Annotated in this window: 46 protein-coding genes (2 of these 46 only partly in view); 21 read left to right on the forward strand and 25 right to left on the reverse strand. The window is 69.8% G+C overall.

Annotated features, from left to right (window positions below; all coding sequences use genetic code 11):
* The 3 genes from ACWFRJ_RS19905 to ACWFRJ_RS19915 all read right to left on the reverse strand — a co-directional run.
* Nucleotides 1-1,521, reverse strand: partial view of a peptide ABC transporter substrate-binding protein gene (locus tag ACWFRJ_RS19905; protein ID WP_453532071.1) — the 5' portion only. It extends 102 nt beyond the left edge of the window; the window shows 1,521 of its 1,623 coding nt (coding positions 1-1,521); it begins with the start codon at nt 1,519-1,521; its stop codon lies off the left edge, out of view.
* A gap of 669 nt (nt 1,522-2,190) precedes the next feature.
* A complete protein-coding gene (typA, locus tag ACWFRJ_RS19910) occupies nt 2,191-4,065 on the reverse strand; it encodes a translational GTPase TypA (RefSeq protein ID WP_453532074.1) in 1,875 nt (624 codons plus the stop codon).
* A gap of 358 nt (nt 4,066-4,423) precedes the next feature.
* Entirely contained in the window at nt 4,424-6,790 is a 2,367-nt protein-coding gene (locus ACWFRJ_RS19915) for an ABC transporter family substrate-binding protein (protein WP_453532077.1), read from the reverse strand.
* A 375-nt stretch (nt 6,791-7,165) separates the two neighbouring features.
* Here ACWFRJ_RS19915 and ACWFRJ_RS19920 point away from each other — a divergent pair, with 375 nt between their 5' ends.
* From ACWFRJ_RS19920 to ACWFRJ_RS19945, 6 genes are all read left to right on the forward strand, one after another.
* Nucleotides 7,166-7,480, forward strand: a complete 315-nt coding sequence (locus tag ACWFRJ_RS19920; RefSeq protein WP_453532079.1) for a hypothetical protein — start codon at nt 7,166-7,168, stop codon at nt 7,478-7,480.
* A 73-nt stretch (nt 7,481-7,553) separates the two neighbouring features.
* Nucleotides 7,554-8,387, forward strand: a complete 834-nt coding sequence (locus ACWFRJ_RS19925) for a hypothetical protein (RefSeq protein ID WP_453532082.1) — start codon at nt 7,554-7,556, stop codon at nt 8,385-8,387.
* Entirely contained in the window at nt 8,387-10,324 is a 1,938-nt protein-coding gene (locus tag ACWFRJ_RS19930) for a fumarate reductase/succinate dehydrogenase flavoprotein subunit (RefSeq protein WP_453532085.1), read from the forward strand. The genes ACWFRJ_RS19925 and ACWFRJ_RS19930 overlap by 1 nt, the downstream gene beginning before the upstream one ends.
* A complete protein-coding gene (locus ACWFRJ_RS19935; RefSeq protein ID WP_453532088.1) occupies nt 10,321-11,121 on the forward strand; it encodes a succinate dehydrogenase/fumarate reductase iron-sulfur subunit in 801 nt (266 codons plus the stop codon). The genes ACWFRJ_RS19930 and ACWFRJ_RS19935 overlap by 4 nt, the downstream gene beginning before the upstream one ends.
* Before the next feature lie 222 nt (nt 11,122-11,343).
* Nucleotides 11,344-12,567 (forward strand): alpha/beta hydrolase, encoded by a 1,224-nt coding sequence (locus ACWFRJ_RS19940; protein WP_453532091.1) that lies wholly within the window; start codon nt 11,344-11,346, stop codon nt 12,565-12,567.
* Nucleotides 12,568-12,769: 202 nt separating this feature from the next.
* A complete protein-coding gene (locus ACWFRJ_RS19945; RefSeq protein ID WP_453532420.1) occupies nt 12,770-13,876 on the forward strand; it encodes a LacI family DNA-binding transcriptional regulator in 1,107 nt (368 codons plus the stop codon).
* On the opposite strand, the gene ACWFRJ_RS19950 is transcribed toward ACWFRJ_RS19945, so the two are convergent.
* Nucleotides 13,873-14,931, reverse strand: coding sequence for an acetylxylan esterase (locus ACWFRJ_RS19950; RefSeq protein WP_453532094.1), 1,059 nt, complete (start codon nt 14,929-14,931; stop codon nt 13,873-13,875). The two genes, ACWFRJ_RS19945 and ACWFRJ_RS19950, sit on opposite strands and share 4 nt — an antisense overlap.
* A gap of 604 nt (nt 14,932-15,535) precedes the next feature.
* Here ACWFRJ_RS19950 and ACWFRJ_RS19955 point away from each other — a divergent pair.
* From ACWFRJ_RS19955 to ACWFRJ_RS19985, 7 genes are all read left to right on the forward strand, one after another.
* A complete protein-coding gene (locus ACWFRJ_RS19955) occupies nt 15,536-16,780 on the forward strand; it encodes a sugar ABC transporter substrate-binding protein (protein WP_453532097.1) in 1,245 nt (414 codons plus the stop codon).
* Between the two features lie 5 nt (nt 16,781-16,785).
* The gene (locus tag ACWFRJ_RS19960; protein WP_453532100.1) at nt 16,786-17,730 is read left to right on the forward strand and encodes a carbohydrate ABC transporter permease; all 945 of its coding nucleotides are present in this window, start codon (nt 16,786-16,788) and stop codon (nt 17,728-17,730) included.
* Entirely contained in the window at nt 17,727-18,644 is a 918-nt protein-coding gene (locus ACWFRJ_RS19965) for a carbohydrate ABC transporter permease (RefSeq protein ID WP_453532103.1), read from the forward strand. Before ACWFRJ_RS19960 ends, ACWFRJ_RS19965 begins: the two co-directional genes overlap by 4 nt.
* Nucleotides 18,645-18,698: 54 nt before the next feature.
* Complete coding sequence (locus tag ACWFRJ_RS19970) at nt 18,699-19,913, forward strand: glycoside hydrolase family 1 protein (RefSeq protein ID WP_453532106.1); 1,215 nt, start codon at nt 18,699-18,701, stop codon at nt 19,911-19,913.
* A gap of 168 nt (nt 19,914-20,081) precedes the next feature.
* Complete coding sequence (locus ACWFRJ_RS19975; RefSeq protein WP_453532109.1) at nt 20,082-21,494, forward strand: glucoamylase family protein; 1,413 nt, start codon at nt 20,082-20,084, stop codon at nt 21,492-21,494.
* Nucleotides 21,495-21,574: 80 nt separating this feature from the next.
* Nucleotides 21,575-23,680, forward strand: coding sequence for a TPM domain-containing protein (locus tag ACWFRJ_RS19980; protein ID WP_453532111.1), 2,106 nt, complete (start codon nt 21,575-21,577; stop codon nt 23,678-23,680).
* 100 nt (nt 23,681-23,780) lie between these two features.
* A complete protein-coding gene (locus tag ACWFRJ_RS19985) occupies nt 23,781-24,494 on the forward strand; it encodes a PspA/IM30 family protein (RefSeq protein WP_453532114.1) in 714 nt (237 codons plus the stop codon).
* Nucleotides 24,495-24,526: 32 nt separating this feature from the next.
* On the opposite strand, the gene ACWFRJ_RS19990 is transcribed toward ACWFRJ_RS19985, so the two are convergent.
* From ACWFRJ_RS19990 to ACWFRJ_RS20025, 8 genes are all read right to left on the reverse strand, one after another.
* Nucleotides 24,527-27,166 carry a SpoIIE family protein phosphatase gene (locus ACWFRJ_RS19990; RefSeq protein WP_453532117.1) on the reverse strand — a complete coding sequence of 880 codons (2,640 nt, stop codon included), beginning with the start codon at nt 27,164-27,166 and terminating at the stop codon, nt 24,527-24,529.
* Nucleotides 27,167-27,332: 166 nt separating this feature from the next.
* Nucleotides 27,333-27,749: an ATP-binding protein gene (locus ACWFRJ_RS19995; RefSeq protein ID WP_453532120.1), complete on the reverse strand. Its 417-nt coding sequence runs from the start codon at nt 27,747-27,749 to the stop codon at nt 27,333-27,335.
* 211 nt (nt 27,750-27,960) lie between these two features.
* Nucleotides 27,961-28,347 (reverse strand): (deoxy)nucleoside triphosphate pyrophosphohydrolase, encoded by a 387-nt coding sequence (locus ACWFRJ_RS20000; RefSeq protein WP_453532123.1) that lies wholly within the window; start codon nt 28,345-28,347, stop codon nt 27,961-27,963.
* A gap of 10 nt (nt 28,348-28,357) precedes the next feature.
* Entirely contained in the window at nt 28,358-28,549 is a 192-nt protein-coding gene (locus ACWFRJ_RS20005; RefSeq protein ID WP_453532126.1) for an SPOR domain-containing protein, read from the reverse strand.
* A 204-nt stretch (nt 28,550-28,753) separates the two neighbouring features.
* Nucleotides 28,754-30,448 carry a purine-cytosine permease family protein gene (locus ACWFRJ_RS20010; protein ID WP_453532129.1) on the reverse strand — a complete coding sequence of 565 codons (1,695 nt, stop codon included), beginning with the start codon at nt 30,446-30,448 and terminating at the stop codon, nt 28,754-28,756.
* Nucleotides 30,449-30,678: 230 nt separating this feature from the next.
* On the reverse strand, nt 30,679-31,431 hold the full coding sequence (locus ACWFRJ_RS20015; protein WP_453532132.1) for a GntR family transcriptional regulator: 753 nt from the start codon (nt 31,429-31,431) through the stop codon (nt 30,679-30,681).
* Between the two features lie 194 nt (nt 31,432-31,625).
* Nucleotides 31,626-32,891, reverse strand: coding sequence for an alpha/beta hydrolase (locus tag ACWFRJ_RS20020; RefSeq protein WP_453532135.1), 1,266 nt, complete (start codon nt 32,889-32,891; stop codon nt 31,626-31,628).
* 83 nt (nt 32,892-32,974) lie between these two features.
* Nucleotides 32,975-34,261: a DUF4190 domain-containing protein gene (locus tag ACWFRJ_RS20025; RefSeq protein ID WP_453532138.1), complete on the reverse strand. Its 1,287-nt coding sequence runs from the start codon at nt 34,259-34,261 to the stop codon at nt 32,975-32,977.
* Between the two features lie 204 nt (nt 34,262-34,465).
* Here ACWFRJ_RS20025 and ACWFRJ_RS20030 point away from each other — a divergent pair, with 204 nt between their 5' ends.
* The 3 genes from ACWFRJ_RS20030 to fxsT all read left to right on the forward strand — a co-directional run bounded on the left by ACWFRJ_RS20030 (nt 34,466) and on the right by fxsT (nt 41,465).
* Complete coding sequence (locus ACWFRJ_RS20030) at nt 34,466-35,569, forward strand: threonine synthase (RefSeq protein ID WP_453532141.1); 1,104 nt, start codon at nt 34,466-34,468, stop codon at nt 35,567-35,569.
* Nucleotides 35,570-35,835: 266 nt separating this feature from the next.
* Complete coding sequence (locus ACWFRJ_RS20035) at nt 35,836-37,287, forward strand: VMAP-C domain-containing protein (protein ID WP_453532144.1); 1,452 nt, start codon at nt 35,836-35,838, stop codon at nt 37,285-37,287.
* A 266-nt stretch (nt 37,288-37,553) separates the two neighbouring features.
* Nucleotides 37,554-41,465, forward strand: coding sequence for an FxSxx-COOH system tetratricopeptide repeat protein (gene fxsT, locus ACWFRJ_RS20040; protein WP_453532147.1), 3,912 nt, complete (start codon nt 37,554-37,556; stop codon nt 41,463-41,465).
* A gap of 12 nt (nt 41,466-41,477) precedes the next feature.
* Here fxsT and ACWFRJ_RS20045 read toward each other — a convergent pair whose 3' ends face one another.
* The 6 genes from ACWFRJ_RS20045 to ACWFRJ_RS20070 all read right to left on the reverse strand — a co-directional run bounded on the left by ACWFRJ_RS20045 (nt 41,478) and on the right by ACWFRJ_RS20070 (nt 46,598).
* Entirely contained in the window at nt 41,478-43,364 is a 1,887-nt protein-coding gene (locus tag ACWFRJ_RS20045; RefSeq protein WP_453532150.1) for an HEXXH motif domain-containing protein, read from the reverse strand.
* A gap of 32 nt (nt 43,365-43,396) precedes the next feature.
* Entirely contained in the window at nt 43,397-43,564 is a 168-nt protein-coding gene (locus ACWFRJ_RS20050) for a hypothetical protein (protein WP_453532152.1), read from the reverse strand.
* A gap of 124 nt (nt 43,565-43,688) precedes the next feature.
* On the reverse strand, nt 43,689-44,756 hold the full coding sequence (locus ACWFRJ_RS20055) for an effector-associated domain 2-containing protein (RefSeq protein ID WP_453532155.1): 1,068 nt from the start codon (nt 44,754-44,756) through the stop codon (nt 43,689-43,691).
* A gap of 11 nt (nt 44,757-44,767) precedes the next feature.
* The gene (locus tag ACWFRJ_RS20060; protein ID WP_453532158.1) at nt 44,768-45,067 is read right to left on the reverse strand and encodes a trypco2 family protein; all 300 of its coding nucleotides are present in this window, start codon (nt 45,065-45,067) and stop codon (nt 44,768-44,770) included.
* A gap of 121 nt (nt 45,068-45,188) precedes the next feature.
* Nucleotides 45,189-45,596 (reverse strand): rodlin, encoded by a 408-nt coding sequence (locus tag ACWFRJ_RS20065; RefSeq protein ID WP_453532161.1) that lies wholly within the window; start codon nt 45,594-45,596, stop codon nt 45,189-45,191.
* A gap of 111 nt (nt 45,597-45,707) precedes the next feature.
* The gene (locus ACWFRJ_RS20070) at nt 45,708-46,598 is read right to left on the reverse strand and encodes an LCP family protein (protein ID WP_453532164.1); all 891 of its coding nucleotides are present in this window, start codon (nt 46,596-46,598) and stop codon (nt 45,708-45,710) included.
* A 422-nt stretch (nt 46,599-47,020) separates the two neighbouring features.
* On the opposite strand from ACWFRJ_RS20070, the gene ACWFRJ_RS20075 reads away from it, so the two are divergent.
* A complete protein-coding gene (locus tag ACWFRJ_RS20075) occupies nt 47,021-47,170 on the forward strand; it encodes a hypothetical protein (protein WP_453532167.1) in 150 nt (49 codons plus the stop codon).
* A 102-nt stretch (nt 47,171-47,272) separates the two neighbouring features.
* On the opposite strand, the gene ACWFRJ_RS20080 is transcribed toward ACWFRJ_RS20075, so the two are convergent.
* Complete coding sequence (locus tag ACWFRJ_RS20080; RefSeq protein WP_453532170.1) at nt 47,273-47,683, reverse strand: rodlin; 411 nt, start codon at nt 47,681-47,683, stop codon at nt 47,273-47,275.
* Nucleotides 47,684-47,888: 205 nt separating this feature from the next.
* Here ACWFRJ_RS20080 and ACWFRJ_RS20085 point away from each other — a divergent pair, with 205 nt between their 5' ends.
* The 3 genes from ACWFRJ_RS20085 to ACWFRJ_RS20095 all read left to right on the forward strand — a co-directional run bounded on the left by ACWFRJ_RS20085 (nt 47,889) and on the right by ACWFRJ_RS20095 (nt 49,819).
* Nucleotides 47,889-48,299: a rodlin gene (locus ACWFRJ_RS20085; RefSeq protein ID WP_453532173.1), complete on the forward strand. Its 411-nt coding sequence runs from the start codon at nt 47,889-47,891 to the stop codon at nt 48,297-48,299.
* Between the two features lie 208 nt (nt 48,300-48,507).
* A complete protein-coding gene (locus ACWFRJ_RS20090; protein WP_453532176.1) occupies nt 48,508-48,765 on the forward strand; it encodes a chaplin in 258 nt (85 codons plus the stop codon).
* A gap of 97 nt (nt 48,766-48,862) precedes the next feature.
* On the forward strand, nt 48,863-49,819 hold the full coding sequence (locus ACWFRJ_RS20095; protein WP_453532179.1) for a chaplin: 957 nt from the start codon (nt 48,863-48,865) through the stop codon (nt 49,817-49,819).
* Nucleotides 49,820-50,074: 255 nt separating this feature from the next.
* Here ACWFRJ_RS20095 and ACWFRJ_RS20100 read toward each other — a convergent pair whose 3' ends face one another.
* Complete coding sequence (locus ACWFRJ_RS20100; RefSeq protein WP_453532182.1) at nt 50,075-51,346, reverse strand: FAD-dependent oxidoreductase; 1,272 nt, start codon at nt 51,344-51,346, stop codon at nt 50,075-50,077.
* Nucleotides 51,339-52,619, reverse strand: a complete 1,281-nt coding sequence (locus ACWFRJ_RS20105) for a carboxylate--amine ligase (RefSeq protein WP_453532185.1) — start codon at nt 52,617-52,619, stop codon at nt 51,339-51,341. Before ACWFRJ_RS20105 ends, ACWFRJ_RS20100 begins: the two co-directional genes overlap by 8 nt.
* 130 nt (nt 52,620-52,749) lie before the next feature.
* Between ACWFRJ_RS20105 and ACWFRJ_RS20110 the strand changes: the two genes are divergently transcribed.
* A complete protein-coding gene (locus tag ACWFRJ_RS20110) occupies nt 52,750-54,030 on the forward strand; it encodes a glycosyl hydrolase (protein WP_453532188.1) in 1,281 nt (426 codons plus the stop codon).
* Between the two features lie 16 nt (nt 54,031-54,046).
* On the opposite strand, the gene ACWFRJ_RS20115 is transcribed toward ACWFRJ_RS20110, so the two are convergent.
* The 4 genes in view from ACWFRJ_RS20115 to ACWFRJ_RS20130 are tightly spaced (at most 5 nt apart) and all read right to left on the reverse strand, a layout consistent with a single transcriptional unit that may run on beyond the window.
* Nucleotides 54,047-55,177 (reverse strand): GNAT family N-acetyltransferase, encoded by a 1,131-nt coding sequence (locus ACWFRJ_RS20115; protein WP_453532191.1) that lies wholly within the window; start codon nt 55,175-55,177, stop codon nt 54,047-54,049.
* Nucleotides 55,178-55,182: 5 nt separating this feature from the next.
* On the reverse strand, nt 55,183-55,854 hold the full coding sequence (locus ACWFRJ_RS20120) for a lipopolysaccharide biosynthesis protein (protein ID WP_453532194.1): 672 nt from the start codon (nt 55,852-55,854) through the stop codon (nt 55,183-55,185).
* Nucleotides 55,854-56,993 carry a glycosyltransferase gene (locus ACWFRJ_RS20125; protein WP_453532196.1) on the reverse strand — a complete coding sequence of 380 codons (1,140 nt, stop codon included), beginning with the start codon at nt 56,991-56,993 and terminating at the stop codon, nt 55,854-55,856. The genes ACWFRJ_RS20120 and ACWFRJ_RS20125 overlap by 1 nt, the downstream gene beginning before the upstream one ends.
* Nucleotides 56,990-57,671 carry the 3' portion of a polysaccharide deacetylase family protein gene (locus tag ACWFRJ_RS20130; RefSeq protein ID WP_453532198.1) on the reverse strand. 119 nt of this gene lie beyond the right edge of the window, so only the last 682 of its 801 coding nucleotides appear in the window; its start codon lies beyond the right edge, outside the window; the stop codon is at nt 56,990-56,992. The genes ACWFRJ_RS20125 and ACWFRJ_RS20130 overlap by 4 nt, the downstream gene beginning before the upstream one ends.

Genomic DNA, 57,671 nt, shown 5'->3' on the forward strand with positions numbered 1-57,671 from the left:
CCAGAGCGGGATACCCGGGAAGGTCTCGGCCAAGCGCTTCTCAGCGGCCTGGTAGAGCTTCGCGGACTCGTCGACGGTCTTGGCCGAGTCGGCCTTCTTGGTCAGCTCGTCGAACTTCTTGTCCGAGAAGCCGCCCTTGTTGCCGTCGACGCCGGTCCCGTAGAGGTCGGCGAGGAAGTTGCCGTTGAACGGGTAGTCGAGCACCCAGCCCGACCGGTACATCGCCTTGACCTGCTTCTTGTCCCGCACCTCGGTGTCGGCCTGGAAGTCGGTCTTCGGGTCGCCGACGCATGCCACGCCGGTCGACTTGGTGATGCTGTTGCACACGGCCGTGACCCAGCCCTTGTGCGGCTGGTCGGCGTTGTACTGGATGGAGATCTTGTTACCCGGGACGCCGCCGCCGTCCTTGATGTACTGCTTCGCCTTCTTGGCGTCGAACTTGCAGAACTCACCACAGGCGTCGGCCTGGTAGCCCTTGACGCCCTTGGCGACCCAGCCGGTGGCGGACTCACGCGTACCGGCGAAGGTGGTCTTCGCGATGGTGTCGCGGTCGATCGCCATCGACAGGCCCTGGATGACCTTGACGTCGACGTCCTTGAACGTCTTGCTGTAGAACGCCGGGTTGACCGTGTTGATCGCCGAGAAGTCCTGCTCGATGGCGCGGTCGCCGAAGTCCTGCTTGAAGTTCGCGAGCTCGCTGTCCGGGATGATCGGCATCGAGTCGACGTTGTCCGAGCGCAGGTCGTTGTACGCGGCCTGCGGCGTCGTGTACGCCTTGAAGTTGATGCCGCCGTTCTTCGGCTTGCTGGCGCCCTTGTAGCCGGACCACGCGGTCACCTGGACCGACTTCTTGTGGTCCCAGCTCTTGAACTTGTAGGGGCCGTTGCCGACCGGCGCCTCGCCGTACTTCTTCGGGTCCTTCAGCGCTGCCGAGGGCATCGGGAAGAAGGGCGAGTAGACGAGCTTGTACGCGTAGTACGGGATACCCGTGTTCAGCGAGATGGTGAAGGTGTTGTCGTCGACGACCTTCAGGCCCTCCATCGTCTTCGACTTGGCCTTCCCCTTCTCGGGGTGGACCTTGTCGTAACCGACGATGTCGCGGTACCAGCCACTGTTCTGCTGGCCGTTGGCCGGGTCGGCCGCCCAGTTCCAGGCGTCGACGTACGACTTCGCGGTGACAGCCTCACCGTTGTGGAACTTCCAGCCCGACTTCAGCTTGACGGTCCACACCTTGTTCGCCTTGTCGGGGGTGACCGACTCGGCGTTCTCGTAGGTGATGTTGCCCTGCTTGTCGTAGTGGACCAGGCCCGTGAAGAGCGAGTCGATAACGACGCTGCCGTACGCCTCCATGGTGTTGGACGGCTGCAGGGCGTTCTGCGGCTCACCGTTGGCGTAGCTGACGATCCCCTTGGGGTCGACCTTGCCACTGTTGCCGCTGTCGCTGTCGCCGCCGCAGGCCGTTGCCGTCAGCGCCACGACACCCGCTATCGCGACCCACTTGGCGCTCTTGGCACCACGCATGGGGTTCCTCCTCATGAGTCCACTTGTTCACTACAAGAGGGGGTACGGGAATCCGCGTCGACACCCCTGACGACGCGTAGATCAAGTACCCCAGTGTGCTCGTGAGTCGGCGCTCCCCACAGCGCGTGACCCATTGACCCGAGCTATACGCGGTCAACTATTAGCCATGAGGTACCGCCCGACCACACTCTTTTGGTCTCGGTTCAATCACACCTGGTGCGTACATCTTCCAAAATCCGGACAAACCGATCCGAGATAGATGGTTGCGAAACGGACGTGTTACACATCTAACGGTCAACGGTGTCCGTATTCCGGACAGATGGTCCAGGAAAACGGGTTGCGGAGAAGCGCGTCGGAGACGACTCGCGACGCCCTCGCGACACCTTCGGGGAGCGGCCCTGTGGACGCGCGTAGATGCGCGGAGAGTCGCGACGGTGCAGAACCGTCACCCACGGAGATCTGGGACAGCGTAGTGCCGCTGAGGGCCGCGCAAGGGGGTAACCGCGACAGACGCGCGAGAGGCCGGTCCCGCCGCTCCCCGGAGGGAGGGGCGGAAACCGGCCTCAGATGCCGAATTCGCCGAGCGTCCACGGCAGTTGTGCGGTGGAGGGGCCCGGCGGAAAGATTTAGCCAGGCTTTGCCACGTTCTTAGCCGTGCTTGGCGCGTTCTTAGCCGTGCTTGGCGCGCGAGGCGGAGCGGCCACGCTGCTTGGCGTCCAGGACGACCTTGCGGATACGCACGGTCTCCGGGGTCACCTCGATGCACTCGTCGTCGCGGCAGAACTCGAGGGACTGCTCGAGCGACAGCTTGCGGGCGGGCACGACGTTCTCGGTCGTGTCCGCGGAAGCCGCACGCATGTTGGTGAGCTTCTTCTCCTTGGTGATGTTCACGTCCATGTCGTCGGCGCGCGAGTTCTCACCGACGATCATGCCCTCGTACACCTCGGTGGTGGCCTCGGTGAAGATGACACCGCGCTCCTGGAGGTTGACCATCGCGAACGGCGTGACCGTGCCCGCGCGGTCCGCGACCAGCGAGCCGTTGTGACGGGTGCGCAGGTCGCCGAACCACGGCTCGTGACCCTCGAAGATCGAGTGCGCGATGCCGGTACCGCGGGTCTGGGTCAGGAACTCCGTACGGAAGCCGATGAGGCCACGCGACGGAACGATCCACTCCATGCGGATCCAGCCGGAGCCGTGGTTGGTCATCGTCTCCATGCGGCCCTTGCGGGTCGCCATCAGCTGCGTGATGGCGCCGAGGTGCTCCTCGGGCGAGTCGATCGTCATGCGCTCGATCGGCTCGAACGTCTTGCCGTCGATCTGCTTGGTGACGACCTCGGGCTTGCCGACGGTGAGCTCGAAGCCCTCGCGGCGCATCTGCTCGACCAGGATGGCGAGCGCGAGCTCACCACGGCCCTGGACCTCCCAGGCGTCGGGACGCTCGGTGTCCAGGACACGGAGCGAGACGTTACCGATGAGCTCCTTGTCCAGACGGTCCTTCACCTGGCGGGCGGTGACCTTGTGGCCCTTGCCGCCCTTGCCGACGAGCGGCGAGGTGTTGGTGCCGATGGTCATGGAGATCGCGGGCTCGTCGACCGTGATCAGCGGGAGCGCGATCGGGTTCTCGGGGTCGGCGAGGGTCTCACCGATCATGATCTCCGGGATACCGGCGATGGCGCAGATGTCACCGGGGCCGGCCTTCTCGGCGGGCTTGCGGGTGAGCGCCTCCGTCATCATCAGCTCGGTGATGCGGACGTTGGACATCGTGCCGTCACGCTTGATCCACGTGACGGTCTGGCCCTTCTTCAGCTCGCCCTGCTCGACACGGCAGAGGGCGATACGGCCGAGGAAGTTGTCGGCGTCCAGGTTCGTGACGTGAGCCTGGAGCGGGGCGTCCTCGTCGTACTCCGGAGCCGGGACGGTGTCCAGGATCGCGGAGAAGAACGGCTCCAGGCTGTCGCTGTCGGCCGGGACGGTGCCGTCCTCGGGCTTGGTCAGCGAGGCGACGCCGTCACGGGCGCAGGCGTAGACGATCGGGAACTCGATCTGGTCCTCGTCCGCGTCGAGGTCCAGGAAGAGGTCGTACGTCTCGTCGACGACCTCCGCGATACGCGAGTCGGGACGGTCCGTCTTGTTGATGCACAGGATGACCGGCATCTTCGCGGACAGCGCCTTGCGGAGCACGAAGCGGGTCTGGGGCAGCGGGCCCTCAGAGGCGTCCACGAGGAGGACGACCGCGTCCACCATCGACAGGCCGCGCTCGACCTCGCCACCGAAGTCGGCGTGGCCGGGGGTGTCGATGATGTTGATGGTGATGACGTCGCCGCCATCCTTGGGGTGGTACTTGACGGCCGTGTTCTTGGCCAGGATCGTGATGCCCTTCTCACGCTCCAGGTCGTTCGAGTCCATCATGCGGTCGTCGAGGGACTCGGCTGCGTGCGCGGCGAAGGAGCCGGCCTGCTTGAGCATGGCGTCGACCAGGGTGGTCTTGCCGTGGTCGACGTGGGCGACGATGGCAACATTACGAATGTCATGGCGCGTGGGCATACGAGCTGCGCTTCTCCCGGGAAGAGTGGACGGCGGCGCGTACGGTCCGGTACGCGTGCCCTGCCGGGCAAACAACACGCCACGGCCTCACCCCAGTCTACGTGCCTTACGGGGAGGCAACCTCCGGGGGGCCCTGGCGGGGGGTCTGACCAGGGGTTTCATGGCTTCTTCGGCGCTGTTGGGGCCCTCTGCGGCGCCGACTCCGCAAGCGTGGGGCGTGGCGTGCTTCCCGGCGCCGTCGGATGCGGGGTGGGCGCTATGGAGAACACACAGGTCAATGGGTGGGAACGACCTTGCCCGCCGGACGTGCCGGCGGGCAAGGGAGTTGAGCTGAATCTGAGTGTGACCTGCGACGGAGCTACTTTTCGGCGGGCTTTTCCGCGGGCTTCGCGCCCGGCTTCAGGAAGCCCATGTCCTCGTAGTTCGGAACCTGGAAGCCGAAGGCACCCGCGTTCGCGAGATTCGTACGGGCCGCCATCAGCTGGGGGCGCTGATAGAGGGGAATGGAACCGGCCTCGGCCCAGATGCGGGCGTCGGCCTTCTTGACCAGGGCCCGGTTCTCGTCCTCGTCGAGCTCTCCCACCGCCTGATCGAACAACTGGTCGATGTGATCCGTACCGACCCGCGTGTAGTTCTGCTCGACGTTCAGCGAGCCGTCCGCGGCCGGTACCGGCTTGGCGAAGATCGGGCGCGCGTCCGTGGCCGGGAAGGCCGACGCGGGCCAGGAGTAGAGGGCGAGGTCGTACTGGCCGGACGCGATGTGGTCCTTGAAGTAGCTCTCGTCGGCGACCTTCGCCACCTCCGTACGGATGCCGATCTTCTCCAGCATCCGAGAGATCCGGTCGGCCACGGTCCGCAGCGACTCCGAGCCCTCGCCGGACGGCAGGACGAAGCGGAGAGTGAGGGGCTTGCCGTCCTTGGCCATGGGGCCGCCCGCCGCCGGGGTGTCCGCGTCGGGCGCCGCCGTGCCCTTGGGGGCGTACGCGCCGGGCGCACCGCCCTTCGCGGCCTGCTTGTCCGTGTGCTTCTCGGCGCGCTTCTCGGCGCGCTTCTCCGCGTGCTGCTTGGCGTGCTCGCCCGGGTCCTTCTTCTTCTCCTTGTCCGCCTCGCGGTGAACCGTGAGGGACGCGGCCTGACGGGTCAGCGCCGCCTGCTGGTACGCCGCCGCCGGAGCGGGCGCGAGCACCGAGGTGCTGCTGTCGCCCGGCTTCTGGTCGTCCTCGCCGACGGTGTACGCGCCGTCGTCGTCGCCCGAGTCCTCCCCGGAGCCGGAGCCGGAGTCAGAGTCAGAGCCGGATTCGGAGCCGGAGGAGCCGGAGTCCGCCTTTGCCTTCTTGGCGTCCGCCTCACCCCCTGCCGTCTTCTGCTTCGGCTCCTTCACCGGACCGCCCGGCGTCCACCCCGCGTCGGCGAGCAGCGCCCGCGCCTCGGTGGTGTCCTGGTCGCCCAGGGCCCCGCTGTTGTCCGCGTACGCCTGCTGCCCGGCGAGTGCCAGGTGGCTGCCGACCGGCTTGGCGGGCAGGCCGAGCGGCGTGAGGACCGCCTTGGCGAGCGCGTCGCGGTCGAGGGCGCGGGCCACCGCGCGCCGCACCCGGTCGTCGGCCAGCGGACCCTCGGTGCCGTTGAGGGCGAGCTGCGTGTAGGCCGGTTCGAGGGACTTGCGGACGGTGTAGCCGCGCAGGCCCGTCTGCTCGGTGGCGTACTTCTTGATCGCCTTGTGCGTCTTGGCGCGGGCCTGCTGCTCGGTGTCGGCGGCGTCCTCGTCGGAGCCGTTGGCGATCGCCCAGGAGCGCAGCGCCTTGGCGGGCGTGAGCCGGGCCTCGGGGCCGTGGGCCAGCGGACCCTGGGCCCCTCGGTCACGGGCCGCGTTCGTGATGCGCCGCGCCTCCGGGGCGTCGATCTCGGCGAGGTCGATCTTCCCCGAGGCGAGCGCGGCGGCCCGCTCCTCGCGCGGCACCTCGCGAAGCACCACCTTGGAGAGCTTGGCGGGCCTGCCCCACCAGCGCGGGTTGCGGGCCAGCGTGACCTCGTCCGCCTTGGTGTCGACATCCTGCACCGCGAACGGCCCCGCGCTCACCTTGAGCTTGCGCCGCGCACCGTCGTTGAAGGCGTCAGGAGTACCCATGACCTCCTTGGGATACAGCGGCGAGAAGAGCGAACGCCAGTCCGCGTACGGCTTGTTGAAGGTGACGCGCACCTCCAGGTTGTTCGCGCCACGCTCGATCTTCTCGATGCGGTCGTATCCCGCGTTGCGCGCCGTCCAGTACGCGCTGTCCTTCCCGGACAGCGCACGCTGCTGCGCCGCGAAGTCGTCGGCCCCGATCTCCCGGCCGTCGCTCCACACCGCCTGCTGGTTGAGCTTGTAGAGCACGACCTGCTTGGGCTCGCGCGCGACGACCTCCGCGGACTCCAGGAAGTCTTCGTTGCGCTGCGCCCTGCCCTGCGCGTCGAGGCGGAACATCGACGGCAGGACCGCGCCCGCGATCCGCGACGTGCCCGAATCGGCGTCCGACTGGAAGGAGTTGAGGGTCTCCGGCATCGCGTCGACGGCCCAGTTCATGGTCCCGCCGTCGGCGACGTGGTCCCGGGCTGCGGGTGCGACGTCCTGACCGGCGGTCGGCGCACCCGCCTCGTCCTGGGAGCTGCAGGCGGCGAGGGCGGGCAGAGCCAGCACGCCCGTGGCGAGGAACACGGCAGATCTCAGTCTGGCGCGGTCTGGGGTCATGGCGGGTACCTCCGGGGCTCGCCCGGCCGCCCGCTACCAGGACCGGGGCCGGGTTTGATCACGTTTGGCGGTATATGGAGCTGATCACATCTATCCATCCACTGAAGGGGACACACCCCGGCACATGAGGGCGACACGGCGTGGGGGCGCCGGATCCCACTCGTGCGGCCCAACCGGGCCCCATCGGGCGTGACCCAGCGTGACGACGGCCTCGGCGGGCGCCCGAAGCGCGCTGGGGCGGCGGCGTGCACCCCGGCGCATTTCAGCGCCTACGAGCCGGGAATCCCGGCAGATCCCTTCACAAGCCGGGATGTGACGCGCGACACTCGCAGGCGCATGAACGTTGCCGCCGCACCCCTGAAGTGAGGGCAAGTCATGGCTCTGCAGGATGATCTGACGGCTGTTCAGCGCTGCGTCGACGATCTGGTCCGCACCGTCGGCAAGCTGGAGCAGCAGGTCGGCGAGGGTTCCCAGGGTGGTCTTGCCGGGATCGACGTCCGCCGCGTCCGCACGGACGCCGACCATCTGCGCGAGAGCGTCGCGCTCCTTCGCGCCACGTCCCCGGACCCGGGCGGCGCCCCACAGAAGCGGCCCGACCTGGTCACCATCCCCGATACGCCGTACGACAGCTCTCTGTGGACGGACTCGGACGACGAGGGACTCGGCGCGCGCGACCGGCGTGCCCCTTGAGGCGTCGCCGCCCTGAGCACCGCCGCCCTGAGCACTGTCGTCCCCGACCTGAGGACAAAGGAGTCGAGCCTCGTTGGCCACTGGCACGGAACCTCATCTGAAAAACGGTCAGGATCCCGGCGGCGTGAGAGCGGCGACGCGCGCCGCGATCAGCGCTGCCCATCTACGGACCGACCGATGGTGGCTGGCGCCCGCCGCGACCGCCGCAGGGCTCTTCGCCTTCATCGTCTACTCGACGTGGCGGGCCTTCTCGAACGCGGACTACTACGCGGCGCCCTACGTCTCACCGTTCTACTCGCCCTGCCTGGCCGAGAACTGCGAGCCCATGCGGTCGGGGCCCAACTGGGAGATCTTCGGCAGCTGGTGGGGCCTGTCCCCCGCCCTGCTGATCCTGATCTTCCCGCTCGGCTTCCGGCTGACCTGCTACTACTACCGCAAGGCCTACTACCGCGGCTTCTGGGCCTCACCGCCCGCCTGCGCGGTGGCCGAGCCGCACAAGAAGTACTCCGGAGAGACGCGTTTCCCGCTGATCCTGCAGAACATCCACCGCTACTTCTTCTACGCGGCGGTTCCGGTGGCGTGCATCCTCACGTACGACACCGTGCTCTCGTTCCGTGACGAGCACTACGAGTGGGGCCACATGGGCCTCGGCACGCTCATCTTCCTGATCAACATCACGCTGATCTGGGCGTACACACTCTCCTGTCACTCCTGCCGGCACATCGTCGGCGGCAAGCTCAAGCACTTCTCCAAGCATCCCGTGCGGTACCGCATGTGGCAGTGGGTCGGGAAACTGAACGCACGGCACATGCTGCTCGCCTGGGCCTCCTTGGTCAGCGTGGCGCTCGCCGACTTCTACGTGTATCTGATCGCGTCCGGCGTCTTCGACGATCCGAGGTTTTTCTGATGTCTCAAGTGGAACGGCAACAGTGGGACGTTGTCGTGGTGGGAGCCGGAGGAGCGGGCCTGCGGGCCGCGATCGAGGCACGTGAACAGGGTGCGCGTACCGCCGTGATCTGCAAGTCCCTGTTCGGCAAGGCGCATACGGTGATGGCCGAGGGCGGCATCGCGGCCTCCATGGGCAACGTGAACTCCGGCGACAACTGGCAGGTCCACTTCCGCGACACCCTGCGTGGCGGCAAGTTCCTCAACCAGTGGCGGATGGCCGAGCTGCACGCGCGCGAGGCGCCCGATCGCGTCTGGGAGCTGGAGACCTGGGGCGCCCTGTTCGACCGCACGGCGGACGGCCGCATCTCCCAGCGCAACTTCGGGGGGCACGAGTACCCCCGCCTCGCGCACGTGGGCGACCGGACAGGACTCGAACTGATCCGTACGCTCCAGCAGAAGATCGTCTCCCTCCAGCAGGAGGACGAGCGCGAATTCGGTGACTACGAAGCGCGTCTCAAGGTCTTCCAGGAGTGCACGGTCACCCGCGTCCTGAAGGACGGAGCGCGGGTCAGCGGCACGTTCTGCTACGACCGCGAGTCCGGCCGCTTCTTCGTGCTCGAAGCCCCCAGTGTGGTCCTGGCGACCGGCGGCATCGGCAAGTCCTTCAAGGTGACGTCGAACTCGTGGGAGTACACGGGCGACGGCCACGCGCTCGCACTGCTCGCCGGTGCGCCGCTGCTCAACATGGAGTTCGTGCAGTTCCACCCGACGGGCATGGTCTGGCCGCCTTCGGTGAAGGGCATCCTGGTCACCGAGTCGGTGCGCGGCGACGGTGGGGTACTGCGCAACTCCGAAGGCAAGCGGTTCATGTTCGACTACGTACCGGACGTCTTCAAAGAGAAGTACGCGCAGTCGGAGGACGAGGGCGACCGCTGGTACGAGGACCCGGACAACAACCGACGGCCTCCGGAGCTCCTTCCGCGCGACGAGGTGGCACGCGCCATCAACTCCGAGGTGAAGGAGGGCCGCGGCTCACCGCACGGCGGGGTCTTCCTCGACGTGTCGACGCGCATGCCCGCCGAGGTCATCCGGCGCCGACTGCCCTCCATGTACCACCAGTTCAAGGAACTCGCGGACGTCGACATCACGGCGGAGGCGATGGAGGTCGGCCCGACCTGCCACTACGTGATGGGCGGCATCGCGGTCGAGTCGGACACGGCGGCGGCCCAGCGCGTGCCGGGCCTGTACGCGGCGGGCGAGGTCGCGGGCGGCATGCACGGCTCCAACCGCCTCGGCGGCAACTCCCTCTCCGACCTGCTCGTCTTCGGGCGGCGCGCGGGACTGCACGCGGCGCGGTACGCGGCCGGGTTCGGCGGAGCCGACGCGAGGCCTCCGGTGGACGAGGTCCAGGTGGACGCTGCCGCGGCCGAGGCGTTGCGGCCGTTCAGCGCGGAGGGCCCCGAGGACGGGGCGACGCCGGAGAATCCGTACACCCTCCACCAGGAACTCCAGCAGACGATGAACGACCTGGTCGGCATCATCCGCCGCGAGGGCGAGATGGAGCAGGCCCTGGAGAAACTGGCGGATCTGCGGGTGCGGGCACGGCGGGCCGGCGTCGAGGGCCACCGCCAGTTCAACCCCGGCTGGCACCTCGCGCTCGACCTGCGCAACATGCTCCTGGTCAGCGAGTGCGTGGCGCGGGCGGCCCTGGAGCGCACGGAGAGCCGGGGCGGGCACACCCGCGAGGACCATCCGGGCATGAACCGCGAATGGCGCCGCGCGAACCTGCTCTGCCAACTGACCGACCCCTCCGGGGGGTTGGCGGCCACGGATCCCGTGCGCGGCCAGATCGATCTGGTGCGGGTCACCACCGAGCCCATCCGTCCCGACCTGCTTGCTCTCTTCGAGAAGGAAGAGCTGGTCAAGTACCTGGCCGAAGAGGAGCTTTACGAGTGAGTACCACTACGCCGAGTCCTTCGAGCACGTCGTACGACGCGCGGTTCCGGGTCTGGCGCGGAGACGTCACGGGCGGCGACCTGGAGGACTTCAAGGTCGAGGTCAACGAAGGCGAGGTCGTCCTCGACATCATCCACCGCCTCCAGGCGACCCAGGCCCCCGATCTGGCGGTGCGCTGGAACTGCAAGGCGGGCAAGTGCGGTTCGTGCTCGGCGGAGGTCAACGGCCGGCCTCGGCTGATGTGCATGACGCGGATGTCGGTGTTCGACCGCGAGGACGTCATCACGGTGACACCGCTGCGGGCCTTCCCCGTGGTGCGGGACCTGGTGACGGACGTCGGCTTCAACTACACGAAGGCACGCGAAGTGCCGGCCTTCGTGCCGCCGCCGGATCTCGGACCCGGCGAGTACCGCATGCAGCAGGCGGACGTGGACCGCTCCCAGGAGTTCCGCAAGTGCATCGAGTGCTTCCTGTGCCAGGACACGTGCCATGTGGTGCGCGACCACGAGGAGAACAAGGCGGCCTTCGCAGGGCCGCGCTTCCTGATGCGGGTCGCTGAGCTGGACATGCACCCGCTGGACGCGGCGGCGGAGAGCGGCCTCGACCGCAAGAAGACCGCCCAGGACGAACACGGGCTCGGCTACTGCAACATCACGAAGTGCTGTTCGGAGGTGTGCCCGGAGGGCATCAAGATCACGGACAACGCGCTGATTCCCTTGAAGGAACGGGCGGTCGACCGGAAGTACGATCCGCTGGTCTGGCTCGGGAACAAGATCCGGCGGCGGGGAGAGCAGTGACGCTGCGCTGTGCGTGAGCTTGTTCCTGTTCGTGGGCTTGTTCCTGTTCGTGAGCTTGTTCCTGTTCGTGGGCCTGGGGGTAATCCCCCAGGCCAAAGACTCAAGATTTCCCCCATGGTCACGGGGGCGGGGCGAGATCAGCATTGAGGCATGGACACTTCCTCGGCTGTGACTCACTCGGCTTCTCGCTCGGCTTCGCATGCGGCTCCGACCCGACGCTCGGTGCTTGGCCTCGCGGCGGCCGGTCTGGCGGCGACGCTGCTGGCCGCCCCGGCCCCCGCGCAGGCCCAGGCGCGAACGAAGGGCAGGGGCAGTGAGGCAAAACTCCCCGCCCCCACGGGACCTCACCGGATCGGCATGGTGTCGACGCGCCTCGTCGACACCTCACGGCGCGACCCGTGGGTGAAGTCCGTGCCGTACAGAGAGCTGATGATCAGCATCTGGTACCCGGCGGCGGCACATTCGGGCGGCGCGTCCGACGCGGCGGGACAACGCATCGCTCCGTACATGACGCCGGGCGCGGCAGAGCGCTGGAACGCGATATCGCCCCACGGCATCCCCAAGGACGCGATCGACTTCGCCGCCATGCGTACGCACGCGTGGGAGGGGGCCCCGGCCGACACGAGCGGTGGCCGACGGCCGGTCCTGCTGTACGCGTCGGGCGCCAACGACCCTCGTACGTGGGGCACTTCGGTGGTCGAGGAACTGGCGAGCCACGGCTATGTGGTGGTGACGATCGACCACACGTATGAGGCGCCGGGGGTGCAGTTCCCCGACGGCTCGGTCAAGGACGACGCCCCGCTCTACAAAGCGCTGGAAGAGGCCCAGCGGAACAACACCCTGACGGCGCTCCTCGGGAAGGTCCTGGACATCCGCGTCGCCGACTCGAAGTTCGTCCTGGACCGCCTCGGCTCACTGCCGCACGGCCTGTCCAGGGTCGTGGACCAGAAGAGGGTGGGCATGTTCGGCCAGTCGGCGGGCGGGATGGCGGCCGCCGAGACGATGTACGAGGACAGCCGGGTCAGGGCGGGCATGAACATGGACGGCACCCTGGAGAAGAACCCCGAGCCGAAGGGCACGAATCTGACGCCGGTGGCCCAGCACGGCCTGACACGCCCGTTCCTCCTCATGGGCAGCCAGGGCAACGACCGCACGACGGAAGCATCATGGCGCGCGTTCTGGTCCCACACGACCGGCTGGAAGCGGGATCTGACCCTGCGCGGCTCGAAGCACCAGACGTACACGGACCTCGCCGCACTGCTCCCGCAGACCGGGGTGGACAGCAAGGTCATCGAGGAGAACATAGGCACGGTCGCCCCGGGCCGGGCGGTGGCAGTGGAGCGGGCGTACGCGAGGTCGTTCTTCGACCGCTGGCTGCGGGGACAGGACGATCACCTCCTTGACGCCCCTTCGGGGAGGTATCCGGAGGTGGAGTTCGCGGGCTGAGCCCCACGCCCCCGCGCTCCCCTCCGGCCCCGGCCTCAAGCGCCTTCCACCTGCGCTCCTCCCGGTCTCGCCCGCCGCTCGAAGCGGACCCGGCCTTGCTCACGGTGACCGTGCGCGCCTACTGTGAATGCGCTTTCAATCCGGTTCAGGCCGGTTCCAGAACGAGAAACGAGCAGGCGGTCGGGTGAGCACAACCCCCACGGTGTACGACGTCGCCGAGCAGTCAGGCGTCTCCATCGCCACGGTGTCGCGGGTCTACCGCAACCCGGACTCCGTCCGGGAGACGACCCGGGAGCGGGTACTCGCCGCGGCCCGTGAGCTCGGGTACGTACCGAGCGGAAACGCGCGCGGGCTCGCCAGCCGGTCGACGGGCGTCCTCGGGCTCTGTTTCCCCGACTACTCGGACCCGGACACGGAGATCGAGGCAGCCGCGGCCGACGCCGACGACGACCACGCCTTCATGCTCTACTCCGACCAGATCATCCGGGGCATGGAGCGGGCCGCGCGCCGGCACGGGTACGCGCTCCTGATCGCCGCCTCCCTCAAGGGCGGCCCGGAGAGCCAGGTGGCCAAGGTCGCAGGGCGGGTCGACGGGTTCGCCGTCCTCGCGAGGACCGTGCCGACCGAGGACCTCGACGTCATCTCGCGGCGGCTGCCCATCGTGATGCTCGCCGGACCCCGCGAGAACGACGAGCTCGACCACCTCGACCACATCGAGGTCGCCAACGCCGACGGCCAGCGCGAGCTGACGCGTCACCTCATCGAGGACCACGGGCTGCGGCGGCTCGTCTTCGTCGGCGGCTCGAAGGCATCACCGGACGCCGAGGCGCGCTTCCGGGGCTATCAGGAGGCGCGCCGGGCCGCCGGGCTCCCCGTACGCGAAGAGCCCGATATGCGCACGGAGATGATGACCCAGGCAGAGGGCGAGCGCGCCACGGACGCACTGCTCGACCGGACCGGTGGAGAGAGCGGGGACGGCGGCGCGGGCGGTGACCTGGGCGACGGCACCATGCCGGAGGCCATGATCTTCGCCAACGACCAGATGGCCGTGGGCGCACTGCACGCCCTTGAGCGGCGCGGGGTGCGGGTGCCTGACGACGTGGCGGTCACCGGGTTCGACGGGATTCCGCTGAGCCGTCTGGTGCGCCCCGCGCTGACCACCGTGCGCCAGCCGATGCGACGACTCGGCGAGGAGGCCGTCGATCTGCTCGTGCGCCGCCTGGGCGAGGAGCGTGACGGTGAGCCGGTGTCGATGATGCTGCCGGTGACGGTGGCTCGTCGGGCCAGCTGCGGCTGCGGGGAGCGTTAGCAGACCGCCCCCAACTGGGTTGCGAAGAAACGTGACTTGGCGTCGGTCAGGCGCTCGGTCTCCGCCACACCACCCTCGTACTCGAAGTGGCCCGCCTGGAGTACGTGCAGTTCGCGGGTGGCGACCGGCAGTGCGTTGTGCACGGCGAACTGGCCAGGGGGCGGCACGGACGGGTCGAAGAGCGCGGGGGCGACCAGGGTCGGGATGCGGAGGCGTGTAGCTGCCGTCGCGGCGTCGAAGTACCGCAGGACTTCGGTGACTTCGGGGTGATCGCGGGAGTGGGCCCGGACCGCTTCGCCGCTGCCCGCACAGGGGAGCGTGAGGCGTAGCGGGTGGTTGCCGAACGTGGGGACGGTCAGCTGGGCCGCGGCGAAGCGGTCGTCCCAGGGGAGGGCGAGGGCGCCGAGGCCGCCACCGAAGCTTTCACCCAGGTAGCCGAGGCGGGGCTGCGTCGTGCCCAGATCCAGTTCCGGGACCAGTTCGAGGAGGGCGGATGCGGCGCACCACAGGTCGGCCACGCAGTCGCCGATGACGTAGGTGTCGCGGGAGGCGATGCCGTGCAGGACGTGGGAAGCGGCGTCCGGGGGGACGGCGGGGCTCGCGCTGCGGGCACCCATGCCTCGTACGCAGGGGAGGATCGCCGCCGAGCGGGGCAGCGGGAGCGGGACGTCGGGGCCTGGGGCTTGGCGGCCTCCGTAGCCGTGGGCGATGACGAAGCCATGTTCCGCGGGGGCGGGAGCGGGGGCGGAGGCGAGGGCGCTCGCGAGGGCGTTGGAGGCGTTCGACTTGAGGGGCTCTGCGGGCAGGGCCAGCCAGCCGCCGAGGCGTGCGCCGCCTACCGACGTGTACGTGACCCCGTGAATCCGCACCCCGTCCCGCTCTTCCTCCAGAGGGCCGATCACGGGGGCGGTGACCACCTGCCGTGCGGCCGCGTACCGCTCCTGCCAGAACTCGTCGAAGTCGGCGGGGGCCGGGGGCGCGGGGACGGTCAGCAGGTCGTCGAGGGTGTACCCGTAGGCGGGGTCGAAGGGGAAGTCGTGCGGGAAGGGCGGCATGCGGGGACCTTAACGGTGGGGGTGACGGGGGGGGGTGGGGGTGACGGGGGGCGGTGCCGGGGGGCGGTGCCGGGGGGCGGTGACGGCAGGGGCAGCAGTGGCAGCGGATGCCGCCCGCCAGGGACCGCCCCTACACCCCTCTCCCCCTCTCCTCCTCCCCCAGCTCCCAGCTCCCAGCTCCCAGGCCTGCGGCGCTTCTCCCCTGGCAGCCGCGGCCGACGCGGCCCTAAGCCAACTCCTCTCCCCGCCACTCTCCGCCGCTCCCCTCCGCCACCCCTCTCCGCCGCTCCCCTCCGCCAGACGCCCAGCCAGGCACTCCGGCCAGACATCCCGACCAGCCCCCCCACCGGGGCCAGCCCCCACCACCACCACCACCACCAACAACAACAACAGATCCAGCCGGGACCGGAAGCGGACCAGTACGCTCCACTTAGCTGCGCTCCCCGGATGACCGGCCCGTTACGGGAGTGTGACCAGGACCCCCTTGCGGCACCGCAGGACGCTGCCACAGAGTGATGTATGCGCTTACAGACAGCGCATACATCCAGCACCTGAACGTTCCAGGGATGCCGGATTGTCAGGGAAGCTCAAGGAGGAGCCGTCCATGCACCGCGCCGCCAGAACCGCATCGGTAGCCATAGCGCTGGCGACGGCCTTCGCCGTCACCGCGTGCGGAAGCTCCGCCGGAGGCGAAGTCGCCGCCGACAAGAAGCAGACCCTGACCGTCTGGGCCATGGGTGCCGAGGGCGAGAAGCTCGTGGACGTCGCCGAGGAGTACAAGAAGGCGAACCCGAACATCACCGTCAAGGTCACCCCGGTCGGCTGGGACGTCGCCCACCAGAAGCTCGTCGCCGCTGCCGCCGCCGGGAAGATGCCCGACGTCGCGCAGATGGGCGGCAGTTACATGGGCGAGTTCGCCGAGCTCGGCGTCCTTGAACCGGTGGACACGAAGACCTTCGACGAGAAGGACTTCTTCCCCGCGGGCTGGCAGCAGGGCGAAGTGGAGGGCGAGGCCTACGGCGTGCCGTGGTACGTCGACACCCGCGTCCTCTACTACCGCACCGACCTCGCCGAGAAGGCCGGCATCACCAAGGCCCCCGCCGACTGGAAGGGCCTGCGGAGCATGGCAACGGCCTTGCAGGACAAGGCCGACAGCAAGTGGGGCATCTACATGCAGCCCCGCGGCCTCGACACCGTGCAGTCCTTCTACCCGTTCCTGTACTCCGCCGGCGGCGAGATCCTCGACAAGGACGGCACTCCCGTCATCGACAGCCCTGCCGCGGTCAAGGCCTTCAAGGAGTACGGCGCCTACTTCAAGCAGAGCCTGAGCATGAAGAACTCCCAGCCCGGCTACGACCCGCTGAAGGACTTCAACACCGGTGACGTGCCGATGTTCTTCTCCGGCCCCTGGATCAGCACCCTGATCAAGGACCAGTACCCGGACCTCAAGGGCAAGTGGGCCGTCGCCCCCGTACCGGCCGACAAGACCTCCACCTCCATGGCGGGCGGCTCCAGCCTGGTGATCTCCAAGGACAGCTCGCACAAGGCGGCGGCCAAGGAATTCATCAAGTACCTGACCGACGCGAAGGGCCAGACCGACTGGTTCGAGCGGACCAGTGATCTGCCTGCCAACACCACCGCCTGGAAGACCGGCGAGCTCGCCGACAGCCCCAGCCTCCAGGTGTTCAAGAAGCAGATGGAGACCGCCAAGTCCTCACCGACCGTCGCGAACTGGACCGAGGTGACCTCCAAGGTCGACGCGGCCGTCGAGTCGGTGACCCAGGGCAAGGCCTCACCCGAGGACGCCGCCAAGAAGGCCAAGTCCGAGATCGAGAGCCTTGTGAAGTAGGAGCCATGAGCACCACGAGCACCAAGCCCACGAGCACCAAGACGGAGAAGGCCGCGCCCAAGCGGGGCTCCATGGGCGTGCAGAACGTCGCCGGCTGGCTGTTCTCCACTCCCTTCCTCGTTCTGTTCACCGTCTTCATGGCATTCCCGATCGTCGCCACGCTCCTGATGAGCTTCACGGACTTCGGGCTGCGCAATGTCACGCGCCCGCTGGAAGCGAACTTCATCGGGTTCGAGAACTACACCAAGCTGTTCAGCGACGAGAAGTTCCTCAAGGCGCTCTTCAACACCGCGTACTTCGTGGTGGTCGGTGTTCCGCTCACCATCCTTCTTGGATTGGTCGTCGCCGTTCTGCTGAACAACGGCATCGACCGGGCACGGACCTTCTTCCGGGTCGGCTTCTACGCCCCCGTGGTCACCTCCATCGTCGCGGTCGCCGTCGTATGGCGCTTCGTCCTCGATCCGAGTGACGGCCTGATCGCCGGTCTCTTCTCCGAAGTGGGACTCACCGCCCCGGACTTCCTGGGGAACGAGAAACTCGCCATGCCCTCGCTGATCGCGATGGCCGTGTGGCGCAATCTCGGAACGGTCATGGTGCTCTTCATCGCCGGTCTTCAGGCCATCCCCACCGAGGTGCGGGAGGCCGCGAAGCTCGACGGGGCGGGAATGTGGCAGGAGTTCCGCCGCATCACCGTTCCGCTGCTGCGGCCCACGCTCCTCTACGCCACGGTGATCACCACGATCGGCTATCTCAACGTCTTCGAGGAGCCGTTCGTGATGACCCAGGGCGGCCCTTCGGACTCCACTCTCACCGTCTCCCTCGACATGTACCGCGAGGGCTTCAACTTCTTCCACATGGGCTATGCGAGCGCCATGGCGTATGTCCTCTTCGTGGTGATCATGGGCATTACCGTGCTCCAGCTCCGACTGCTGAAGGACAACACGAAATGAGCGCCACGGGCCTGGCGGAGAAGACCCCGCAGAGGAAGCAAGGGAATCAAGGAAAGCCGGGGAAGCAGGCGCCGAACCCCAAGCGGTCGGCGGCCGGGGTGAAGAAGCGGCTCGTTTATGCGCTGCTCGCCCTCGGGCTGCTCGTGATGTCCGCGCCCTTCCTGTGGATGGCGCTCTCGGCCTTCAAGACACCGAGCGAGCTCACGGCGAGTCCGCCCGTGTGGATTCCCACCGAGTGGACCCTGGACAACTTCAGCGCGCTGCTCGACAAGCTCGATCTGCCGCTCTATTTCATGAATTCGGTGATCGTGGCGGTGCTCGTCACCGTCTCGAATCTCGTCTTCTGCTCCATGCTCGGCTATGCCCTGGCCAAGCTGAACTTCGCGGGCAAGAACAAGATCTTCGGTCTTGTGCTCGGTGCGCTGATGGTGCCCGGCAATCTGATGCTGCTTCCGCTCTTCGTGCTGATGAGCAAGCTGCAACTGATCGACTCGTACGCCGCTCTGGTGCTGCCGTTCGCCGCCGGTGCCTTCGGGGTCTTCCTGATGCGGCAGTTCATGCAGTCGATCCCGGACGAGCTGCTCGAAGCGGCCCGGATGGACGGCGCGGGTGAGTGGTACATCTTCTGGCGGATCGTGATGCCGCTGGTCAAGCCCGCTCTCGCGACGCTGTCGATCTTCACCTTCCTCGGCTCCTGGAACAACTTCGTCTGGCCGCTGATCGCGACCAACGACCCCGACAAATACACCCTGCCGGTAGCCCTGGCCACGTTCGCCACCGACCCCAACAAGTCGGGTGGCTCCAACGGCATGCTGATGGCCGGTTCGTTCCTGATCGTGCTGCCGGTCCTGGTCGTCTTCGCCTTGCTCCAGCGGCATTTCACCCAGGGCATCGCCACCGCGGGCATGAAGTAGCCCGCCCGCGCCACGACGACCCGCGCCCCATCCCCACCAGAGAGACATCTGACGATGACGCACACCCCGAACACCTCGCTCCCGTTCCCCGAAGGCTTCCTCTGGGGAGCCTCCACCGCCGCCCACCAGATCGAGGGCAACAACACCAACAGCGACTGGTGGGTGAAGGAACACAGCACCGGCACGCACATCCAGGAGCCCAGCCTGGACGCCTGCGACAGCTACCACCGCTGGCGCGAGGACATGGACCTGCTGTCCGAACTCGGCTTCACGGACTACCGGTTCAGCATCGAGTGGGCGCGCATCGAGCCCGCCGAGGGACAGTTCTCGCGGGCCGAACTCGCCCACTACCGGAGGATGGTGGAAGGCGCGATCGTGCGCGGGCTCCGCCCGATGGTCACCCTGCACCACTTCACCGTGCCGCAGTGGTTCGAGGCGCGGGGCGGCTGGACCGCCGAGGGCGCCGTCGACCTCTTCGCCCGGTACGTCGCCGCCTGCGCGCCCGTCATCGGCGAGGACGTACGCCATGTGTGCACCATCAACGAGCCCAACATGATCGCCGTGATGGCGGGGCAGGCCAAGGCGGGCGACATCGGCTTCCCGCCCGCCGGGCTTCCGACGCCCGACGAGGAGACCACGCACGCGGTCATCGCCGCGCACCGGGCCGCCATGAAGGAAGTCAAGGCGATCAACCCGGCGATCCAGGCGGGCTGGACCATCGCCAACCAGGTCTACCAGGCCCTGCCGGGCGCCGAGGACGTCGCCGCCGCCTACCGCCACCCCCGCGAGGACGTCTTCATCGAGGCCGCGCGCGACGACGACTGGATCGGCGTCCAGTCCTACACCCGCACGGAGATCGGCTCCGAGGGACCGATCCCGTGGCCCGACGACGTCGAGCGCACGCTCACGCAGTGGGAGTACTACCCGGCCGCCGTGGGCCACGCCCTGCGCCACACCGCGGAGGTGCTCGGCAACGGGGACGTGCCGATGATCGTCACGGAGAACGGCATAGCCACCGCCGACGACGCGCGCCGCGTCGACTACTACAAGGGCGCGCTTGACGAGGTCGCCGCCTGCCTGGAGGACGGCCTCAACATCGACGGCTATCTCGCGTGGAGCGCCCTGGACAACTACGAGTGGGGCTCCTACAAGCCCACCTTCGGCCTGATCGCCTGGGACCGCGAGACCTTCGCCCGCACCGCCAAGCCGTCCGCCGTCTGGCTGGGCGGGCTCGGGCGCACGCGCGAACTCCCGCGCGCCGAAGGCTGATTCGCACCACGCCACCAGACCCGGGGACCGGCCGTACCTGACCACGGCCGGTCCTCGCACCTCCGCACGCGGCACCTCCGCACACCGCACGCGCACACACGCCCAGCCGGCACGACCAGCACGCCACGAACCTCCCCTTCCACACCTGTCACCGGAAGTTGGACCTTCATGGACCGTCGTACGTTCCTCACCGCGACCGCCGCCGGAACCGGAGCCGCAGCCCTGTCGCTCGGCGCCGCATCCGCACCTGCCTTCGCTTCCCCTTCTCGTGCTTCTGACGCATCGCTGCTGCGGAAGTGGTTCCGCTCGACGCATCACTCGATCGAGGCGATGACGACCGGCATCGGTCTCACCGCAGACAAGATCGACGTCAGCGGGTCAGGCGCTCCCGTCCCCTCGCACCAGACCTCCCCCACCAACATCGGCTGCGGCCTGTGGTCCACGGTCGCCGCGCGCGGTCTCGGGCTCCTCGGCGACAGCGCCATGCACACCCGCCTGTCCCGCACCGTCACCGCCGTCGAGAAGCTTGAGCGCCACCACGGCTTCTGGTTGAACTGGTACGACGCGCACGACGGTTCGGTCCTGACGAGCTGGCCCGGCACCGGCGACCCGGTCCGCCCGTTCCTGTCGTCCGTCGACAACGCCTGGCTGGTCACGGGCCTTCGCATAGCCGCCGACGCCGACCCCGCCCTGCGACCCCGGATCGCGAAGCTCCTGGCCCCCGCCGACTGGTCGTACTTCTACACGCCCTACGACGCGGCGGACCCGGTCGCCCACCCCGGCCAGCTGCGCGGCGGCTTCTGGACAGACACCGAGGAGCCCACGCCGCACCACTACGGCGCCCTCAACACCGAGCCGCGCATGGCCAGTTACCTCGGAATCGCCGATGATTCCCTGCCCACCGAGCACTACTGGCACCTCCTGCGCACCATGCTCCCCGGCCAGGAGCAGGAGCAGAGCCCCGGAGGTTCGTACGTCACCCTGGACGGCGTCCGGGTGTGGCAGGGCCACTACACGTACCGCGGACGCAAGCTCGTGCCCACCTGGGGCGGCTCGATGTTCGAGGCGCTGATGGTGCCGCTCTTCGTGCCGGAGAGCGAGTGGTCGCCGCGCTCCTGGGGAACCTCCCACGCGCGCTACGTCCGCAGCCAGATCGAGCACGGCCTCGACGAGGAGAAGTACGGCTACTGGGGCTTCTCGCCCGCGAACATCCCCGAGGGCGGCTACCGGGAGTACGGAGTCGACGCCATCGGTATGCAGACCGAGGGCTACAACTCCCTCGGCGTCGTCACCCCACATGCCTCCTTCCTCGCACTCCCCCACGCGCGCAGGGAGGCCATCGGCAACCTGAAGGCGCTCGCCCGTGACTTCGGGGCGTACGACGAGGACTACGGATTCCGGGATTCCGTGAACGTGAGGACCGGGCGGGTCAGCGACTTCGTGCTCGCGCTCGACCAGGGCATGATCGCGGCCGCCCTGGCTCAGGAGCTCAGGCCCGGACTGCTCCAGGCGCCGTTCCGGTCGGGCGGCTTCCGCAAGCGCGTGCGGCCGCTCCTCGCCAAGGAGCGGTTCAGCATCTGAGGGGGCCGCCGGGGGCCTGCGGACACGTACCGTCAGGCCCCCGGTCGCGCACCCCCCAAGACGGTCATACGCTCCCAAATGTGACGCCGCCCTCGCACATAGCCGTGCGGGCGACAGCGGCAGCCACCGCACTGCTCACGTGGTGCCTGCTGCTCCTGTCCGCCCCCGCAGCACTCGCCGCCCCGGCCGACGACCCGGTCACGCTCTCCCGTGGCGGCCAGATCACCGACAAGGTGGGCGCGCTCGGCGACCGCAAGGGCGCGACCGAGCGGGCGCTCGATCAGCTCTACGACGACGGCGGTCTCCAGCTCTTCGTCGTCTACGTACGTGACTTCTCCGGACGCGGCGCACAGGACTGGGCCGACGCGACCGCCGAGCGCAACGGTCTCGGCCTGGACGACGCGCTGCTCGCCGTCGCCACGCACGACCGGCAGTACGCCTACTCCGTAGACGTCGGTTCCAAGCTCACCGAGGCCCAGCTCCAGGACGTCGCGACCACCGCGATCAAGCCCGCGCTGCGGCAGAACGACTGGGCGGGCGCGGCCATCGGCGCGGCGAACGGCTACCGCGCGGTGCTCTCCGGCCGGCCCGTGCCCACCCCGACACCCACCCCGGGGGCCGCCGATCCGGGCGGTGGCAACAGCAGTGGCGACGACTCGGCCACCGGTGACCTGGTCCTGCCCATCGTGGTGGTCGGCGGCGCGGGCGCCCTCGCCGCGATCGCGTACAGCCGCCGCAAACGGCGTACCAACACGCGTACGACGCCCGGAGGCGGCGGCTGGGGCAAGGGGGCGGCGAGCCCGCAGCCGACCCCGCTCCCTGAGCTCGACAGACAGAGCAAGCAGCTCCTGGTGGAGACCGACGACGCGATCCGCACCAGCGCCGAGGAACTCGGCTTCGCCACCGCCCAGTTCGGCGATGAGGCGGTGCGGCCCTTCACGGACGCGCTCGCCTACGCACGCTCCGAGCTGACCAAGGCCTTCAAGCTGCGCCAGCAGCTGGACGACGCCTACCCGGAGAACGACGCGACCAGGCGCACCATGCTGGACGAGATTCTCGCGCGCTGCACCGACGCGGGCCGGCGCCTCGACGCGGAAGCCGCGGGCTTCGACCAGCTGCGCGCCCTCGAACGCGACGCGGGCAAGGCCCTGGAGCACGCCGAAACGGTGTTCCGGCAGGTCGCCGTGCGTACCACCGCGGCGCAGAGCACGCTGGACACCATCCGGGAGCAGTACGCGCCCTCCGCGTCCGCGCCCGTCGTGGGCCACGTCGAGCAGGCCAAGGACCGCCTCGTCTTCGCCACGACGCACCTCAACGAAGCCCGGCAGTCCATCGACGCGGGCGACAACGGCAAGGCCGCCGTCCATCTGCGTGCCGCCGAGGGCGCCGTCGACCAGGCGGGCACTTTCGTGGACGCCGTCGACCGCCTCGCCGACGAGCTGGCCCTCGCCGCCGAGAAACTCCCTGCCGCGCTCACCGAGACGGAGACCGACCTCGCCGAGGCACGCGGCCTCCTTGAGGGCACCACGGCGGGAGCCTCCACCGCTGACCTGCACGGCCGTATCGCCCGCGCGGAAGCGGTGGTCGCCGAGGTCCGCAAGAGGATGGCGGCGGGCCCGCACGACCCGATCGACGCCCTGCGCCGGGTCGAGGAGGCCGACACGGTCCTCGACGAGTCCCTCACGGGCGCCCGCGAACGCGAGGTCAGCCGTCAGCGCGCCGCCACCCTCCTCGGCCAGGCCCTGCTCACCGCGCGCAGCGCCGTGGGAGCGGCGGCGGACTTCATCGACACGCACCGGGGCGGGGTGGGCAGCGAGGCAAGGACCCGCCTCGCCGAAGCCCAGCGGCACCTCTCGGGCGCCGAGGCCGTCCAGGACACCGATCCGGCCGCGGCGCTCGCCGAGGCCCAGCAGGCGGACGCACAGGCCCGGCAGGCACAGCAGCTCGCCGAACGCGACGTACGCGGCTACGGCACCCCTCAAGGGGGCGGAGGCGGGCGTGGCGGCGGCATGGGCGGCGCGGTCCTCGGCGGCATCATCCTCGGCGAGCTTCTCGGAGGCGGGGGCGGCGGAGGCAGGGGCGGCGGAAGCGGTGGCTTCGGAGGCGGCGGTTTCGGCGGCGGCCGTCCCGGAAGCTTCGGCGGCGGCGGGACCCGGGGCCGGATGGGCGGGGGCGGGAGGTTCTGACCCTTCGGACTCCTGCCGACCGACTCGCCGACTCAACGACTCACCGACTCACCGACTCCCACTACTACCGACCGACCGACCTTCATAGAAGGAAGCCCTGATGACCAAGCAGACGATCCTCGGACGCGTGGCCCAGCTCGCCAAGGCCAACATCAACTCCCTCCTCGACCAGGCCGAGGACCCGCAGAAGATGCTCGACCAGCTGATCCGCGACTACACGAACAACATCCAGGAGGCCGAGGAGGCGGTCGCCACCACCATCGGCAATCTGCGGATGCTGGAGCTTGACCACAAGGAGGACCAGGACGCGGCCGCCGAGTGGGGCACCAAGGCGGTGGCCGCCAGCAAGAAGGCGGACGAGCTGCGGTCCGGCGGGAGCGCAGTGGAGGCCGACAAGTTCGACGCTCTGGCCAAGGTCGCGCTGCAACGGCAGCTGCAGTCCGAGCGGGAGGCCAAGGACGCCGAGCCGACGATCGCCTCGCAGACCGAGGTCGTCGACAAGCTGAAGTCCGGGCTCGACGCGATGAAGATCAAGCTGACCCAGCTCGGGTCGAAGCGCGATCAGCTGGTCGCCCGCGCCAAGACCGCGCAGGCGCAGAACCAGATGATGGATGCCGCCCAAAGCATCGATGTGCTCGACCCGGCAAGCGAGTTGGGCCGCTTCGAGGACAAGGTGCGCCGCGAGGAGGCCAGGGCGCTCGGCAAGCAGGAGCTCGCCGCGTCGTCCCTCGACGCGCAGTTCGAGCAGTTGGACAGCCTGGGCGACGAGGCGGAGATCACGGCCCGCCTCGCCGCCCTGAAGGCCACCACATAACTGAAGGTCACCACATAGCAGCCACAGCGCCGTCAGAAGAGGCTGAGCAGCGCCTCCGCCGCGTCCATCTGCCGCACCCCGCTGTCCGGCAACGGCAGCTCGAACCACACCGTCTTGCCGCGCGGCGTCCTGCGCGAGCCCCACGCGGCGCTCAGCAGGCCGACCAGTTGCAGCCCGCGGCCCCCCTCGTCCGTGTCCCGCGCCCGGCGGCGGCGCGGCTGGACGAGGCCCGCGTCCCAGACCTCGCACACCAGGGTGCGGTCGAGCAGGAGACGGACCCGGATGTCGCCCTCGCCGTACCGCAGGGCGTTGGTGACCAGCTCGCTGACCAGCAGTTCGGTCGTGTCGCAGAGCGGTTCGAGGCCCCAGGTGCGCAGTTGGTCGCAGGCCAGCTCGCGCGCCCGGCCGACCGACTTCGGGTCGCGCGGCAGGGTCCAGTCGCCGACGGCCTCGGCGGGCAGGCCCTTGATGCGGGCCATGAGCAGCGCGATGTCGTCCTCGCCGTGGTGGGTGTCGAGGGTGTTCAGGACGTGGTCGCAGACGTCCTCCAGGGCGGGCGCGGGATCGTCGAGAGCGCGTACGAAGGCGTTCAGGCCCTCGTCGAGCGGATGGTCGCGGGATTCGACGAGCCCGTCGGTGTAGAGCGCGAGCAGGGCGCCGTCGGGCAGCTCGACCTCGACCTCCTCGAAGGGCTCGCCGCCGACTCCCAGCGGCATGCCGGGGGGCACGTCGAGCATGAGCGGCGATTCGCCGGGCTCGACGAGTACGGGCGGCAGGTGGCCGGCGTTGGCGAAGGTGCAGCGGCGTGTGACGGAGTCGTAGACCGCGTAGACGCAGGTGGCGAGGTAGACCTCGGAGAGGTCCGTCTCGCTCGCGGAACGCGTCTGACGGGCCGCCCGCGTGGCCTGCTGGGTGCCTGAGGGGTCACCGAGGCCGCGGGCGATCTCGTCGAGCGCGGAGAGGACCTCGGCGGGCTCCAGGTCCAGGAGCGCCAAGGTGCGTACGGCGGTGCGCAGTTCTCCCATGGCGACGGCGGCGCGCAGGCCGCGTCCCATGACGTCGCCGACGACCAGGGCGGTGCGGTGGCCGGGCAGTTCGATGACGTCGAACCAGTCGCCGCCGACTTCGGTGGCCGCGTTGCCGGGGAGGTAGCGACAGGCGATGTCGAGGCCGGACGCCTCGGGGTCGTCGGGCGGCAGCAGGGAGCGCTGCAGTATCAGCGCGCGTTCGTGTTCGCGGCGGTAGAGGCGGGCGTTGTCGATGGAGACCGCGGCGCGTGCGGCGAGCTCGACGGCGAGGGCGCGATCGCGCTCTCCGAAGGGCTCGCTGCCCTTCGTGCGGGAGAACTGGGCGAGGCCGACGACCGTGTCGTGGGCGACCATCGGCACGGCGAGCGTCGACTGGACGAGCCCGCCGGTGAGCCTGCTCGCGGACCCGTCGTCGGCCGCGGAGACGAGCCGGGGGCGTGCGGTGCGCAGGGAGTCGGCGCAGGGCGATGTGAAGGGGAAGCGGTGCACGGCGCCCACGTCTATGGGGTGGCCGCCCTCCGGGAAGGGCGCGTCGGACACGGCGCTCGCGAAGGCTACGCGGCGCAGTTCGGCGCTTCCGTCGGCAAGGCCCGGAGGGGTTTCGTCGCCGTCGAGCAGCCCTTGGTAGAGGTCTACGGAGGCGAGGTCGCAGAAGCCGGGGACGGTGACGTCGAGCAGCTCACGCGCGGTCGTCTCCAGGTCGAGGGAGTTGCCGATGCGGGCGCCCGCTTCATTGAGCAGGGCGAGGTTGCGGCGGGCGTGTGCGGCCTCGCGGGCGGCGGCGTGGCGCCGGGTGACGTCGGTGCCCAGGCCCGCGACGCCTATGGGGTGGCCCGAACCGCTGTGCACGCGGTAGAGGTTGATCGACCAGTGGCGGCGTTCGTTGCTGCCCGGTGCGGGGCCGACGAGCTGCATGTCCGTGACGGAGTCGCCGGTCTCCAGGACGCGCTTGAGCGCGGCGGCCATGCGGTCGGCCTCGTGCCGCGGCAGGTAGTCGCGGACGGTGCGGCCGCGATGGTCCTCGATGCCGCCCCCGAAGACCGCGGCGAAGCGGCGGTTGGCCCGCTGCACCTTCAGATCCGTGCCGAACAACAGGAAGCCGAAGGGAGATTGGCCGAAAATTGCCTGCGACGCGGCGAGGTCTGTCTCGATCTGCCGGAGCGCCCGTACGTCTACGACGATGCAGACGGCGGCCCGTTCGCCGTCCTCCGTCTCGGTCGGCATCACATAGACCTCGGCGATGCCTTCGGACCCCCCGGAGGACCCCCCGAAAGACCTCGCGTCCGGCCCGTCGGGCCCGTCGGGATGCCCCGGGGCCCGGAAGGGGACGGACCCGGTCCACTCCCTGCCGTCCAGGATCTCCGCCATCTTGCGGTGCCCTCTGCTGCGCAGCTCGGGCGCGACGAAGGCCTCTATCGGATCCTTGCCCACGGCATCGTGCGCAGGCACTCCGAACAGCCGCTCAGCCCGCTGGCTCCACTGGTCGATGAGACCGTCCGGGCCGATCGAGAACGAGGCCACCTTGATGTAGTCGTAGATCGAACCGGGCGGGCTGCTCTGCCACACCACGTCATCCGCAGCTACGCCCCTAGCGTCACCCGACGGCCCGTCCTGCTCCGTCGCCTTCGCTGGTATCTCGCTCACGCGAACCGTCCCCTCCAGCTCACCACGTCCGGCACCGGTCACCGGATGCAGCTGCCCGCAGTATCCAGCACTACGGAGCCATGCCACACGGCGTTCACGATCACAGCACGGACTCAACTCTTTTTGGCCCGTGGCCGTCTTGTGTCCGCCCCACGCTGCCAGTCTTCTAACCCGGCAGCACCAGCTCGAACCACACCGTCTTCCCCGTATTCCCCGTACTGCCCTGCCGTGTCCCCCAACGCCTCGACACACGGGCCACCAACTGGATGCCCCTGCCCCCCTCGTCATCAGGGGCGGCGTCGCGCTCCTGGGGCGGATCGGGAAGCGGATCGGACACCTCTACGAGGAGGGTGTCCACAGGCCCGGCAGGGCGTACGAGTCGTACGCCGATGGGGCCCGAGGCGTGCCGCAGGGAGTTGGTCACCAGCTCACTCACGAGGAGGACGGTGATGTCGCCGATGGCGTCGAGGTCCCAGGCGCCGAGCTGCTCGCGGACGACGGCACGGGCTGTGCGCACGGCGCCCGGGTCCGCGGGAAAATCCCACTCGGCACAGTCGCCTTCGGTGTCGATCACGCCGATCACTTCCAGACCAGCAACAGCGGACCCTTGTCCGGTTTCATGGGGTTAATGGGCACATACCCCATATACCGCCGGAATTACCGCCCACCAAGGCGCACTGTGGCACGAACGGCGTAGATGGGGCTCAAGCGCCGGGAGACGTCACCCCGCACGCTCCCCCACTCGGGGGCACCCGATCACTCAGCGACTCGGTCGCTCAGCGGCACCCGATCACTCAGCGGTACTCGATCGCGGCCGCCACCGCGGGGACATCCGCGTCCAGCCACTCCACCGACCAGACCTCGTCAGGGGAGAGCCAGCGCAGTTCGTCGTGGTCCTGAAGGGGCTCGGGGGCTCCCGAGCGGAGCTTCGCCGTCCACACCCACAGGACGTATCCCGGCTTGAGCGGCCACTCGCCCGGCACTCTCGCGACCGGTTCGGCGTCGACACCCAGCTCTTCGCGCAACTCCCGCGCCAGGGCTTCCTCGGGCAGTTCGCCGGGCTCGACCTTCCCGCCGGGCAGTTCCCAGCGGCCCGCGAGCTCAGGGGGTGCGCTGCGCCGCGCGGCAAGCAGGCGCCCGTCGTCGTACAGGGCGGCGCCCACCACGATCCGTTCCGTCATACGGCGGAGCCTATGCGGTCGGCGCGCTGCCGTTCTGGCTCAGGTTCTCCACCCAGTACAGCTGCTGCTGTCCGCGTTCATCGAGGCTGTTCGCGATCTTCTCGGCCTCGGCCTTCGTGGCGTACCTGCCCACCCTGTAGCGGTTGCCGTTGTCGTCCTGGCGTATCACGAGCCAGGGAAGCACGACCGTCCCGTCATTCATCGCACCCCTCCGCTCGCCGCCCCGGCGTGCGCCACGCCTCGATCGATAAGGAAACCGCATTCCGCATATGCCCGAGCCTACGCCCGACCTTCACTCAGCGGATACGAGTTTGCACAAAGAGGTACGCAATTAGCCACCACCAAGGGGGCGCACCTTGCCGGGTGCGCCCCCTGTTGGCAACCGTTCAGCCGATATGAGCCCGCATCACTGGGCGCGCACCGTCGGCATCGGCATGAGCACCGGCGCACGCGACGACGACGTACGGCAGACGTCTTTGCATTCCGCGTCCAACGAACAGCACAGAGAGCAGATCGGGCCCGACTGCACCGGGCAGTCCGCGATGTCGGGGAGTTCGTACGCCGTCTCGCAGACGCCGCACGCGTGCGTGGCCGTCACGTCGGGGACATCGACGTGCGGACCGTTCACCGGATTGGGGCGCGCCAGGTAGTACTTGCCCTTCGTCGCCCAGGCGATCAACGGACAGAGAGTGACGGCGAGACCGGCCGCGATGAACGTCGAGAAGGCTTCCGCGTACCGCCCGAAGAGACCGAAGAAGGCCAGGATCGACACCACGGAGGCGATCACCATCGAGCCGAAGCCCGCAGGGTTCACCGCGTAGAGATAAGCCCTCTTGAACTCGATGTACGGGGGACTCCAGCCCATCCTCTTGTTGATGACGAGGTCGGCGGCGACCGCCACGATCCACGCGATGCCGACGTTCGAGTAGAACCCGAGCAGCTTGTTGAGGGCCGCGAACATGTTCATCTCCATCAGCGTCAGCGCGATGGCGAGGTTGAGGAAGATGTACCAGACCCGGCCCGGGTGCTTGTGCGTGACGCGGGAGAAGAAGTTCGACCAGGACAGCGAGCCGCTGTAGGCGTTGGTCACGTTGATCTTGATCTGCGAGACGATCACGAAGAGGGCCGCGGCGGGCAGCGCGAAGGAGCCGAGCCAGGGTTTCAGGGCCTCGATCTGCGGGGCGATCGGCTCCAGTGCGTGCGTCTTGCCGACGGCCTCCAGGGCCACGAACGCCAGGAGCGCGCCGCCGAGCTGCTTGGCCGCGCCGATGATGACCCAGCCGGGACCCGCCGCGAGAACGGCCAGATTCCAACGCCTTTTGTTCTGCTCGGTCTTTGCAGGCATGAAGCGGAGATAGTCCGCCTGCTCGCCGATCTGGGCGATGAGCGAGAGCGCGACCCCCGTGCCGAGCCCGAAGGCGACCCAGGAGAAGCCGCTGCCCGCACCCTCGGTGCCCCCGAAGGAGGCGAAGGCCCCCCAGGCGTCCGGCGCCTCGAAGGCGAGCACCACGAAGGGCAGCACCATCCCGACGAGCCAGATCGGCTGCGTCCAGGCCTGCACCTTGGCCAGGGCGCCCATGCCGCGGAAGACGATCGGGATCACGATGAGCGTCGTGATCAAGTAGCCGAACTCCACCGGGAGCCCGACGGCCTGGTGCATGGCCTGGGCCATGATCGAGCCTTCGAGCGCGAAGAAGATGAACGTGAACGAGGCGTAGATCAGTGACGTCAGCGTCGAGCCGAAGTAGCCGAAGCCCGCACCCCGGGTCACCAGGTCCATGTCAAGGCCATATTTGGCGCAGGCCCGCGCGATCGGGATGCCGGTGACGAAGATGATCGTCGCGGCGCACAGGATCGAGGCGAGCCCGCTGGTGAAGCCGTAGGTGAAGACGATGGACGCGCCGATCGCGAAGTCCGCGAGGTAGGCGATGCCGCCGAGCGCGGTCGAGGCGACCATCGTCGGCGACCAGCGCCGGAAGGAGTGCGGCGCGTACCGCAGGGAGTAGTCCTCGCGGCTCTCGTCGGCCGCCATCTTCGCGTAGCTGCGCTTGGGCGGTGGTCCTGCGGCGGCGCTGGTGTCGCGGGTGGCCGTATCCGTCATGAGGGTTCCTGTCGTCCGACCGGATTGCGGGTACGGGCGATGAAGTTAGGAGCCGTACATGACAAGTCGCCGCAGGGCGTGATGGCGCCGGCGTTACGGAAGCCGGGCGCGCGTTAACTCGCGATCACGGCGGGCGGACGGGCCCGTCCGGATTCCGGGCGCACGCCGGGGCGCGCGGTCACCTCACCGGCAGGTGGTGTGCGGTCACCCCACCGGCAGGTCGTACGCGGTCACTTCACCGGCAAGTGGTATGCGATCCGATACCGGTCCGCGGGCACCACGACGTCGGCCGTCTCGACCGGCTTGCCCGACGCGTAGTACGTCCGCTGCACGACGATCACCACATGGCCGGGGACACCGCCGAGCGACATGAGCTCCTCCGCGAGACCCGGGCGCGCGCCGACCTCCTCCGCGACGTTGTCCACGACCACGTCGATGGCCGCCATGCGCTCGACCACTCCGCAGCCGCCGAGCGGCCCCTCCTCGGGGAGCATCACCGGAGTGCGTCCGGTGACGGCGAGGGGCTCCCAGGAGGTGGAGAGCATCATCACCTCGCCCGCGTCGCGGTAGACGTACCTCGTGCACATCACGCGGTCGCCCGCGCGGACGCCGAGGCGCTCGGCGACCGCGCTGCTCGCCTCCGCCTGTTCGCTGCGGGACTCCCAAGTGCCGCGCGCACCGTCCTCCGCCTGCTCCTGCCGGAAGGGCGTCGAGCCTCCGGAGGCGCGGTAGCCCGTGCGCGCCACGCGGCGGGGCACAGGTCGCTCGCGCACATAGGTGCCGGATCCGGAACGTCCTTCGACCAGGCCTTCGGCCATCAGGACCTTACGGGCCTCCAGGGCGACCGTGTCCGACACCCCGTACTCCTCGCGGATCCTGGCCTGCGAGGGCAGTCGGGTGTGCGGCGGCAGCGAACCGTCGACGATCTTCTTGCGGAGATCACCCGCGACACGCAGATACGCCGGCTGTTCACCGAAAGTCACTGGCCACTCCCATCAGGTTGACAGACAGCAACAGCCTGGCAACCGACGGTTGTTGACCGCAACCCAAGGCCAAAGAATCACTCGAAGTGATGACTTCCGGGGGCTCAGGTCTTTACGCAGGAGCTTTACACAGCTATGGCGATCACGTTCCCGCTCAAGCGATCACGTTCTCGCGTCGATCCGGGAAACGGCGATCAGACGCTCTCGCCCCGGATGGCGAGGAAGCGGGAAATCGCCGTTCTCGCGATCTGGCTTCCCCATCCGCCCCAGTTCACGTCGAAGCAGTGGTCCGCCCAGGGGAGTTCGACATACGTCGCGGGGGCCCCCGCCGCGTCGAGCCGCCGAGCCAGCTCCCGCGCCTGCCCCACCGGCACCGCGCGGTCCGCGCTGCCGTGCAGCAGAAGCGTGGGCGGCACATCGGTCCGAACGAGCTTCGCGGGCGAACCCAGCAGGTAGCGGGCGGGTACGGCCTTCGCCGAACCGCCCATCAGACGCGGGATCATGGGGTCGCCGCGCAGCGCGGTCCCGGCGATGAGGCGCCCCATGTCGGTCGGCCCGTAGAGGGAGATCACCCCGGCGACCGAACTGTCACGCACCGCACAGGACGCGGGGACGCGGTCATCACCCTCCGTGTAGGCGGCGGAGAGGGCGAGATTGCCGCCCGCCGAACTCCCCGCGAGGACAAGGCGGTCCGGATCGACGCCGTACGCGCGCGCGTGCCGTCGCACCCAGCCCACGGCGCACTTCACGTCGCCGATCTGGTCGAGCTGGGTCACGCGGGGCGCGAGCCGGTAGTCGATGTCGAAGACCGACCAGCCGTGCGCGTTGAACCAGCGGTTCCACGCGGGGCTCTGACTCCGGTGCCCCTTGTTCCAGCCGCCCCCGTGCACCCAGACCACGGCCGGGTGACGCACCCCGTCCCGCTTCGGCAGGGTCCAGAGGTCCAGCTTGCCGCGCTGCTCGCCGATGCGGGCGTAGCGGCGCGTACGGTCGCCGTCGGGGGCCTTGGCGTAGTTGATGCCGTCGAAGTAGGCGGTGGGCGCAAGGGATTGTCCGTAGCCCTGGGCAGTGCGATACGTGGCGGCGTACGGCATGACTCCGTAGACGAGCGCGACGAACGCCGTAAGGACGGCGAGCCCGGCGCACCAGGGGTGCCGTCGCCCCGCGAGCACGCCGACCGTCAGACCGATGACCGCGGGCGGCACGAGTACGAGCCCCCAGGAGGTGACCGCCGCCGCGACGAGCACCAGGAGCGGGACGCGGGGCAGCGGCGATGCGACGAGCACGACGAGGGCGGCGTTCAGGAGGGCGACGGCGACGAGGAGCCCGCGGGAGAGGTGCGCGACGCACGAAACCCTGGGCTCTTTCCTGCCGTTGTGGCTACCCCTTCGGGGAGAGTCCGGTGCCGCGGGCCCCGGAACGCGCTGGGGCGCGACGGTCGGCGTCATGACGGTCGTCACGCCGAAGAACTATCACAGAAGCGGACAAAAAGCCCTTAGGGTGAGTGGCCGGTGAGCACCCTCGCGACGACCGGACCCGCTCGTCACACCGCGAATCCTTCCCCGCCTCCGCCGTCCTCATGACTCCCGCCCTCGCCTCCGCCGTCGCCTCCGCCGTCGCCCCCGGGGTTCGCGTCACGAGGCGAAGTGGTCGCCAGGCCCAGGGGCTTGCGCGCCGCCGCCTCCCGCTCGCCGCCGACGTGCCGCTGCGCCGGCACGTAGTACGCGCCGAAGTCGTCGGCGTCCGTGGCGGTGGACGCCTTCCTCCACTGCTCGCGGTTCTGGTCGATCGCTTCGACGAGGGCGGTGACGTCGGCGTCCGCCTTCGTGGGCCAGTCGTGCGCACGCAGCAGCCGCGCCTGCTCGGCGAGGCCCTTCTCGACGCGGCCCGCCCACTCCTTGTGGCCCGGCAGGTCCTCCTCGAAATTCTCCGTCTCGGGATCGGTCCCGAACGCCTCGTAGAGGGCCTTGTCCGCCTTCAGGTAGGCGAGCTGGTCGGCGTCGAGGTTCGTGCCGTCGCGGCGCAACGAGCCCTTCAGGGTGCGCTTCTCCTCCGCGTCGCCGAAGAGACAGGTGACGTCACGGTCTCCCTGACGCCAGGTGTCCTGGTCGGGCACGAAGTAGTTGATCTCGGCGTCACCCCAGTCGGTCCAGGTGTCGAGGACGTAGCCGGCCTGGAGGTCGACGCAGTTCTTCTTGGCGAGGGAGGCGAGTTCGGAGTCGCCGGGGAAGCTCACGTGGTTCACGGGGAACGAAGCGAAGACCTCACCGTCGTGCCGCGACGAACAGGGCACCGTGTCGACCTGGAAGGCGTACTCCGCCCCTCCGAGCTTGCCGCCCGGGACGTTGAAGCACTCCCCCTTGTCGACGGGGAACCCGGAGCCGCTCCGGGCGGCATCGCGCGCGCCCTGCCGGAAGCCGTCCATGAAGTCGTGTGCGGCCCCGGTGGCGACGGCGAGCACGAGCAGCACGATGCCGACGACGGAGAGGATGCTGCCCGCGATCGCCATGCCCTTGCCGCGCTCCCCCTTCTTCGAGATCTGCGCGAGCGCGATGAGACCGAGGATCAGGCCGACGGCGGGCAGGAAGCAGAGGATGCCAAGGACGAGCGAGGCGATCGCGAAACCGTTGACCGGAGGGCGGGAGTACGGGGAGTACTGGCCCGGCCATCGCTGGTAAGGCACCTGGGGCCCGCCCGGATACGGCCCCTGGGGTCCGCCCGGATACGGAGGCTGCGCGGGCGGCGGCCCGTAAGGAGCCTGCCCGTAAGGGGCCTGCCCGTACGGCTGCTGGGGGCGACCGCCGAGGTCGGGCGGCGGGGGTATGTCCACGGGTGGCGTGCTCCTGGTTCGGACGGGTCAGTCGGTGCGAGAGAGTCAGTCGGTGCGGGCGGGGCTTCGCATCGAATGAGCGTACGCAAGGCGCACCTCGTCCTCGCCTACCGGCGTAGCGAGAAGCCACGCCCAGGAGGACAGGAGGAAGGGGGCACGCCCAGGAGCGAGGGGTCAGGCCCAGGAGGAAACTAGCCTGCCGACATGACAGCTCTGCCGGATTGCTTCTGCCCCACCGACGGAACCCGTGTCCCAGCGGGCACTCTCGCCTGGTGCTGCCCCGTCTGCCGCGGCCCGCTCGACCTGGACTTCTCGCCCAATCCAGCGCCGCTGAAGTCCCTCACCGGAAGAGTCAATTCCCTGTGGCGGTACGCGGAGTCCCTGCCGCTGCCCGCCCCCGCGTTCTCGCTCGGCGAGGGCCGCACGCCGCTCGTACCGCTGGACGGCGCGATCTCGGCCAAGCTCGACTTCCTGATGCCGACGCTCTCCTTCAAGGACCGCGGCGCGGTCGTGCTCGCCGCGCTCGCGCTGCGGCTCGGCCCGGATCGGGTGATCGCCGACAGCAGCGGCAACGCGGGCACGGCGGTCGCCGCGTACTGCGCGCGGGCCGGGCTGCCCTGCACCGTGTACGTCCCCGAGGGCACGTCGCCGAAGAAGCTGGAGCAGATCGGCGCGCACGGGGCGCGGCTCGAAGTCGTCCCGGGTGACCGCGAGCAGACGGCGCGGACGGCACGGGAGGCGGCCGACGCGCCCGGCACCTTCTACGCCTCGCACGTCCACAATCCCTACTTCCTTCAGGGCACCAAGACGTACGTACATGAGCTCTGGGAGGACCTGGGCGGCCGACTGCCGGACGTGCTCGTCGTGCCCGTGGGCAACGGCACCCTGCTGCTCGGCGCGGCCCTCGCGGTACGTGAGCTGCACGCGGCGGGCCTGATCGCGAAGGCCCCCTCGCTGTACGCCGTGCAGGCAGCGGCGGTCTCCCCGCTGGCGGAGGCCTGGCACGCGGGCGCCGACGAGCCCCTGGGCACCACCCCGATGGCGCCCACGCTCGCGGAGGGCATCGCGATTCCGCGTCCGCCACGCGCGCGGCAGATCCTGCGGGCGGTACGCGGATCCGGCGGCGCCTTCCTGACGGTGACGGAGGATCAGATCCGGTCCGCACAAAGGGATCTGGCGAAGCGCGGCTTGTACGTCGAGGCGACCGGGGTGGCGTGCTGGGCGGCAGTGCGGGACGGCGCTCTCGGCGAGCGCACGGCGGTGGTGCCGCTGTGCGGGGCGGGTCTGAGATCCGGCCTCGCCGACTGAACCGAATGAAACAACTGAAACGACTGAAACGTCTCCGGCTGAACAACCACCGACCGCACTACCACCGAATACCCCTGCCGCCGACCGCACTCATCCACGAATGGCCGGAGGCCTGCCCTGAGTTGGGCTGTGGTCGTACGCTTGTCGGCACCATCGACACGACGGTGCCGCAGCATCGATACACGAGTGCTGACTGCTGAACTACTGGTGGCGATCGGGAGGTCACGGGGGTGGAAGCGCGCAGCCCGGCGAGGGTTCGACACGAATTGGTCGCCGACATCGTCGACGTACTGCAGGAATCGGGGACGCTACGGCAGGAGAACAGCGCCGACATATGGGTACGCATGCTGAGCGACGAACTGGCATGCCCCGTCGCCCCCTTGCGCAACGCTGCGCTCCGGCCGTGGCTGCTCCACCTGGTGGAACAGTGCGCGGACGTCCCTGACGGGCTGCCGTGTCTGGTGCGCTGCCTGAAGTATCTGGAACAGCGGTCTTCCGCCATTCTGTCGCTGCTGCGGCTCGTGGACGAGTGGGAGGCCGTGGAGTTCTTCGACGGCGCCGACCTGCATCCCTTGCGGCCCGTTCTGCAGGACATGCGCTCGTCGGCGGGACTCGCCGCCCTCGCCCGGCGTGCAAGCCGGTCGCGCACACAGGAGATGCCCGCGTGGTGCGACACGGGATGGGCAGTCTTCCTACGACTGGCAGGCGACAACACCGCCGCGAAGGAACTCCCCGTGAGCATGGCGTTCCTGGTACTGGCCGCCGAACAGCTCGTGGAGGACGGACAGATGGAGGCAGCGGAGTCCCTGCGTCGCTGGAACCGTCAGCAGGTCAGGGTGTGGGGCCTCGAGGACCAGATCTCCGACTGGCAGCGCAGCGGCATGCTCCAGCAGGCACCCGCGCCCATGGTGCCCGCCTATCTGATGATCCAGTTCGAGCCCGACGGAGTGGACCCCGACCGCTATTTCCTCTCCCACTGGCGCCAGTCGGACGCCGAGGGCTGGCATCCCGTACCGGGCGAGACCCTCCACCTGCACCGCGACGAGCTGCCCGCCGAGGTCGAGGTCCTCATCGAGCAGACCGAGGAGCGGTGGGCCGACCTGCGGCAACCGGTCGTCCTGGAATTCATCCTCCCGTGGGAATTGCTCGGGGAGCCCGTGGAGTGGTGGCACAAGGAGTCCTCCTCCTCGTCACCGACGCCCCTGGTGATGGACTACGCGGTCCTGATCCGCAGTTTCGAGCGCCTGCGCAAGGCAGCCTGGCACCGTCCCTGGCACAAGAAGTGGCGTCAGCTCAAGGAACAACCCGCCGACAGCCACTCGTACTTCAATCCTCCCGGCCAGTCGCACTTCCACCTGGAGCGCGAGCTGAAGGAGGACGACCACGCGGTCTGCCTGGTCCTGAGCCAGCCACCGGGGACCGACTCTCCCGCGGGCCACCAGGAGTTCATGGCCGGGCTGCGGGCCGGGGTGCCCGCGATGATCTGGCACCGGGGCGACTGCGGTGACCCGGCCTTCAAGGAAGCGGTCGCCGAGATGGTCCAGGACCGAGGTCTGTCCAGTCTGGTCTCGCGCGCCGGAAATTGGCGCAAGGAGGCTCTGGCGCTCGGCCCCGAGGGCTGGGACAACCACGTGGGGCGCCATCTGGCGATCCTGCTCGACGATCCGGAACGCAGACCCGGGCCGCCCGGCCCCGACCGTGCGCCGGTGACGAATTGAACCCGCCCGTCGAGCACACGTCCGTGAACCTCCCGCACACGGCGACAGGAGGTGCCGCTCCGTGAACCAGCCGGCCTCCGCTGCCCCGCGGCTGTCACCCGGCGCGACTTCTAGCACGATTTACGCGCGCCCCGGCCCATGCCGCCGTACCCCCTTGCTCGCAGTGCGGGCGCACTGTCACGCTGCGCCTGTGGACGTCACGCATGCCCGCTCTCTGCGGGACTCCGCACAACCGTTCTGGCCGCCACGACGCCTTGAGGGCGCATATGCATGACGACCATGACAACGGAGGGCAACGGCAGGGACCGGCCACGCGGGCACGCCGTGAGGCCGCGTCCGTTCTCGGCCGACTCGGACATGCCGAGCCCGGCCGGTCGGGCAGACAGGAGCACGCCGAAGCGGTCCTCGTCATCGACAGCCATGTGACGATGAAGGTGTGGGAGCAGGCGGTCGACGACCTGGTCGACGAGCTGAACCGCGAAGGGGACTTCGCGCGCGTACGCGTACTGCGCCTGAACGGCACCGACGAGACCGACCCCACCCGCCTGAGGCCGGAGGAACCGCTCGGCGGCGCCGGTGACATACGCCGCGTGATCCTCGTACTGACCGACGGACTCGCGGCCGGATGGCGGTCGGGCGCGGTCATGCCGCTGCTGCGCGCCTGGGGGCGCGGCGGCCCGGTCGCCGTGGTGCACGTACTCCCGCAACAGCTGTGGTTCCGTACGGGCCTCGACGTCCGGCGGGTGCGGCTGCGTGCCGCCCACGCCTGGGCGGCCAACAGCGAACTCGACTGGGAGCCGCGCGAGGCCCCGGTGGAGTCGCACGACCCGGACGAGCCCGAGGTCGAAGGCGACGCGGTCCTCGTACCGGTCCTCGCGCTGACCAACCGCTGGGCCGAGGCCTGGACCCAGCTCGTCATGGGACCCGAGCCGCGCTGGCTCGAGATGTCCGCCATCCGGGCGCGGGAGTGGAAGCGCAGGCCCGACGCGGCGCGCGCCCTGCCCTGGACGGACGGCGTCCCCGACCCGAGCAGTACGGTGCCCGCGTCGGAGCGCGTGTCGGACTTCCGCGCCGGTGCGTCGCCCACGGCTTTCACCCTGGCGACGCGTCTGTCCGCCGTGCCCCTGAGCCTCCCCCTCATCCGCAAGGTCCTTCGGACCACACCGGGAGCGGGTCCGGTGCACGCGTCGGAACTCCTGATGAGCGGCCTCGTCCGGCCCAGTGGGACAGGGGGCGACGGCGTGACGGACGTGGCGTTCTCCTTCGCTCCCGACATCCGCGAAGAGCTGCTCGCCCTGGGCCGCCGCAGCGACACGGCACGGATCCTGCACGACGTACGCGCGTTATTGGCGGGGGACGGAACAGGAGCCCCCTCGCCGCTGCCCTCCCCCGCCGAACCACTGGACACCCTGGCCATGCCCCGGGTGAACAGCCGCAACATCGGCTTCCTCCGCGTGGAACTCGCCGCGCTGAGGGCACTCTCCGGACGTTTCATGCAGCGCGCCGCCCTGCTCGCGGGGGTACTCGGCTGGCACGATCGTCGATACGCAGTCAGCCTGGCGAAAAGCGGTGGAACCTCCGTCCCCCAGCACGCCCTTGAAGGAGCATCAGCGATGTCGACTACGCCTCAGCAAACGGTGGAGGGGGACCGCACATCACAGCCGCGTGTCTGGGGAAACCTGCCGCCGAGGAACCCCAATTTCACCGGCCGCACGGAGCTCCTCGAACTCCTCGGCGAGCGTCTGGGCGAAGGCACGACCACGGTCCTGCCCGAGGCGATCCACGGCATGGGCGGCGTGGGCAAGACCCAGCTGGCCATCGAGTACGCGTACCGGCACCAGAGCGAGTACGACATCGTCTGGTGGATCCCCTCCGAGCGGCCGGGCCAGATCGGTCAGGCCCTGGTGGAACTGGCCGGGCGCCTGGGCCTGGAGACCAGCACCGAGGCGAACATCGCGGGCCCCGCGGTGCGTGAGGCACTGCGCGAGGGCCGCCCCTTCTCGCGCTGGCTGCTGATCTTCGACAACGCCGACAACCCCGAGCAGGTACGCCACTACTTCCCCACCGGAGGCAACGGCACGATCCTGGTGACCTCCCGCAACCGGCGGTGGGGTCTGGTCGGCGGCTCGCTCGAGGTGGACGTCTTCACCCGCGAGGAGAGCAAGGAGCTCCTGCGCCACTCCGGGCCGCCCCTCCAGGAGGAGGAGGCCGACCGGCTCGCCGAGGCCCTTGGAGACCTGCCGCTCGCCCTCGAACAGGCAGCCGCGTGGCGTGCGGAGACCGGCATGCCCGCATCCGAGTATCTGCGCCTCTTCGAGAACAAGCGCACCGAACTCCTGGAGACGTCCCCGCCCCCGGACTACCAGCTGCCGGTCGCCGCCGCCTGGAACGTCTCGCTCGACCACCTGGAGACCCGCAGCCCCTCGGCCCTGCGCCTGCTGCAGCTCTGCTCGTACTTCGCTCCTGACCCGATCTCGCGGTCCATCTTCTCCGGCCTCGGGAACAGCAGCATCTTCCCCGAGCTCGACGCGACGCTGAACGACCCGATGCGGCTCGCGCGCGCCATAAGGGAGGTCAACCGCTACTCCCTGGCGCGCATCGACCACCGTACGAACTCCATCGAGATGCACCGCCTCGTCCAGCTCGTCCTGAACAACCGCATGACGCCCGAGGAGCAGTCCCGCATGCGTCACGGCGCACACACCCTGCTTGCCGCCGCGGACCCGAAGGCGCCCACCACGGCGGCGAACTGGCCGCGCTATGCCGAGCTCTACGGCCACGTCATCGCCTCCGACGCCATCAAGTCGGACCAGCCCTGGGTGCGTCAGCTCGTCATGAACGTCGCCCGGTACCTCTACCACTGGGGCGACCACGAGGTGTCGCTCGACTTCTCCGAACAGGCCTGGGAGACGTGGCAGAGCGTCTTCGGCCCGGAGGACCAGCAGACGCTGCTCATGGGCCAGTGGCTCTGCTACATCTACTGGGTCCTCGGCCGGCACGGCGAAGCCGTCGAACTGGTGGCCAAGCTCAAGGAGATCTACGAGCGCACGGCGCCCGCAGGACGCGAGGACGTCCGCGAGGACGCGCTGGCCGCGATCGGCCTGGAAGCCGCGGTGCGCCGCGTCGAGGGCGAATTCGCGCTCGGAGCGCAGCTGGACGCGACGGTCTACGAGCGGGCGCGCAGGGCGTTCGGCGAGGAGGACCCCACGACGCTCGACGCCGCCCACAACCTCGGCACGAGCCTGCGCCTCGTCGGAGACTTCCGCCAGGCCCTCGAACTCGACGAGAGCACCCTCGCGCTGCGTCTGCGCGTCCTCGGCCAGGACCACGCGCGGACCCTGATGACGGAGAACAACGTCGCCATCGACGTACGCGAGAGGGGCGACTACGTAGGCGCCCGCGCCCGCCAGCAGGCCGTCCTCGACGCCTACCGCGACGTGTTCGGCAGCGGCAACCCCTCGACCATCCACACCATGCGCCAGCTCAGCGAGGCCGCCCGCAAGGCCGGCGACCACGCGCAGTCCCTGGAACTCGCCACGGAGGCGTACTCGAAGTTCTCCCGCCGGTACGGCGACACCCACCCCTCGTCGCTGTCCGCCGCCCTGACCCTGTCGGTGGCCCTGCGCCAGAACGGCGACCTGAACGCGGCACGCGAGCGCGGCATCAAGGCCTGCCAGGAGTACCGCAACATCTTCTCCCCGCAGCACCCGCATGTCCTGTCCGCGGACGTCGACCTCGCCGTCACCCTGCGCCTTCTGGGTCAGCCCGCCGAGGCGAAGCGCCTCGACGAGGCCGCGCTCGCCTCGCTGACCGAACGCCTGGGCGAGGCCCACCCCATCGTCCTGGCCACCGCCATCAACCTGGCAAGCGACCTGGCCGCCCTCGGCGACCACCACGCGGCCCACGAGCTCGGGCGGCGGACGTTGGAGCACTGCCGCACCACCTTCGGCGACGACCACCCCACCACGCTCGCGTGCGCGGGGAACCTCGCGATGGACCTGATCGAGCTGGGCGAGGAGACCGAGGGCGCCGCGCTGCGCGCCGACACCCTGGCCCGCATGGAACGCGTACTCGACGCTCCGCGGCTCCTCGTGGAGCCCGGCTCACCGCACCCGGCCACGCTCCAGGCCAAGGCGGGCCAGCGGGCCAACTGCGACATCGACCCGGTGCCGCTGTAGCCGACGGGCGGGTCAGCCGCCGGGCCTCCGCGCGCCACGCGCCACCCACTCCGCGAGCAGCACCGGATCAGCGCCATGCCCCGTCACGTTCTCCAGCGCGCGCTGCACCGCACACGCCCGCTCCGGGAAGCTCCGCAACAGCCGGGATGCGCCCTGGTGGGCCTCGTCACCGGCGAGGGCCCGCCCAAGCCCGGCCCACGCACCGGGCGGCGCCCCCTTGCCCGAAAGCCGCGCGACGAAGGCGTCCCGCGCCCCGGCGCGGTCGTCGAGCGCCAACAGGACGTCGGCGTCCTCGGCTCCCTCGGCGTCCCGCGCGTCCTGGCCGGCGCCGGTGAGCCGGTACCGGGTCAGGACGGCCTCGGTGTCCAGGAAACGGGCCTCGGAGTCGGGTACGAGGACGGGCTCAGCGGCAAGACCGGGCGCGGGTCGGTCGTCCCCGCGCCGCCAGGCCCGCACCGCGTCGTCCACCGCGGTGGCGGGCGGCCGCAGATGGTGGGCGCGCCAGCGTGCCCGGTGTCCGGCCGTCGCCTCCCGGGCAAGACACAGCTCCTCGTCCGGCACAGCCTCGTCGAGCCACGCGGCGCAGGACTCGCGCAGGGTGTCGAGGAGGCGCAGGCCCAAGGGCGTCAGCCGCTCGTGCGTACGCACCACGTTCAGCGTCGACCACACCTGCGTGCGCCACAGCGCGAACTCGAAGTGCGCGAGTGGAGCGTGCGCGGCGTCGGCGGAGTTCCGGTGGGCGCGCCAGAAGCGGGCGACTCCGGCGAAGGCGTAGATCCCTTGCAGCAGGCCGCCGAGCGGGCGCGGATCGTCGCGCCACGGTGCGCGGAACAGCTCTTCGGAGCCGGAGCCGGAGCCAGGGGCGGGGGTGGAGCCGGAGCCGGGGGCGGAATCGCTCACGTTCAGGGGGCGCAGCCGCATCAGGCTGCCCAGTTTGATGTGCTGGAACTCGTGCACCAGCGTGGCGGCGAGCTGTGCGGCGTCGTCCGGCCGCGAGGCCATGACACCTCCGAAGGCGTCGCCCGCGGTCACGCTGTGCGGCCGGAACCTCTCCCTCGCGGGGGTGGGGGTCACCGACATGAGCCCGGCGCGCATCGCCTCGGCACTCTCCGGGTCGTCGCGCAGCAGGATCTCCCACGCTTCGGTGAGCATGACCTGCCACGCCTGTGCGTCCGCCGCGGACAGGAGCAGGGGATCGCTGGGGCGCGGGAACGTCCGGTAGGGATCCAGCTCCTCCAGCGCGAGGCGCAGGTGCGGACGCGTCGTCCCCAGGGTGACCCGCCGCACGGCATGCCATCCGGGCGCGCTGTGCTCGCCCCCCGGCCCGACAAGGACCGTGCCGTGTTCCCCGGTGATCCGCGCCCGGCCGTCCCGCGCCTCGACGCGCGCGGTGCTCCACGGCTCCCTCGCCCCGAGCTCCGCGCAGCCCAGCGTCGGCAGGAACGCCATGCCCCGGCTCACCGGCACGGCGATCGAGAAGTCGAGACCGGCCCGCACTCCCGCCGACGCGGCGAGCGCCGACACATGCCCCGCCACCACCCACAGGGGCGTGTCCTCGAAGGAGGTGCCCCTGAGCCGACGCAGCGCGAGGGACAGCCACATCCCCGTGTTCGGTGACATCAGTACGTCGTCGAAGACATCCGGGGCCGTCCGCTGGACGCGCTCAAGGAGGGACCAGGCCTCTCGGTACGAGATTGCTGCTCCGACCTGCGGGGGCGCGCCGTTCCTGGGAAGGCCGTCGTGCAGCGCCCGCAGCAACAGCATGCGGCGGCTGCGCTCGGCGGCGAGGAGCTCCTCCATCACCGCCCGGCCGCCTTCACCCCGCGCCAGGTCGTGGAAACCGGCGATCGACAGCTGGTGGAGCGGCAGTGCCACCGCCCCCGTGGGTCTACCCGCCATGGGCCGGCCGCCACGGCGCCGCGGCCGTCCCGTCAGTCGAAACGGGACGGCCCTCCGTATGTGTTCGTGATGGCCTGGGCATCATCGATGTGATCAAGCAGGGGCTCGAGCGACCCCTCGATGGCACTGCTGTCCATGGAAAGCAGCGCTTCAAGAGAAACCCCCGAGAGATCTACGAGATCGGACTCGACGGCAGGCATCGATCGCTCCACGGCTGCCAAGTCCCCTCCCCCGATTCCGTGCATGCGCAGTCCCTTTCCCTCTCATGATGACCCAGCACGGCACGCTTCGAAACCCCGCATCGAACCCGTGCCCGACATCAAGTCAGCAGTATCGATCGGCCAGTTGAGCCGCTTCACGGTCCACGCCGGCCACTTGCGCCGACTGCCCCTCCAGGAGCCGCACGGTCTCCAGGAGCTGATCGAGTGTGCCTCTGTAGCGCAGACACGTGCGCACGATGCCGTAGATGTCCATCCTCAGCCGGGTGTCCCTCGGCCGGTTCGCGGCGATCTCCGCGTCGATGCTGTCGAGCACCAGGCCCAGGCCGTTCGGTTCTCGCAGGGACGGTATCTCCACCAACGCGTCGACGAGCCCCATGAGTTCACGCAAGGGCAGGTCAGCGGGGAGAGCGGCCAGGCTCGCGGGGGCCGGAGTGCCCTTCGGGCCCACCGCGGAACCGAGCCCTCCGCGCTCGGGAAGACCCGCGTCCTTGCTCAGACGCGCGAGGTCGGCCCGGGACAGTACGTCGTACCAGTGCTCCACCCTGCGGGCCGCGAGCCGGCCGAGGCCGTCCGAGCGGTGGTGGGCGCTGATCACCCCGACGACGGCACCACCGGACCAGACCACCGCGCCGGACATGCCCTCCCAGGGAGAACGCCCGGGTTCGGGGTCCGCGCGCGGTGCGAGAACGGCCAGTTCGAGTGTTCCCTCGCGGCGGTTGGACAGGACGGAGACGGTCCCTGAGGCATGGCAGGAGTCGCGGTACTGGCTGGGGGCGCCGTCGTCGAGCAGGCGCATGCCGCTCTCACGCAGCTTGAAACGCGGGAAGCCCATCGCGCTGACGGGCAGCACCACATCGCTCTCGGGTACGGCCGCGTAGCGGGGCGGTTCGACACCCTCGGCGCCGGGCGGCACGGCCGTCATCTCCAGGAGCGCCACGTCCGCCGACTCGGCGAGCAGCACGACGCGTACGTCGGCGCTCCACTCCCCCGGCAGATCGGCGTCGAAGCGCACCCGCACCGACTTCACGGGGCCCATGACGACATGGGCGGCCGTCAGTACGGACCTGTCGCCCACGCGGTAGCCCGACCCGCGCCGCCCGGGATCTCCACCGGGCCTCTCCACAAGGACTTCGGCGACCCGCGCCGCCTCAAGGCCCCCCGGCGCCGACATGACGGCCGGGCTCAGCGCTCGTGTGCGGTCTGGTCACCGCTGACCCAGGGCCGCCCGTCGGAACCGCGGACGCGGGGTTCCAGGCTGAGGGTGACGCGGTGGGTGGTGGCGTGCGATTGCTGGCCGGAGGCGCCTGCCTCGACGACCCAGAAACGGATCCTGCCGTCAGCGGAACCTGACCGCTGCACGGCGAACTCCGCCTCGAGCTGTACGGGGCCCAGTTCGAAGCCCAGTTCCTCATCCTCGGCCGCTGCCATAGCGGCGGTGAGTTCCCCACGTAACTGCGCGATCATCTCGGCGAGTTCAATCACGCCGAGCCCCTACCCCCGGCGTGTCGCCGCCACACGGCGCAGGCGGTGCCACACGGCGCAGGCGGTCCGGGGAAACCGAAGGGGCCGGCCGGCACGACGGCGGCCGGCCCCTGGCAGCTTCTTAGCTGTTGCCGGCGCCGTTGCCCGCCAGAACCGGGATGTCGTTCAGGATGTGCGAGATCGGCTCGTCACCCTTGGCCTGGGTGGAGTTCTCGGTGCACTGCTGGTTCTGCGGGGCCGACAGGACCGGGATGTCCTGGACGGCGATCGGCACGAGGCCGACGAGGGAACCGACGTTCGCCTTGACCGGCAGACCGACGCAGGGCTTGTTCAGGGCGCCCTGAACAAGGGAGAGCTGGGGGCTCTGGTGACCCGCGGTGGCGGAGTTGCCGAACGCCGTGTCGGCTCCGTTGCCGCTCAGGGACGTGGTGCCCGAGTCGTCACCGATGGCCATGGCCTGGGGGGCCATTCCTGCCGAGATACCGGCGACGGAGGCGGCGATGGCCGCGGATGCCAGGAGCTTCTTCATGGTGATTCCCTTCAAGAGCGGGCTCCGTTGGCAGAGCCGCATGATGATCAACTGCCTGATGGGGCGATGGTTGCGACGGACCATCCGGTTGGCCTAGTTATCAGACGGCCGTCAACGGCATTCCAGGGTGTCTCCGCGGACGGTCGCCGGGCTGTTGTGCATCGGCGGATCGCCCATCCTGGCCTTGGACTTGCCGGGCGCCAGGGGCCGGTCCTCGCTGAGGGCGGCGAAGACCTTGTCGGCCTTGGCCCGGTCCCACTCGAGCGAGCCGTTCACCGTCATGTTGAAGCCGCCGACCGGCACCGTGGTGAACTCCATGGAAGAAGCGGGGAGCTTGCCCAGGTCCGACGCGAGCGACAGCAGCTGTCCGGTGCTGAACCCCCGGTCTACCTGCGCCGAGCCGATGAGGGACCGGCTCAGCTCTGCCGCCCTGCCCGGGTCTGCCAGGACGTTCTCCGTACGTACGCTGCGCATCGCCCCGATCAGGAAGCGCTGCTGGCGCTGGATCCGCCCGAAGTCGGCGCTGTTGTCCACGTGGCGGGAGCGGACGTACTGCAGGGCCCGGCCGCCGCCGAGGCGGTGGCTGCCGGGCGCGAGGTCGAGCTTCGTCGTCCTGTCCTTGAGGGCGCGGGGCGTGCAGACCTCTACGCCTCCGACCGTCTCGACGCTGTCCATGAAGCGCCGGAAGTCGAGCTGCAGGTACCGGTCGACGCGGACACCGGTCATCCCCTCGACCGTCTGCACGGAGAGCGCGGGGCCGCCTTCCGCATAGGCGCCGTTGATCTTCCCCGGATGTGCGGGGCGTTCCTCGCCCGTGGCCTCGTCGCGGTGCGCGGGGATCTCGGCGTAGGAGTCGCGGGGGAGGCTGACGACGCTGACGCGGTCACGTGCCTCGGAGACATGGACCAGCATGAGCGTGTCCGTGCAGTCGCAGGCGACTCCACCCGCGTGGAACTTGCGCTTCTCCTCCCGCGTGATGGTGTCGCGGCCGTCCGTGCCCATCAGGAGGATATTCGTACCGCTTCCCCCGCCCGGTCGATTCTTCATATCGCTGAAGACATCGACGCGTTGGACGGGAAGCGGCAGTGCCGCGGCGTTTCCCATTCCAGCGGCGGCGGCGATCAGAAGGACTCCCGGAATGGCGAGACGCAGCCTTCGCGCCCGCCGGGATCCGGTCGGTGAGTAGAGGTGAGTGAGCAAGCTGATCTCCGCTGCGGGGGGACCGGGACGAAGAAAAGGTAAACCGCTCGACGGCACCCCGTACGCGGGAGCTCCGCGGCGCGCACGAACAACAACTCGTTCGCCCTAAGCCGTCGGTTTCGCCGGATTCCGCAGCTGGAACAGATGCCTCGACACACGCCCGTCAATGGCGAGGGAATATGGCTGACTTCGAGCGTCGATGGAAGCGGCAGATCCTCATTCCAGTGAGCAGAACCTCTCCGGAACGCCGCGTCGAGGATCCCATCTACACGTCGCTGCAGGATTCCTGGCAGAGCCAGGGGAAGACCGTTCCGGGGCGCCCCGACCAGGAGTGGACGGCCCTCATGTCACGCGATCACTGGCCACGGGGCTGAGACAGCCGGCCGAGGTCGCGGACAACCAGGCCGCACACAACCAGACCGCACACAACAGCGGGCCGCCGGTGAACGGCGGCCCGCTGAGCGGTGCGTGGGAGATCAGCCGTTGCCTGCGCCGTTGCCCGACAGGACCGGGATGTCGGAGAGGATGTGCGACAGCGGCTCGTCACCCTTGGCCTGGGTGGAGTTCTCGACACACTGCTGGTTCTGCGGGGCCGACAGGATCGGGATGTCCTGGACCGAGATCGGCACGAGGCCGACGAGGGAGCCCACGTTCGCCTTGGCCGGCAGGCCGATGCAGGGCTTGTTGAGCGAGCCCTGGATGAGCGCCATCTGCGGGCTCATGTTGCCGTACGTGGAGGAGTTGCCGTACGCCTGCTTGGCGCCGTTGCCGCTGAGCGACGTGGTGCCGTGGTCGTCGCCGATCGCGCTCGCGGACCCAGCTGCGGCAGCCGACATGCCGACGACGGAGACGGCAACCGCAGCTGCAGCCATACCCTTCTTGATCACAACTAATTCCCTTCTGGAGAAACCCCGTTCGCCGGAGCGCTCTGATTAACTCCACGCCGACCGCTTAGTTGCTCCCATTCACTCTGATGGCCCAACGTGGGCCGGATGAGCCCCCAACCGAGTGAAGTCCCGAAACCCAAACTCGCTCCGACAGGTTGGTCAGTGGGCAGTGACTCGAGTGTCTGCCAGAAAAGGAACACGCAAAATGATGAAGAAGGCTATGGCCACGGCGGCAGTTGCCGTTTCCGTTGTCGGCATGACCGCTGCCGCGGCTGGCTCCGCCAGCGCCATCGGTGACGACCACGGCACCACCTCCCTGAGCGGCAACGGCGCCGAGCAGGCGTACGGCAACTCCTCCACGCACGGCGACATGAGCCCCCAGCTCTCCCTCGTCCAGGGCTCGCTCAACAAGCCCTGCATCGGCCTCCCGGCCAAGGCGAACGTCGGCTCCCTCGTCGGCCTCGTGCCGATCGCCGTCCAGGACATCCCGATCCTGTCGGCCCCGCAGAACCAGCAGTGCACCGAGAACTCGACGCAGGCGAAGGGCGACGAGCCGCTGTCGCACATCCTCGACGACATCCCGGTCCTGTCGGGCAACGGCCAGTCCAACGGCTGAGCCACAGGTGTGAGACCGCTCGGGCTGCCCGCCTTCCCCAAGGTCCGGCAGCCCGGGCTCCCGCATTTTCAAGTGCGGTAATTCGGGTGAATTTTCCGAATGGCGGAGATTGATGGTTTCCTCCGCCCCTTCAACTCGTTTGCAGACTGCGGGTCATGGTGCGAGACGTAAACAGAAGTGCTCGCTCGGTTTCGACTGCCAGATCGGCATGACCACAGAGAAGGGAACATCTGTGAAGCACAAGAAGAGCGCAACGATCATCGCTGGTGTCGTGATGGCCATGGGCATGGCGGCCCCCGCGTTCGCCGACGCCGGCGCCGAGGGTGCGGCTGTCGGGTCCCCGGGCGTTCTCTCCGGCAACCTCGTCCAGGTCCCGGTCCACGTTCCGGTCAACGTCTGCGGCAACACCGTGAACGTGATCGGCCTGCTGAACCCGGCGTTCGGCAACACCTGCGCCAACACCTGATAGCACCCAGCCACCAGGCTGTTTTTCATGGCCGGCCTTGGACCGTCACTTCGACACACCAAGGCCGGCTTTCCACTGCTCAGAGGAAGACAACTACATGCGACAGGCCATTGGTAAAGGGATGCTCGCGACCGCGGCCGCCGCGACAAGCATCCTCTCCCTGTCCGGCTCGACCGCGTTCGCCGTGGACGGGAACGCGGTCGCGGCGGGTTCGCCCGGCATCTTGTCGGGCAACAGCGTGCAGGCACCCGTGGAAGTCCCGCTGAACGCCTGCGGCAACAGCGCCGACGCGGTCGGCGCGGTCAACCCGGCGTTCGGCAACAACTGCGCGAACACCGGGTCCGCCCCGAAGAAGCACGCGCACGCGGAGCACGCGCACGCGGAGCACGCGAGCGCAGAGCACGCGAGTGCCCCGCAGCGAGCGGCGGCACCCAAGCACGCCGCACCCAAGCACGCGGCGCCGGAGCGGGCGCCGCAGCAGCGGGCGAGCGCCAAGGCGGACAACGGACCCGGGTACGGCGAGGACACGGACTCGCGCTCGGACTCGCGCCCCGACACGCACTCGGGCCCGAACGCCGGCACCCATGCGCTCGCCGAGGGCGACGCCCTGCAGTCGCCCGGCATCCTTGCGGGCAACAACGCGAAGGCGCCCGCAGACGTCCCGGTCAACGCCTGTGGCAACACCGTTGACGTGATCGGTCTGCTCAACCCGGCGATGGGCAACAGCTGCGCCAACGGAGCGCCCTCGGTCACGCCCCCGCAGCAGGAGACGCCTCCCTCCCACGAGACGCCTCCGACGCCTCCGCGGGCCGCCGAGCCGCCGACCGACCGCGCCGTCCCCCAGCCGAGGCAGCCCGGTCAGCCGCCGAAGCACGTCGCGTCCTCGACCGCCCGTCAGGCGCCGGTGGCCGCCCCCGCGGCGCCGCACGCCTCCGCCCGGCTCGCCGAGACCGGCAGCGACCAGGACCTCTTGGCCGCGTCGGCGGCGAGTGCCGCTCTGCTGCTCGGCGGGGGAATCCTGTACCGCCGCGGGCGCGCCTCATCCGGTCGCTAGCACTCGCTGGGACGCCCGGAAACGCCGCTGGCGGGGAAGAGACACCCAAGGGTCTCTTCCCCGCCAGAACGGTAGGGGGGCCGGCCCGCTAGGGGGTGTTGCCGACCTACGGCGAAGACGCCGACGGCTGGCGGAGGGCAACCAGGCCCGTCCCATGACACAAGAGTCCACCACCTGATCGCCGCCCGCGAAGAACCGATTCACCCGTTCGCCGACGGCGTCACCTGATCGAGTTCCGACAGCCGTGATCGCCGCTCAGTGCTTGACCGCCCCCATGGGCGTACGGCGCTCGCGCCCACCGACCGGCGCCGGAACCACGGGACTCACCGGCCGCCGCCGCAGGCTCCGTTGCACCCCTCGTACCAGCCTGCCCGCCGTGAAGGACGCCCCCTGCACGAAGCGCATGGCAGGGCCGAAGCTGGACGCCGTCACCAGGCCCGCGAGGAACAGACCGGGGTACGAGGACTCGAAGTCCCCGGAGGCGTAGGGCTCCCCGGCGGCGTTCACCGCCAGGCCGCCGCGCACGTCCGGGGCGAGCAGACCGAGGCGCGCGCTCGTGGCCCTGAACCCGGTGGCCGCGATGACGTGGTCCGTCTCAAAGTCCGGGCCGCCGCCGCTCGCGTCGCCCACGACCTCGAGCCGTACCCGGCCCGCCACGACCGACGCCGTGGCGACCTCGTGGTCGAGCAGCACCTCCACGCGTGACTCGACCCTCTCGCGCACCCACCAGGCCCCGGCCGGGCCGAGCGCCGACGCCGAGATACGGGCGCGGGTGGCCTCGGGAAGCCGCCGGAAGCCGCCGGGCACCTCCGAGTAGAACCAGTTGCGCCACCCGCAGCCGAGGCCGCTGTGCGGGGCGCGGGCGGCCTCCCGCCACGGGCGCTTGAACGCCGGGGGGACGGTGTTCCAGCTCAGCTGGGGCGACCGGGCGAGCACCCGCACGCGCGTTCCCTGCTCGGCGAGGAGCGCCGCGGTCTCCAGGGCGGCCTGGCCCCCGCCGATCACGGTGACGTCCTTGCCGCGGAAGCGGTCCAGGTCCCGGTGGTGGCTGCTGTGCGAGACGTGCTCCGTGCCGAGCCCGAGCAGCGCCGAGGGGATCTCGACGAAGGGGATCACCCCGACGGCCAGGGCCACCGTGCGGCCACGGATGGTCTGACCGTCTTCCGTGATCGCCTCGAACCCCCCGGGGCAGGCCCTGAGCGACGCCACCATCCGTTCGTCGACGTCCGGTACGGCGTGCTGCGCGAACCACAGGCCGTACGAGGCGAACGTCTCCACGGAGACCGGCTCGCCGTGCCGGGCCTCCGTGCCGCCAAGCCTGCAGTACTCGGCGAGGCCGTAGCGGCCCCGGGGGTCGGAGAGGTTCGACGCCCAGGGTTCCGACTTCAGGAACATGCCCCGCGGCATGTGGTCGCGCCAGGACGCCATGGGCCTGCCGAAGACGCGTACGTCGAGTCCGGCACCGGCGGCGTGCGACGCGATGGAGAGCCCGTAGGGCCCGGCTCCGACAACCAACAGGTCATACATCAGCAACTGCTCGCTCTCTCGTCGTGGATACGGGTGTCTTCGGCACGGCCGGAGCCGTCGGGCGCACCCTTCGTCTCAGGCGGCCCATGAGGCGCCGCGTCACATGGCGACACCAAAGGACCCACATGGCGAGGGCGGGAGCCAGGTCGTCCTGGGCGTGCCAGGCGAGCTCGCGGCGGTGTGCCGCGGTGGCGGCGGGGCCCGCCGTCAGCAGGACGCGAAGGGCAGTCAGCGGGGAGTAGTTCTCCACGACGAACCTGCGGCCCGGGAGAACGGCGGCGGCGGGCAGCGGCCGGTGTGTCATGTCCAGGTGCTGGGCGCGCACCACGTCCAGGTCGGCCCCGTCGGCGAACAGGCGGAACTGGGCGCCGGGCCGTGGGTTGAAGTCGAGCAGACAGGGTTCACCCGTCGCGGAGTCCACCCGGAAGTCGAGGTCGAAGATGCCCCGGTAGCCCAGCGTGTCGACGAGTCTGGCCACGCCGGCCCGCAGGTCCGGGTCGGGCGTCCACTCGCCCACCGCCGTCAGGCCGGCGCCGCGCGGCCAGGAGCGGTGCTTGCGGCCCGAGCCGCCGCCGCGCACGACGCCCGTCCGGTCGACGTATCCGTGGACGAACCAGTCGCGGCCCGGACCGTCGGGCAGGAAAGCCTGCAGCAGGAGGCGGCTGCCCGCCTCCTCGCTCCGCCGGTAGAGCTCCTGGGCCTCCTTCGCCGACCGCACAAGGACCGTGCTGCGCAGGTCCGTCCCGGCAGGGACCAGCCACGGGCGGCTCCACTTCGCCACCGCGGGAAGCCCCAATCGCCCTACGGCGGCGACTGCCTGGGCCGGTGATTCCGGCAGGAGCGTCAGGGGGTGGGGAATGTCGGTCGCCGCGCACAGCTGGGCCAGGGTCGCCTTGTCGGCCACCCGTTCCGCGAGCCCGCCCGCCTGGTCCGGCAGGAGATAGATGTCGGCGAGTTCTCTCTGCAGGCGCCCGATGGCGAGGGCGCCCGCGTCGTCCATCGGAATGAGAACGGAAGGACGGGCGACCCTGCGGGCGATGCGGCGCAGGACGGCGGCGATTTCCTGGAGAGACGCGCCCGGCGGGGGCGGAGGGTGCGTCTGATGAAGATAGCGGGATCTGCGCACCGGGCTCTTCGCGGAATCCGCAGCCGCTACATGTACCTCCACTCCCGCGCGGCCGAGTGACCGAACAGCTCCGAGTGTGCCGTGATGAAAGGGATTCCGGTCGATCCGCAGCAGAACCGCGGGGACCCGGGTATCAAGAGTGAGCACGGCCAAATCCTCTCAATTCGATCCCCCATGCGGGCGATGGGCACGCCCAGAGGATTAGGGGCTCGATTGGCGCAATAGAAATACATATGACTGAGTGTCAGTAGATGGAGGAGCAGCATGAGGAGCGGCCATGGCTTTGCAGAGACGCCAGAGCACCAGTAAACGGCTGGCATTCATTGCCGGCGGAATCGTCGTATCGGCAGCGCTCGCCGTAGGACCGGGCTACGCGTGGGGAGCCGGGCAGGACCCCGAGCCACCGGTCGGCCTGCCCGCACTGCCCGGACTTCCGACGGCGGTGCCCGTCCCGTCCCCCTCCGCGGCCACCCCAGTGACCCCGGCCAGTCCAGAGACCCCGGCCGCCCCGTCGGCCCCCGCCAGTCCCTCGGCCCCGGACGCCGACAAGAAGCCGGCCTTCGGCGCCTACCTCGACTACGGGCCCAAGGGCGTCGAGCGCATGGCCGAACTCAGCAAATGGCTGGGCGGCGCCGAGCTGCGCGTGGGGCACACCTACCTGCCGGGCGACCGGTGGAGCAACATCGAGGGGGCGCCGAACTTCCTGGAGAGCTGGGCGGACTGGCGGCGCGCCAAGGACGACCGGCTCTTCGTGCTCAACGTCCCGATGATGGAGCGCAACGAGGACCACGTCGGCGACACGGAGGTCCGCTCGCTGCTCCGCAGGGGCGCGGCGGGCGATTTCGACGAGCATTACCGCGCCCTCGCCGAACGGCTCGTGAAGCTCCAGGTGCCCGACACCGTCATCGTGCTCGGCTGGGAAATGAACGGCACCACGTACACCCATCGCTGTGGTCCCGACCCGGAGGCCTGGAAGAAGTACTGGAAGCGCATCATCACGACGATGCGTTCGGTGCCGGGCCAGAAGTTCAAGTTCGACTTCACGCCGAACAGGGGCCGGGACGCCATTCCCTGGACCCAGTGCTATCCGGGCGACGACGTCGTGGACATCATCGGCATGGACTCGTACGACCAGCCGACGGGAACTGATTTCGCCCGGCAGGTCAGCGAGCCGTACGGCCTGAAGCAGCACGTGGAATTCGCGAAGGAGCACGGAAAGGTGATCTCCTATCCGGAGTGGGGCCTCTTCCGCAACGGCGACAACGAGGAGTACATGCGGAAAATGCTCGCCTGGATGGACGAGCACAAACCGCTGTACAACACCGTCACCGACTACTGCCCGCACGGCGTGTGGCAGTGCGAGGACAACCCCAAGTCGTCCAAGGCCTACCGTTCCCTGCTCTTCGGCCGCAAGGACACCGAACCGACTCCGGAGCCGACGAAGCCGACCACGCCGACGACACCGCCGAACTGCACGCCGCTGAACCTGGGCGACTGGGCCGAGTACTGGATGGGCGGCAAGCTGTGCATGCGCCTTGACTGGTACAAGCGGCCCTGAGTACGAGCGGCCCTGATCAGGACCGCTCCTGGCGCTCAAGGCGTTCCTTGCGCCTACGCAGGAACTCCTTGCCCCGGCTGCGGGCCGCCGCGTCCCATGCGGCGGCCCGCAGCACGGGGGCGGTGCGCCTGCGGGCGAGCAGGAGCCGGTGGTTGGTGGCCTCCTCGGGGCGCCAGTGGTGCTTGTACGGCTCGTTGCCGCGCAGGAGGCTCAGGACGCGGCTCCGGTCGCCCTCGGCATGCTCCGTGCAGGCGTTCAGGAGCATCGTCGCCACGTCCACCTTCCGCTCCCGCAGCTGCGGATGTGCCCCGTACAGATAGCCGCCGACCAGATGGGGCGAGAGGAGGGTCAGATCGGCCGCCACCACGGCGTCGTCGAGCCGGAACTCGGTGACCACCGCGTCGCCCACCCTGACCATGAGCCCCACCGACCTGATCAGGTGCTCGGAGAACCGCGGCTGAAGGTGCTCGGACGTCACCTTGCGTCCCTGCCACTGGAGTTGATGCAGATGCAGGAGCGTGCGCACCGACGCGTCCACCTCGTCGTGCCGTACGATCCGACGCTTGACGCCCAGCGCGTCCATCTTCCGGATCTTGGCGCGCGCCCGCTGGGCCCGTGGTGCGGGCAGCCGCCCGAGCAGCTCCTCCATCGACGCGGCGGGCAGCTCCAGGCAGAGCGAGTCGACGAGGCGGAGCCGGGGCCCGCGCCAGCGTGCGTAGATGCGCTCCACGGCGGCTCCTGACCGGACCTCGCGGAAGTCGATGAGCGCGCCGCGGGCCAGCTCCGAAAGTCCGTCGGCCAGTGCGTCCGCCGCCTCGTCGGCGAACTCGTCGTCGAGCAGCACATCGCTGAAGTCGGAGATCGCGCCGCCGAGCGGCACGAGCGCCGGGAGCGGTACGTGCACGCGCATCAGCGGCGCCGCGGCGATCAGCTCGCCACCTCTGCGTACGAGGACCACGCGCAGCCGCCCGCGCGTTCCGTAGGAGAGCCACCACGAGTGCAGCCACGCGTGGCTCTGGAACGGCGTCGCCGTCCGGCACCTGCGGTGCAGCCGGGCCCACTCTCCGGCGAGACTCCCGAACTCCCCTTCGTCCGTGCAGAGTTCGACGGTCAGGGTGGCTTCGGCAGTTGCGATGGTGTCCGTCATCCCCATCACCTCTCCCTGTTGACGTCGGCGGACTGCGCGGGGCCCGGCACCGTGGCCGGTGCGCCGTCATCGCCGCCCGCGCCGCGCCGGGGGCGCACGAGGAGGGCGAGCCCGCCGAGCAGGCCTCCCGCGCAGCCGCCCACCAGGGCGGTCATGGGGGCCGCCGCCGACGCGGGAGCCTCGGGCTTGACCGCGCGCGAGAGCTGGAGGAGGCGCACCTTCGTGCTCTCCTTGGTGTGGTTCGCGTTGTTGGTCAGGGAGCGTGAGACCGCGTTGGCGATGTCGGCCGCCTTGCCGGGCTGGGCCGCGGACGCCGAGATGGAGATCATCGGGGCGTCGGGCGAGGTGGCGGCCTGGACGCTCTCGCGCAGCTTCTGCGCCGAGACGCCCGACTCCACCTGGGCGTCGCCGAGCACCGCGAGCTGCGTGGCGACCCGGCCGTACGCCGTGGCGAAGCCGAGGGCGGCGGTGGGGTCGGAGTCTTTCTGCGGGACCGCGATCACATAACTCGTCGCGGTGTACTCGGGGGTCTTCACCGCGCCGTACAGGCCGCCGGTCAGGGCGCCGATCACTGCACCCGCCGGCAGGAGCCACCACACGGGCAGTCGCTTCACGCGGGCGAGCATCGGGGCCGGGTGACCGGCCGGACGAAGCCGCCTGCTCAGGGTTTCGGTCATCAGGAACTCACTCTCGGGGTCGAGCCGGAGGCAGCTGCCTCGTAGACGTGCATCAGCTGTGCTGCGCTGCGGGTGATGCTGTAGCGGTGGGCGGCCGCCGTGGCGAGGCGCGGCTGCGGCCCCGCCGCCCGGACCCGAAGCAGCGCCCGCACGAAGGAATCCGGGTCGCCCGTGACGCGCTCGGCGCCGGTGGCCTCGCCCGGCGGGAGGTCCTCGACGGCGGGGCACCTGGCGTAGAGCACCGGCAGACCGGCGGCGAGGCCCTCCACGACGGCGAGGCCGAAGGCCTCCTCGGGCGACGGCGAGGCGAGGACGTCCATGGCGGCGAGGAGCGCCGGAAGGTCGGCCCCCTCACCGGACGGAGCGGAGAGATGGGGCCGCTCCCCCGCGAACACCACCCGGTCCGCGACGCCGAGCCGGTCCGCCGTCGCGCGCAGCCTCTCCTCGTCGGGGCCGCCGCCGACAAGGAGTACGCGTACGTCACCGGGCAGCGCGGCCACCGCGTGCAGCAGGACGTCGAAACGCTTGCCCGCGGCGAGGCGGCCCACCCCGCCGACGACGAACGCCTCCTCGGGAAACCCCAGTTGACGGCGGGCGGCGATCCGGGCCCGCGGGTCGAAACGGAACCGCTCCACGTCGATGCCGTTCGGTACGACGTGGATACGTTGCCGGGGCACCCCCCACCGGCCAAGGCGCTCGGCGACGGACGGGGACACCGCCACCGTGGCCCGCCCCAGGCGCTCCCCGGTCAGGTACAGCGCGCGGACGCCCGCCGTCAGCGGCCTGCCCTCCATCTGCGAGTCGCCCAGCGAGTGTTCGGTGGCCACGACCGCGCGCGTCCCGGCGAGGCGTGCGGCGATGCGCCCGTACAGGCAGGCGCGGAACAGGTGGGTGTGCACGAGGTCGTACCCGCCCCCGCGGATGACCTTCACGAGGCGGGGCACCGCGCCCAGGTCGCGGTTGCCGGACATGCCCAGGTGGATGACGCGCACTCCGTCGGCCCGCAGCCCCTCGGCGACCGGCCCTGGGTTGGTGAGGGTCACGACGTCGCAGGTCGCGGGCAAATGGCGCAGGAGCAGCCGCAGTTGCTGCTCGGCGCCGCCGACCCCGAGGCCGGTGATGATGTGCAGGGCCCTCATTCGGCCACCGCCGTTTCGCGCACCGCCGGTTCGCGGACCGTACGGCGGCGCAGGCGGTTGAGCCGCAGCTTCAACTGGAGCCGCAGGGCGGTGTCCTCCTGCCCGATGTGGACGCGGGGCAGGGCGTGGACGCCGGTCAGCGGGCCCGGGGAGATCGCGCAGGCGTAGCGGTAGCCCGCCGCCCGTACGGTGTCGGCGACGCGCTGGTCCACGGTGCCGTACGGATAGCAGAAGCCCTCCACCTCGCGGCCGATGAGGTCGGAGAGGGCGCTGCGGCTGCCGCTGGTCTCCTGCCACAGCAGCCGGTCGTCCGCCCGGGTGAGGTCCACGTGCGTCAGACCGTGCGAGGCGACCTCCATCCCCTCGGCGGCGATGTGGCGGATGCCCTCCGCGCTCAGGAGCGGTTTGCGCGGGCCCAGGGGGTCCCACGCGTTGTCACCGGCGAGGCGGCCCGGGAGCACGAAGACGGTGGCGTCGAAGCCGTAGCGGTGCAGGAGCGGCAGGGCGTGGTCGACGAAGTCGGTGTACCCGTCGTCGAAGGTGAGGCCGACCAGACCACGCCCCTCGCCACGGGCACGCGCGGTGAGCAGCCGCGTCATGCTCACCCCGCGAAGACCCTGCCGCCGCATCCACCGCAGTTGGGCGGCGAGGCGTTCGGGCGAGACGGTGATCTTGTAC

The organism is Streptomyces sp. NPDC055239 (assembly GCF_053606205.1).

What these genes read in the sequence shown, in the direction of transcription:
- typA (WP_453532074.1), bottom strand. Translation starts at nt 4,065, where the DNA reads ATGCCCACGCGCCATGACATTCGTAATGTTGCCATCGTCGCCCACGTC.
- ACWFRJ_RS19915 (WP_453532077.1), bottom strand. Translation starts at nt 6,790, where the DNA reads ATGACCCCAGACCGCGCCAGACTGAGATCTGCCGTGTTCCTCGCCACG.
- ACWFRJ_RS19920 (WP_453532079.1), top strand. Translation starts at nt 7,166, where the DNA reads ATGGCTCTGCAGGATGATCTGACGGCTGTTCAGCGCTGCGTCGACGAT.
- ACWFRJ_RS19930 (WP_453532085.1), top strand. Translation starts at nt 8,387, where the DNA reads ATGTCTCAAGTGGAACGGCAACAGTGGGACGTTGTCGTGGTGGGAGCC.
- ACWFRJ_RS19950 (WP_453532094.1), bottom strand. Translation starts at nt 14,931, where the DNA reads ATGCCGCCCTTCCCGCACGACTTCCCCTTCGACCCCGCCTACGGGTAC.
- ACWFRJ_RS19955 (WP_453532097.1), top strand. Translation starts at nt 15,536, where the DNA reads ATGCACCGCGCCGCCAGAACCGCATCGGTAGCCATAGCGCTGGCGACG.
- ACWFRJ_RS19960 (WP_453532100.1), top strand. Translation starts at nt 16,786, where the DNA reads ATGAGCACCACGAGCACCAAGCCCACGAGCACCAAGACGGAGAAGGCC.
- ACWFRJ_RS19965 (WP_453532103.1), top strand. Translation starts at nt 17,727, where the DNA reads ATGAGCGCCACGGGCCTGGCGGAGAAGACCCCGCAGAGGAAGCAAGGG.
- ACWFRJ_RS19970 (WP_453532106.1), top strand. Translation starts at nt 18,699, where the DNA reads ATGACGCACACCCCGAACACCTCGCTCCCGTTCCCCGAAGGCTTCCTC.
- ACWFRJ_RS19975 (WP_453532109.1), top strand. Translation starts at nt 20,082, where the DNA reads ATGGACCGTCGTACGTTCCTCACCGCGACCGCCGCCGGAACCGGAGCC.
- ACWFRJ_RS19985 (WP_453532114.1), top strand. Translation starts at nt 23,781, where the DNA reads ATGACCAAGCAGACGATCCTCGGACGCGTGGCCCAGCTCGCCAAGGCC.
- ACWFRJ_RS20000 (WP_453532123.1), bottom strand. Translation starts at nt 28,347, where the DNA reads ATGACGGAACGGATCGTGGTGGGCGCCGCCCTGTACGACGACGGGCGC.
- ACWFRJ_RS20005 (WP_453532126.1), bottom strand. Translation starts at nt 28,549, where the DNA reads ATGAATGACGGGACGGTCGTGCTTCCCTGGCTCGTGATACGCCAGGAC.
- ACWFRJ_RS20010 (WP_453532129.1), bottom strand. Translation starts at nt 30,448, where the DNA reads ATGACGGATACGGCCACCCGCGACACCAGCGCCGCCGCAGGACCACCG.
- ACWFRJ_RS20030 (WP_453532141.1), top strand. Translation starts at nt 34,466, where the DNA reads ATGACAGCTCTGCCGGATTGCTTCTGCCCCACCGACGGAACCCGTGTC.
- fxsT (WP_453532147.1), top strand. Translation starts at nt 37,554, where the DNA reads ATGCATGACGACCATGACAACGGAGGGCAACGGCAGGGACCGGCCACG.
- ACWFRJ_RS20045 (WP_453532150.1), bottom strand. Translation starts at nt 43,364, where the DNA reads ATGGCGGGTAGACCCACGGGGGCGGTGGCACTGCCGCTCCACCAGCTG.
- ACWFRJ_RS20050 (WP_453532152.1), bottom strand. Translation starts at nt 43,564, where the DNA reads ATGCCTGCCGTCGAGTCCGATCTCGTAGATCTCTCGGGGGTTTCTCTT.
- ACWFRJ_RS20055 (WP_453532155.1), bottom strand. Translation starts at nt 44,756, where the DNA reads ATGTCGGCGCCGGGGGGCCTTGAGGCGGCGCGGGTCGCCGAAGTCCTT.
- ACWFRJ_RS20065 (WP_453532161.1), bottom strand. Translation starts at nt 45,596, where the DNA reads ATGAAGAAGCTCCTGGCATCCGCGGCCATCGCCGCCTCCGTCGCCGGT.
- ACWFRJ_RS20070 (WP_453532164.1), bottom strand. Translation starts at nt 46,598, where the DNA reads ATGGGCACGGACGGCCGCGACACCATCACGCGGGAGGAGAAGCGCAAG.
- ACWFRJ_RS20085 (WP_453532173.1), top strand. Translation starts at nt 47,889, where the DNA reads ATGATGAAGAAGGCTATGGCCACGGCGGCAGTTGCCGTTTCCGTTGTC.
- ACWFRJ_RS20090 (WP_453532176.1), top strand. Translation starts at nt 48,508, where the DNA reads ATGACCACAGAGAAGGGAACATCTGTGAAGCACAAGAAGAGCGCAACG.
- ACWFRJ_RS20095 (WP_453532179.1), top strand. Translation starts at nt 48,863, where the DNA reads ATGCGACAGGCCATTGGTAAAGGGATGCTCGCGACCGCGGCCGCCGCG.
- ACWFRJ_RS20100 (WP_453532182.1), bottom strand. Translation starts at nt 51,346, where the DNA reads ATGTATGACCTGTTGGTTGTCGGAGCCGGGCCCTACGGGCTCTCCATC.
- ACWFRJ_RS20110 (WP_453532188.1), top strand. Translation starts at nt 52,750, where the DNA reads ATGGCTTTGCAGAGACGCCAGAGCACCAGTAAACGGCTGGCATTCATT.
- ACWFRJ_RS20115 (WP_453532191.1), bottom strand. Translation starts at nt 55,177, where the DNA reads ATGACGGACACCATCGCAACTGCCGAAGCCACCCTGACCGTCGAACTC.
- ACWFRJ_RS20120 (WP_453532194.1), bottom strand. Translation starts at nt 55,854, where the DNA reads ATGACCGAAACCCTGAGCAGGCGGCTTCGTCCGGCCGGTCACCCGGCC.
- ACWFRJ_RS20125 (WP_453532196.1), bottom strand. Translation starts at nt 56,993, where the DNA reads ATGAGGGCCCTGCACATCATCACCGGCCTCGGGGTCGGCGGCGCCGAG.